This window comes from Burkholderia pulmonis (assembly GCF_984667975.1).
Genome location: NZ_OZ480188.1, coordinates 684,465 through 742,135 on the forward strand (window position 1 = coordinate 684,465; position 57,671 = coordinate 742,135).

The 57,671-nt window shown below is 67.6% G+C and carries 41 protein-coding genes and 2 pseudogenes (2 of these 43 cut by a window edge); 17 read left to right on the forward strand and 26 right to left on the reverse strand.

Features of this window, described 5'->3' with window-relative positions; translation table 11 throughout:
- The 3 genes in view from AC5LXK_RS34630 to AC5LXK_RS34640 are tightly spaced (at most 60 nt apart) and all read right to left on the reverse strand, a layout consistent with a single transcriptional unit that may run on beyond the window.
- Positions 1-527, reverse strand: partial view of a flavin monoamine oxidase family protein gene (locus tag AC5LXK_RS34630; protein WP_493394143.1) — the 5' portion only. Its footprint begins 952 nt before the window's first position; only the first 527 of its 1,479 coding nucleotides appear in the window; its start codon is at positions 525-527; the stop codon falls past the left edge of the window.
- A 60-nt stretch (positions 528-587) separates the two neighbouring features.
- On the reverse strand, positions 588-1,259 hold the full coding sequence (locus AC5LXK_RS34635) for a TetR/AcrR family transcriptional regulator (RefSeq protein ID WP_493394144.1): 672 nt from the start codon (positions 1,257-1,259) through the stop codon (positions 588-590).
- A gap of 10 nt (positions 1,260-1,269) precedes the next feature.
- Complete coding sequence (locus AC5LXK_RS34640) at positions 1,270-1,965, reverse strand: hypothetical protein (protein WP_493395095.1); 696 nt, start codon at positions 1,963-1,965, stop codon at positions 1,270-1,272.
- A gap of 345 nt (positions 1,966-2,310) precedes the next feature.
- Here AC5LXK_RS34640 and AC5LXK_RS34645 point away from each other — a divergent pair.
- Both AC5LXK_RS34645 and AC5LXK_RS34650 read left to right on the forward strand, forming a co-directional pair.
- Positions 2,311-2,523 (forward strand): annotated as a pseudogene (locus AC5LXK_RS34645) (ISNCY family transposase); the annotation flags it as partial.
- Between the two features lie 17 nt (positions 2,524-2,540).
- A pseudogene (locus tag AC5LXK_RS34650) lies at positions 2,541-2,873 on the forward strand (Tn3 family transposase); the annotation flags it as partial.
- 577 nt (positions 2,874-3,450) lie between these two features.
- Here AC5LXK_RS34650 and AC5LXK_RS34655 read toward each other — a convergent pair.
- Positions 3,451-3,714 carry a hypothetical protein gene (locus AC5LXK_RS34655; protein WP_493394145.1) on the reverse strand — a complete coding sequence of 88 codons (264 nt, stop codon included), beginning with the start codon at positions 3,712-3,714 and terminating at the stop codon, positions 3,451-3,453.
- A 754-nt stretch (positions 3,715-4,468) separates the two neighbouring features.
- Between AC5LXK_RS34655 and AC5LXK_RS34660 the strand changes: the two genes are divergently transcribed.
- The 3 genes from AC5LXK_RS34660 (at position 4,469) to AC5LXK_RS34670 (ending at position 7,072) form a co-directional block, all read left to right on the forward strand.
- A complete protein-coding gene (locus AC5LXK_RS34660; protein ID WP_493394146.1) occupies positions 4,469-4,894 on the forward strand; it encodes a hypothetical protein in 426 nt (141 codons plus the stop codon).
- Between the two features lie 44 nt (positions 4,895-4,938).
- A complete protein-coding gene (locus AC5LXK_RS34665; RefSeq protein WP_493394147.1) occupies positions 4,939-6,066 on the forward strand; it encodes a M14 family metallopeptidase in 1,128 nt (375 codons plus the stop codon).
- A gap of 202 nt (positions 6,067-6,268) precedes the next feature.
- A complete protein-coding gene (locus tag AC5LXK_RS34670) occupies positions 6,269-7,072 on the forward strand; it encodes a hypothetical protein (RefSeq protein WP_493394148.1) in 804 nt (267 codons plus the stop codon).
- 695 nt (positions 7,073-7,767) lie between these two features.
- Here AC5LXK_RS34670 and AC5LXK_RS34675 read toward each other — a convergent pair.
- Positions 7,768-8,934, reverse strand: a complete 1,167-nt coding sequence (locus tag AC5LXK_RS34675) for a M24 family metallopeptidase (RefSeq protein WP_493394149.1) — start codon at positions 8,932-8,934, stop codon at positions 7,768-7,770.
- Between the two features lie 321 nt (positions 8,935-9,255).
- Here AC5LXK_RS34675 and AC5LXK_RS34680 point away from each other — a divergent pair, with 321 nt between their 5' ends.
- The 4 genes from AC5LXK_RS34680 to AC5LXK_RS34695 all read left to right on the forward strand — a co-directional run bounded on the left by AC5LXK_RS34680 (position 9,256) and on the right by AC5LXK_RS34695 (position 12,982).
- Complete coding sequence (locus AC5LXK_RS34680; protein WP_493394150.1) at positions 9,256-10,440, forward strand: porin; 1,185 nt, start codon at positions 9,256-9,258, stop codon at positions 10,438-10,440.
- Positions 10,441-10,500: 60 nt separating this feature from the next.
- A complete protein-coding gene (locus AC5LXK_RS34685) occupies positions 10,501-11,766 on the forward strand; it encodes an MFS transporter (RefSeq protein WP_493394151.1) in 1,266 nt (421 codons plus the stop codon).
- Positions 11,767-11,827: 61 nt separating this feature from the next.
- Positions 11,828-12,430, forward strand: coding sequence for a TetR family transcriptional regulator (locus AC5LXK_RS34690; protein WP_493394152.1), 603 nt, complete (start codon positions 11,828-11,830; stop codon positions 12,428-12,430).
- 27 nt (positions 12,431-12,457) lie between these two features.
- Positions 12,458-12,982, forward strand: coding sequence for a GAF domain-containing protein (locus tag AC5LXK_RS34695; protein WP_493394153.1), 525 nt, complete (start codon positions 12,458-12,460; stop codon positions 12,980-12,982).
- A gap of 83 nt (positions 12,983-13,065) precedes the next feature.
- Here AC5LXK_RS34695 and AC5LXK_RS34700 read toward each other — a convergent pair whose 3' ends face one another.
- The gene (locus AC5LXK_RS34700; protein WP_493394154.1) at positions 13,066-14,256 is read right to left on the reverse strand and encodes a M24 family metallopeptidase; all 1,191 of its coding nucleotides are present in this window, start codon (positions 14,254-14,256) and stop codon (positions 13,066-13,068) included.
- An 85-nt stretch (positions 14,257-14,341) separates the two neighbouring features.
- Here AC5LXK_RS34700 and AC5LXK_RS34705 point away from each other — a divergent pair, with 85 nt between their 5' ends.
- Complete coding sequence (locus AC5LXK_RS34705; protein WP_493394155.1) at positions 14,342-15,451, forward strand: LysR family transcriptional regulator; 1,110 nt, start codon at positions 14,342-14,344, stop codon at positions 15,449-15,451.
- A gap of 82 nt (positions 15,452-15,533) precedes the next feature.
- Here the strand turns inward: AC5LXK_RS34705 and AC5LXK_RS34710 are convergent, their stop codons facing one another.
- Positions 15,534-16,391: a GntR family transcriptional regulator gene (locus AC5LXK_RS34710; protein ID WP_493394156.1), complete on the reverse strand. Its 858-nt coding sequence runs from the start codon at positions 16,389-16,391 to the stop codon at positions 15,534-15,536.
- Entirely contained in the window at positions 16,391-17,287 is an 897-nt protein-coding gene (gene murQ / locus AC5LXK_RS34715; protein WP_493394157.1) for an N-acetylmuramic acid 6-phosphate etherase, read from the reverse strand. The genes AC5LXK_RS34710 and murQ overlap by 1 nt, the downstream gene beginning before the upstream one ends.
- Positions 17,288-17,639: 352 nt before the next feature.
- Between murQ and AC5LXK_RS34720 the strand changes: the two genes are divergently transcribed.
- The 3 genes from AC5LXK_RS34720 (at position 17,640) to AC5LXK_RS34730 (ending at position 21,310) form a co-directional block, all read left to right on the forward strand.
- A complete protein-coding gene (locus tag AC5LXK_RS34720; RefSeq protein ID WP_493394158.1) occupies positions 17,640-19,157 on the forward strand; it encodes a PTS transporter subunit EIIC in 1,518 nt (505 codons plus the stop codon).
- Positions 19,158-19,242: 85 nt separating this feature from the next.
- The gene (locus AC5LXK_RS34725; protein WP_493394159.1) at positions 19,243-20,358 is read left to right on the forward strand and encodes a porin; all 1,116 of its coding nucleotides are present in this window, start codon (positions 19,243-19,245) and stop codon (positions 20,356-20,358) included.
- A gap of 73 nt (positions 20,359-20,431) precedes the next feature.
- Positions 20,432-21,310 carry a hypothetical protein gene (locus tag AC5LXK_RS34730; RefSeq protein WP_493394160.1) on the forward strand — a complete coding sequence of 293 codons (879 nt, stop codon included), beginning with the start codon at positions 20,432-20,434 and terminating at the stop codon, positions 21,308-21,310.
- Between the two features lie 21 nt (positions 21,311-21,331).
- On the opposite strand, the gene AC5LXK_RS34735 is transcribed toward AC5LXK_RS34730, so the two are convergent.
- From AC5LXK_RS34735 to AC5LXK_RS34750, 4 genes are all read right to left on the reverse strand, one after another.
- Positions 21,332-21,583, reverse strand: coding sequence for a hypothetical protein (locus AC5LXK_RS34735; protein WP_493394161.1), 252 nt, complete (start codon positions 21,581-21,583; stop codon positions 21,332-21,334).
- A gap of 234 nt (positions 21,584-21,817) precedes the next feature.
- Positions 21,818-22,570 (reverse strand): hypothetical protein, encoded by a 753-nt coding sequence (locus AC5LXK_RS34740; protein WP_493394162.1) that lies wholly within the window; start codon positions 22,568-22,570, stop codon positions 21,818-21,820.
- Between the two features lie 61 nt (positions 22,571-22,631).
- Positions 22,632-23,453, reverse strand: coding sequence for a DUF2491 family protein (locus tag AC5LXK_RS34745; protein WP_493394163.1), 822 nt, complete (start codon positions 23,451-23,453; stop codon positions 22,632-22,634).
- A 12-nt stretch (positions 23,454-23,465) separates the two neighbouring features.
- Positions 23,466-23,852, reverse strand: a complete 387-nt coding sequence (locus AC5LXK_RS34750) for a hypothetical protein (protein ID WP_493394164.1) — start codon at positions 23,850-23,852, stop codon at positions 23,466-23,468.
- On the opposite strand from AC5LXK_RS34750, the gene AC5LXK_RS34755 reads away from it, so the two are divergent.
- From AC5LXK_RS34755 to AC5LXK_RS34765, 3 genes are all read left to right on the forward strand, one after another.
- Positions 23,833-24,165 (forward strand): hypothetical protein, encoded by a 333-nt coding sequence (locus AC5LXK_RS34755; protein WP_493394165.1) that lies wholly within the window; start codon positions 23,833-23,835, stop codon positions 24,163-24,165. The genes AC5LXK_RS34750 and AC5LXK_RS34755 overlap by 20 nt on opposite strands.
- A gap of 620 nt (positions 24,166-24,785) precedes the next feature.
- On the forward strand, positions 24,786-25,094 hold the full coding sequence (locus AC5LXK_RS34760; protein WP_493395096.1) for an ATP-dependent Clp protease proteolytic subunit: 309 nt from the start codon (positions 24,786-24,788) through the stop codon (positions 25,092-25,094).
- A gap of 29 nt (positions 25,095-25,123) precedes the next feature.
- Positions 25,124-25,252, forward strand: a complete 129-nt coding sequence (locus AC5LXK_RS34765) for a hypothetical protein (protein WP_493394166.1) — start codon at positions 25,124-25,126, stop codon at positions 25,250-25,252.
- 135 nt (positions 25,253-25,387) lie between these two features.
- Here the strand turns inward: AC5LXK_RS34765 and AC5LXK_RS34770 are convergent, their stop codons facing one another.
- From AC5LXK_RS34770 to AC5LXK_RS34820, 11 genes are all read right to left on the reverse strand, one after another.
- Entirely contained in the window at positions 25,388-26,206 is an 819-nt protein-coding gene (locus AC5LXK_RS34770; RefSeq protein ID WP_493394167.1) for an aspartyl/asparaginyl beta-hydroxylase domain-containing protein, read from the reverse strand.
- Between the two features lie 93 nt (positions 26,207-26,299).
- Positions 26,300-27,547, reverse strand: a complete 1,248-nt coding sequence (locus tag AC5LXK_RS34775) for an MFS transporter (RefSeq protein WP_493394168.1) — start codon at positions 27,545-27,547, stop codon at positions 26,300-26,302.
- Entirely contained in the window at positions 27,544-27,987 is a 444-nt protein-coding gene (locus AC5LXK_RS34780; RefSeq protein WP_493394169.1) for a GNAT family N-acetyltransferase, read from the reverse strand. The genes AC5LXK_RS34775 and AC5LXK_RS34780 overlap by 4 nt, the downstream gene beginning before the upstream one ends.
- Before the next feature lie 7 nt (positions 27,988-27,994).
- Positions 27,995-29,431, reverse strand: coding sequence for a serine hydrolase domain-containing protein (locus tag AC5LXK_RS34785; protein WP_493394170.1), 1,437 nt, complete (start codon positions 29,429-29,431; stop codon positions 27,995-27,997).
- A gap of 62 nt (positions 29,432-29,493) precedes the next feature.
- Positions 29,494-31,092, reverse strand: coding sequence for an MBL fold metallo-hydrolase (locus tag AC5LXK_RS34790; protein ID WP_493394171.1), 1,599 nt, complete (start codon positions 31,090-31,092; stop codon positions 29,494-29,496).
- Between the two features lies 1 nt (position 31,093).
- Positions 31,094-45,130, reverse strand: a complete 14,037-nt coding sequence (locus tag AC5LXK_RS34795) for an amino acid adenylation domain-containing protein (protein WP_493394172.1) — start codon at positions 45,128-45,130, stop codon at positions 31,094-31,096.
- The gene (locus AC5LXK_RS34800; RefSeq protein ID WP_493394173.1) at positions 45,130-48,378 is read right to left on the reverse strand and encodes a non-ribosomal peptide synthetase; all 3,249 of its coding nucleotides are present in this window, start codon (positions 48,376-48,378) and stop codon (positions 45,130-45,132) included. The genes AC5LXK_RS34795 and AC5LXK_RS34800 overlap by 1 nt, the downstream gene beginning before the upstream one ends.
- Before the next feature lie 70 nt (positions 48,379-48,448).
- The gene (locus AC5LXK_RS34805; RefSeq protein ID WP_493394174.1) at positions 48,449-49,858 is read right to left on the reverse strand and encodes a hypothetical protein; all 1,410 of its coding nucleotides are present in this window, start codon (positions 49,856-49,858) and stop codon (positions 48,449-48,451) included.
- 70 nt (positions 49,859-49,928) lie between these two features.
- On the reverse strand, positions 49,929-50,819 hold the full coding sequence (locus AC5LXK_RS34810) for a cupin-like domain-containing protein (RefSeq protein WP_493394175.1): 891 nt from the start codon (positions 50,817-50,819) through the stop codon (positions 49,929-49,931).
- Between the two features lie 28 nt (positions 50,820-50,847).
- Positions 50,848-52,176 carry an MBL fold metallo-hydrolase gene (locus AC5LXK_RS34815; RefSeq protein ID WP_493394176.1) on the reverse strand — a complete coding sequence of 443 codons (1,329 nt, stop codon included), beginning with the start codon at positions 52,174-52,176 and terminating at the stop codon, positions 50,848-50,850.
- A 228-nt stretch (positions 52,177-52,404) separates the two neighbouring features.
- Positions 52,405-52,614, reverse strand: a complete 210-nt coding sequence (locus tag AC5LXK_RS34820; protein WP_493394177.1) for an MbtH family protein — start codon at positions 52,612-52,614, stop codon at positions 52,405-52,407.
- A gap of 329 nt (positions 52,615-52,943) precedes the next feature.
- Here AC5LXK_RS34820 and AC5LXK_RS34825 point away from each other — a divergent pair, with 329 nt between their 5' ends.
- Positions 52,944-53,744 carry a thioesterase II family protein gene (locus AC5LXK_RS34825; RefSeq protein ID WP_493394178.1) on the forward strand — a complete coding sequence of 267 codons (801 nt, stop codon included), beginning with the start codon at positions 52,944-52,946 and terminating at the stop codon, positions 53,742-53,744.
- Positions 53,745-54,140: 396 nt separating this feature from the next.
- On the opposite strand, the gene AC5LXK_RS34830 is transcribed toward AC5LXK_RS34825, so the two are convergent.
- The 3 genes in view from AC5LXK_RS34830 to AC5LXK_RS34840 are tightly spaced (each overlapping or abutting the next) and all read right to left on the reverse strand, a layout consistent with a single transcriptional unit that may run on beyond the window.
- Positions 54,141-54,965 carry an inositol monophosphatase family protein gene (locus AC5LXK_RS34830; RefSeq protein WP_493394179.1) on the reverse strand — a complete coding sequence of 275 codons (825 nt, stop codon included), beginning with the start codon at positions 54,963-54,965 and terminating at the stop codon, positions 54,141-54,143.
- Positions 54,962-56,032 carry an ABC transporter ATP-binding protein gene (locus AC5LXK_RS34835; protein WP_493394180.1) on the reverse strand — a complete coding sequence of 357 codons (1,071 nt, stop codon included), beginning with the start codon at positions 56,030-56,032 and terminating at the stop codon, positions 54,962-54,964. The genes AC5LXK_RS34830 and AC5LXK_RS34835 overlap by 4 nt, the downstream gene beginning before the upstream one ends.
- On the reverse strand, positions 56,029-57,671 hold the 3' portion of the coding sequence (locus tag AC5LXK_RS34840) for an ABC transporter permease (protein ID WP_493394181.1). 532 nt of this gene lie beyond the right edge of the window; 1,643 of the gene's 2,175 nt are visible here — the last part of the coding sequence; its start codon lies beyond the right edge, outside the window; it ends in the stop codon at positions 56,029-56,031. The genes AC5LXK_RS34835 and AC5LXK_RS34840 overlap by 4 nt, the downstream gene beginning before the upstream one ends.

Genomic DNA, 57,671 nt, shown 5'->3' on the forward strand with positions numbered 1-57,671 from the left:
GCGTTCGGCGCTTTCCACGGTGCCGCCGAAGGCACGTGCTTCGCCATGGCGCTGAGCCGGGCCGCAATCGTGCGGTTGCCGCCCACCGTGCCCTGCGTATCCTGGGCCACCCGGGCACCGTCCGCGAGAAACACCGTCTTGCCTGCGTAGTACGTATCGAACGTATCGACCTTCAACTCGCGCGCGAGATCGACGATCGCCGTCTGGCCCGGACCGAACCATTGGCCGCCGGCCTCGGAGATCCTCCCGCCACCGAGGTCGTGGTTGTAGGTTCGCCCGCCGACGCGATCACGCGCCTCGAGCACGACGAACGATTCACATCCGGCACGCTTCAGGTCGCGCGCGGCGGTCAGCCCCGCGAGCCCCGCGCCGATGATCGCGACGTCAAGCACGACGTCGTTCCCGGCGACTGCGCCGGCCGCCTGCGCGAGCGACACATCGCCGGCTGCGAGCGATGCTGCACCAACCGCAGCGAGGCGCAAGATGTTGCGCCGGGTCTGTGCATCCGGCCTGGGTTTGCGATTCATTGTCAGATTCCTTCCGTCCTCGTCAATTTGTCCTTGCACCGGCATGCCGCGATCGCGTGGTCATTCCATCGGCTCGTCGCATCGGCTGCCCGCGAACACCCGCGTCCCCCCCGCGTCGACCCACGCGTCGGTCAGGTGCCGTCGTCCGCTCGCGCCGTCAGCCAACACGTCGTCCAGCCCCGCCAATCCGAGCGTCAGCAACTCGACCGGCAACGGCAGCCACCTATGCGCGTGCTCGGCGAGCGCGCAGGCGCAAGCCTCGATCCGAACACGCCGCTCGTTCAGAAATGCGGCGAATCGAACGCGGAACGGCTGGTCGTGCACGGACAGGAGTGCCGCTTCCATCCACATGACGCATGCGTCAGGCTGTCGATAGCGTTGCCTGAAGTACGCTTGCATCGCGCGCTCCGTCACCTCGCGGTCGTTGCACGCTTCGACGATGCACATCAGTTCACGCTCGACATCCTCGTGATCGAGCTTCAGCAATTCGAGCAACACGACGGTCTTGTCGCGGAAATTCGAATAGAACGCGCCGCGCGTATAGCCCGCCGCGACGGCGATGCGCTCGATGCTCGCCGCCGCATACCCCCGTTCAACAAAGATCGTTCGTGCCGCTTGCAGCAGACGCTCGCGTGTCTCGCCGCCGTTCTTTCTACGCGCGGGCGTCGACTTCACCGTTTTTCCAGACCGATTCATATCAGCACTTTCATACGCTTCCAGATCCTCATTCATGTAAGGATTCCTATTCGAATAAGGCAAATTCTTGGCACCGGAGCATGCCTGCGGCGTCGGTCATTTCGACATAATGCTTCCGTTCCAGCGCGCAGTAAGCGTAGTAGATCGCAACCGCGAAATATGACCACGTCAGCAACGCCAGCACGGGAAAGTTGAATACGGCCCCGTGCGCATTGCCGGGCATCTTGTACAGGTCATCGACGTACGCGACGATCAGCGACAGCACGAGCGCAAGCGTCGTCGTCGTCGCATGAAACGTTTCCCCGGCGCGCAACAGCCGCACGACGACATAACCCAGATAGAGCGCCAGCAAGGCCCACATCGCAACGTAGAAATACGGCAGGACGATATCGATGAACTCCAGCGTCATCAGCGCCTGCGTTCCCACCACGGCCATCCCGAACAACATGACGACCTGCTGTGGCATCGGCCGGTATTCGTGGGTGACGGCCATCATGCCGGCAACCGCGATAACCGGGATGCCGAACGCTCTCGTGAACATGTCCAGGAAATGGGCCACGCCGGACGAACATGACCAGCCCGTTGCCATGAAAATCAGCGCATTGATGGAGGACGCCGTCACGACCCACCAGGCGAATCCGAGCAACGGATTACGCTTGCGGACAAACTTCAGGCCATACGTGCCTGTCGCCCACGCCAGCAAGGCGACGGACAACCAGATGTCAGGAGATCTGAAATTCATCATGAAATTTCCAGTACCGATTCGGTTCGATGCTTCATTTTTTCCCAGATCAACGCGCGCCCGACGCGATTGCGCACGCCCACCGGTGTACTCGTACTTCCCGTTCACACCGGCTGCGACACCGCATGTCCCCCTTCGTCGCTTCCCTCCCTGTTTGTCGAACAGATTCGGGTCAAGCGGATCGGGATGTCAAAAATAGAAAACAGTGACTAATATAGGTCACAGTACATAACAACTAGCCACAAAAAAAGCAGGGTATTCCCCTGCCTCGAAAGCGCCTGGATCGCTTGAGAGCATCGTCAGGCATCCAGCCAACCCGTGGCCAACACCAACGAAGTTGCCAGATACGCGTCCTCCTTCATCGCCATGTATAACGCGCGCTTCGCGAAGCCGGCATGCAGCGACTTCAATGCGCACCGGCCGCTGCGTAACGATGAGAATCTGGATCGGCTGATGACCTGGCGCGAAACGCGTCGGGTATCGAAGTCACTGACGGTGTTGTATTACCGGGTGCTATATCTGGTGGACGATACGCTCGAGAACAGGAAGCTGACTCATCCTCAACGTGACAAAACCATACGGTGCAACGCGCAATTCACATCGGTCGCATTCCGGTGAAGCTAGCTCGGCGCCAAGAATCTCTCGCGGCAGTGTCATCGGCGTTGACCCTGCTCTCGAACATCTTGACGGCTTGGAACACCAGCCACATGCAACCAGCCCTGGAGAACATCGAAGCTAGCCGGGGGCAGCCGATCGCGACCGAGCAACTCCCGCGAATCGCCCCAACTCATATTGAGGGCATCACCTTGCGCGGCACCTTCAATTTTCCCGTGTCACTGTACGCAAAGCGGATCTTGCCGAGCATCGCGGCCGACAACCCCATTCCGTCAACCAGTCGGAGCGCCTAACGATGGGGTGAACTGGCGCCGCCGGTGAAGGAACTCTCATCTTCGATTCACCTCATCCGGAGACACCCTCTGCTTCGTTAGCGGAAGGTAGACACTAACCCATTGTTTTGGCGAAACAATTATTTGGGGGCGCAAGGCAAATCCTTGCCAAGTCTAAGGGTATCTAACCGGAAAAACGCATGGAGATCAAAGGCACCCCGAGGCCGCGTACGCCGACCATGCGCCGCCATGCACCGACGCACTTATGCGTCGGTAGTCGGCTAGTTTCTGTCGTATGCCGCGTTGCTCGCGGTCTACGGCATCTGGCAGGCCGAAGGTCAGGTGCAGCACCTGATCGCGAGCAAACTCGTCGACAGGACAGAGTTGCTCGGTGCGCTGCCGACGACGTCGCGGGAGTTTTGTTAGTCCGTTTCTTCGTTTCAAATTAGAGTCCAGTTTTACAATGACTATCTCACTCACCGGAGGAATAACTGCAGATAAGCGGTCAATCGAGATTTAGGTGCGCGTCGCGATGCTCATCACGACGTGCCCAAGGGATACGAAGGAATATGAAAATATTCCGCCGAGATAAAGTCAGTTATTTAATTAATAATTCCAATATTACCCTCCACCCCAAAACCAACACCGCAAAAAGAGCAACAAATCCATACAATCTAATAATTTTAAAAATCTTTTCATCCTTAACTTTCGCCACATCTATTCCATAGACAATTCTGAAATAAGCGGCCCACATTTTACTGGTGCGAACAAAATCCACCACCCGCTCAGTCAATATCAGCATCAAATATGCCATAAAAGCCGAAAGAGCAAATGATGAAAAAAGGAGTGGATAATTTGTCATACTCTACCAATCAAAAGACGACTGATATACCGGAATACTATATCCCAGCGAGCCACCCGGCGCAGAAGCAGAAAATCCGAATCCGACTCTTCCCTCGGAATCTCCAGGCGTGCACGGGGAAGACAAGTGTAGTTGCGCTGGCGTGGGCGTTGTACCGTATCCAGTCCAATTTACGCTTAATGGCGAACTACTACCCATATTAGGCACCGAGAAACCAGCGTTCGGCGACATAAATAACCCCGTATCGATCCATGGTCGCTGTGAAACCGAAACCCGGGCCTAAAGGGATAGTGGCATCTATAGAATCGGGACTTCTTACGTGGCTATTTATAGCCGACCATGCGCCACCTACACACGCCCAGCCGTTGTATACGATCTGAATCCCCGTGCCGGTTGTGACGCCGGTCAATCCCGTCGGATCAGTCCGAAAGTGTGTAAGGCCGGAAAATGACAGTTTCTCTACACCTGTTTTGCACCCTGGCTCTCAAAAGCTCTAATTCTGAAACATTTTTAAATAAACATATCAAAGCATTGCTTTCGTCGAAACCTAGGGTATACGCGCAAAACTAAAAACAGACTTCGATGGATGCCAAATTCTGCGGACCCGTGCCGCCAGAATTCACTTTGCTCATCCACACGCACCTCCAGCAAATCGAAGGGCTTTTGCACACCATCCCAGCTGCTGGCGAACGCACGATGTCGCGGATCTCGCGCGCCGGTCGCAGCTTGATCGCAATGACCTGCAGGTGCTCGCGTGCGAACGCGCTTCGTTCACTCATCGGCGGCAACCGACGCGCTGCACTTTGACTGGCTCTGGCCGCTGAAGGACGTGACCGACGACAGCGAAGCCTTCGTACTGCGCTTCGGAGCAGGTCTGGCGGGCGGCCCCGACGCGTCGGCCGGGCCGCTTTATCCGCGTCTGATCGCCAGGGGCCTCGCGCGTCGTCATCCGTTCGGCGGCGTCGACGTCGATCCACACACCAACCGCCTGATCGGCGCTCACGGAAGCGCGCACCGATTGTTCGCCATCGGGAACCGCACGCAAGGAGTGTTCTTGCTGATCAGCAACCACGTGTTGAACGCAGCTCATGCTGCCCGCGTCGCGAGTCTGCTGCTGGCGGATCTGACGTCCGCCGCGACATCGGCACCCCATGCCTGCAGCAACGGCGCGAAAATGTAGCGCCTTAAGGCCGCAATTCCCCACACTATCCCAAGACCCGATCCATGCACATCGACACCGATTTCGAAGCCGCCGCCATCGAGCACGTCGTCGCCGGCCCCCTCACCGGCTCGCCTTTGCGCTTACGTCTGCGCAGTGACAACGCCGCCGAATTCACCCAATGGTTCGCCTTCGAGTTGGTCGATCTACCGCCCGAAGGTGTCGACGTACACACCGAAGGTCTGGCCGGCTCGTCCTACCCGAAAGGCTGGTTCGACTACCGCGTCTGCATGCGCGCCGACGGTGGAGAAGCGGCGATCTGGCGCCGCCTGCCGACGGACTTCGACGGCGACACGCTCACCTTCCACGCGCCCGGCCCGGCGCGGCGCCTACGCTTCGCCTATTTCCCGACCTTCGATCGCGTCGCGGAGGATCACCTCGCCGCTCGGGCGACGCAGGCGGGCGCGAAGCTGGAAACCCTCGGGACCTCCGCGCTCGGCGAGCCGATCCGCATGCTCTCGTTCGAGGGCCATGCGTCGCGCTTGCACCTCTGGTTCATGGCCCGTCAGCATCCGGGCGAATCGCAGGGAGGCTATTGCCTCGAGGGCCTCGTGCAGGCGCTGTGCGACGAGCTGCGTCCGGTTTGGGAGAGCGGCGGCATCGCGGTGCACGTCGTCGTCAATGTCAATCCTGACGGTGTGCGCCTGGGCAACCTGCGCACCAACGCGCGCGGCGCCAATCTCAATCGCTGCTGGGACCGCGAGTATCCGGACGCGCCCGAGACAGCCGCCGTGCGCCGGCGCATGCACGCGCTCGGGCTCGACCTGCTCGTCGACTTCCATGGCGACGAGGTCCTGCCCCACGTCTTTTCGGTGGGTGCCGACGGCAGCCCCGCGTGGACCCCGCGCTTGCAGGCCTTGCGCCGCGCGTTCGACGAGGACCTGCTGCGACGCTCGCCCGTATTCCAGACGACGCGCGGCTATTCCGTCGACCGCCCGGATCACGCGAGTCCAAGGAAGTGCATCCCGTGGGTCGCGGCGCAATTTGACGCGCTGGCGATGACCATCGAGTTGCCGTTCAAGGAGAGCGCCGACCGACCGCGCAACGACGCGGATGCGGTCGCCTACGCCCGTACTTTCGGACGGGCCGTGCTCGAGGCCGCCGTGGCGCTTGCGCCATCTCTGCGCCCTTGAGCGCTCGTCCCGACTTCCGTGAGACAGGCATGGAAGCCTCTGGCTCGCAATGGGTTGCGATACTGAAAGGCCAGAGCGAATGGTCGATGACCGTTGATCGCCTGAGGCCCGTTTCGATGGCCAGTTGGGCTCGCACTGGGAAAACATGATCAATCGTTAATGAGAATCATTTGCATTTAAGTCAATTTCCGAGCATCATGTCATGGACGTACTCACCCGGGCCATGCGCACGGATGCCCCGGCAGACATATCGACAGCGCCATTCTTCGACACGTTGCTCTCGCTGCAGCTGTATGGGTCGCCGGCCACGCCGAGGTCCGACGATGCGGAACCCGACCTGACATTCGACGCCAGGCTGCTCGCTTTCGATCCGTCGGCCGATGTGCTGCTTGCCAGATCCCCGGTCGACACCGGTGTCGCGTCGCCGCGCCCTGCCCGATCCCGGCACGTCCGCGAACGGTTCGGCCGGATGTGGATCCGGGCGCGCTGCCGATACCGAAGATTCCGCGACCTTACGGACATTCCGATGAACCCGAACATTCACTCATCCCAATACGGCGAAACGTTCGACGACGCCCTGTTGGACACACCTGACGGACCGGAAACGCTAGTGCTGGCCGCGATCCGGACCTGGCGGCGGCCCCATTGCGACGGGCAGCCCGCCAGGCTCGACTGGAACCGGATGCTCGCCGATACCGGCTTGCGATCCGAGAGCATCGAGCGTTTCGATTTGGTCATGCACGTATTGACGCGCGCGTCGGCGCGGCCGTTCGAAACCTTTTGCCGGTGCGCAACGACGCTGACGAGCGACGAGGCCACGCTGCTGCAGGCGATCGGGCTACTGCAGCGCACGCAGAGCGCCGCAGCCGTTGCGCTCCTGAACGAGTGGCGAGCGCTGTCGTTCGTCAGCGAGTTGTTGAAACTGATCCGCTGGCTCGCGATCGACCTGCTCGACGCCGGCATCGAGATCCGGGTCCGCGAACGCGACACCACCTACATGCATTGACGCATCTCGAAGGCGTACGGTCCCGATAGCGGTTCTCCGGGGCAACATGCGCCGTGGCGGGTCATGCCGGATCCGGATCATCATCGTGAGCTGGCCCGCAGGGCCGAGTGTCGAGCCGCACGTCATCCGGGGACAATCGGCCTGTCGCGATCATCGTCGATTGGCCGACATGATGCGCGACGTGGCCCGCGACACATCTCGACACCTCCCGAATCGATTTTCGAGATCACGCACCACGGCTGAATAGCCGATTCCCGGCCTGAACTCTCGCAACGCAGGTTCGCCGTATGGCGTTACCACCGATATGCGGGAATCTTGATCGTCATCGCCATTGCCCGAAACCCGATCGGACTCTGCGTCGCCAAGGACAGCACGTTTGCCAATCCGCTATCCCGCACCCGGATTCGACTGGACAGCATTACGAATGCCTGCGCGATCGAACACGGCGCAACGCCCGAATCGCTCGGGCCGTCGCCGCCGTCGTTCCACGAGGTCGATACACCGCATGCAGGCGCGTGGTGCCTGCTCGATATTCCGCTCTCCGGCGACGCCCGCCTACGCGGCAACCATCGCTGCTCGCCACATCGAGCGGGTGCATGCCGTGGGGTGGCGCGGCGAGCAGGGAAACTGGCTGGCCGCGCCGAATCGTCATGCGTGAACCGGGCGTCGTCACGACGACGACTGCCGACCGCCCCTCAGGACTGCATCGGAAGCGTCAGCGCGTCGATATCGACCGGACCACCCGTCAACATGACAGGGCCGTTATCGCCGATCAACACGGTATCGGAATGGCGAAAGCCACCGATGCCTTCGAGATAAACACCGGGCTCGATGGTCAGGCACATGCCCTTCTCGATGGGGCGTTCATAACCGTCAGCGAAAAACGGGGCTTCGTGCCCGGTCACGCCCATCCCGTGCCCGGTGCGATGCAGCAGCCGGTCGCCCATGCCGGCGCGCCGGAAATGATCGTTCACGCGCCGGTCGACCTCGCTCATCAGTTCGCCCGGCTTCGCCGTCTCGAACGCGATGCGGCGCCCTTCCATCATGATTTCGAACGGCTTCCTCGCGGCGTCCGGCACCCTGCCGATGAAGAACGTTCGCTCCACCTCGGCGCCGTAGCCGTTCATCTCCGCGTTGACGATCGAAACGTGCGGGCCGCCCTCCTCCATCCGCATGTCGATGTTCGAGAAGTTGTGCGGATCGTGTGACACGCCGGCCGGCTGAAACACCACGGTGACGCGCGTCGCGTACGGGTTGATCGCCGGATTGTCGCGCACGAGCCGCTCCATCACGAACGCGCGTGTTTTCCCGGAAATCTCCGCCATGCTCAAGCCGGGTCGTGCGGAGGCAAGCAGCAGGTTGTGTGCGTCGGTCGCGACTGCGCACGCATACACGTGCCGGCCAACTTCGTAATCCGACTTGATCATCCGGACATCGTCGACGATGTCGGTGCGCACGCGCTCCCCCGGTATCTCTGCATACACCTGCAAAGGGCAGATCGACTCGACACCGACGCGCTCGTTTTCGCCGAACAGTTCCTTGAAGCGGTCGCTCCACGCGCGGCCGGCCGGCGCCGGGAACTCGAAGTACGACACCAGCTCGACGTCGCCAATCGCACGCGAGCGCACGTGCGGGATCTCCAGCTGCGGCACGACGAACTGCGGCCGGCCACGTTGCGGGACGACCAGCACGAACGGCCGCTCGTGGACCGCATTCGCGAAGTGCGTCAGGTAGTAGATGTTGTGCGGGCAAAACGCCACATAGCGGTCAAGCCCTTCGGCCGCCATGCGCGCCTGCACGCGCGCCAGCCGCCCGTTGATCTCCGCTTCGCCTGGCGGATGAAAGATCGGTTCAAGTTGCATATCGGGTCCTGTCGTTGATTGTCGAGGTAGCACTGCCCTGTCGGCGCGAAGCCGGCCGGTACGGTCGCCCGCCCATGGCGACACGGATCAGCACATCGCCGCGCCTCGATCCAAATCACCATGTTCCACATGGTACATAAACGATCGAATTTTCACGGCCTGACATCGCGCTGCACATTGCCGTATACCCCTACATAAACCCATTAATTTCCACTTGGAAAACAATTTCGGATGGCGTTTAATTCGGCAATTGACTGTACCAGGCGGTACGTTTTCTTGTCGACATTTGTCCAATAAATGCGGTGCAACGGAGAGACGTGCATGCGGATCGGAGGGGAAATCGCTTGCAGCCTGCTGATACTGGTTGCATCCGGCTGTGCATCGGCTCAGTCGAGCGTGACGCTGTACGGGATCGTCGAGAACGGCGTGTCGTACACGACCCATGCGAATGCCCAGGGCAGCCTGACCTCGGAGGCGTCGGGCATGCTGACCACGAGTCGCTACGGGATGCGCGGGCGCGAGGATCTCGGCGGCGGCTGGGCGGCCGTCTTCGCGCTGGAGCAAGGCTTTTCGGTTGCGAGCGGCGCGACGGTGTCGCAGGCATGGGGCCGTGACGCGTGGGTCGGGCTCGAGGGGCCGTACGGTCGCGTCTCGTTCGGTCGCACGTATGCGCCCATCACGGACGCGGCTTACGTCGTCGATCCACTGGGCGAGGCGACCGGAACCGCGTCGATTCTCGGATTGGGGCAACTGAGCGTGTTCACGCCCGGGAACAACTACCGCCTCGACAACTCCGTCAAATACGTGACACCGAAGTCATGGGGCGCGGTATCGGGCAGCGTGCTGTACGCGTTCGGCAGCCCGGGCCTGAACGTGCAGAAGAGCGATTTCGGGCTCCATCTGGCCTATGCGGGCCCGTCGCTGTCGCTGGCGGCCGCCTACAACCGCGAAGACAACCCGTGGGACGCGTCGGGCGCGGCCATCAACGCCGTGTCTGCGGGCCAACCGGTGAGCGGCGTGTCGGGCGCCGGCTACATCAGCAACTGGAAGCGCCGGACCTGGATGTTCGGCGGTGCTTACCAGATTGGCTCCGTCACATTTTATGGCGGCTATTCCGGCGACATCGACTCACCGAGCGGCAATGGCCCGCGCGCGTTCCGGACACAGCTGTTCTGGGCGGGCACCGGCTACTTCGCGACACCCTACCTCAGCCTGCGGGCCGGCTATTACAAGCTGCACGTCAGCGGCACCAACATCCATCCGACGCTCGTCGGCACGCAGATCAACTACTTCCTGTCGAAGCAGGTCGACACGTACGTCGTGGCCGCCTTCGTCCGGAACCCGGGCGACGCCGCCACGAGCTTCCCGGTCGTCGCGCTCGGGACGTCCGCCGCGGGCACCGCGTACGGCGCGTCGGCATTCCAGCGGACGCTGGTGCCGGCCGGCGGCGTCGCGCCCGGCAAGAACCAGTTTCAGATCGGTGCCGGCATTCGCTACAGGTTCTGACGCGCGACCGCCGACATCTCACGCCCCCTCCCCGGATTGCACATCACAGGAAGCAAAACCATGTCCATCAACCGACGCTCGTTTCTCGGCGTGTCCGCCGGCAATTTCCTCGAGTGGCTCGACTTCACGCTGTACGGCTACTTCGCGCTGGCGATCGGGCACAACTTCTTTCCGGCGGCCAACGAGGTGCTGTCCACGCTCGCCGCGATTTCCACGTTCGCCGCAGGCTTTCTCGTGCGACCGGTCGGCGCATACGTGGTCGGCCGTTACGCCGACAGGAAGGGACGCAAATCCGCGATGGTGCTGACGGTGCTCCTGATGGGCGCGGGTACGCTGCTGATCATCGCCGCACCGCCCTACGTACACAGCGGTTACGTCGGCACCGCGATGGTCGTCGTCGGGCGGCTCGTCGCCGGTCTCGCCGCATCGGGCGAGTTCGGCGCTGCAGTGTCGCTCGTGATGGAAACCTGCCCGAAGGATCGCCGCGGATACTACGGCGCACTCTTCAGCAGCTCGACCTATCTGGCGCTGGCCGCCGGCTCGGGGATCGCGCTGCTCGTCTACGGCACGCTGGGTCAGGCCGCGACGCTGGACTGGGGCTGGCGCGTCGGCTTCGCGATCGGTCTCGCGGTGATCCCGGTCGGCTTGTATCTGCGCCGTCACATGGAAGAGAGCGACGCGCTGACGCATCGCTCGGCGAGCGAAGCGAGCGTCGAGCTGAACGTCGGGCAACTGCTGCGGCAGGTCGCGCTCATTGCATCGATGACCGGCTTCGGCTCGGCCGTCGTGTACCTGGTCGTGATCTTCATGCCGTCGTTCGCGAAGCAGGCGATGGGCATTGCACCGTTCGTCGGCTCGGCCAGCTCGACGATGGCGTCGCTCGTGATCATCGCCGGCGCCATCGTCGGCGGGTTGTGGTCCGACCGATCGGACCCGGTTACCGTGATGCTCACCGGCACGATCGCATCGCTAATCGCAGTGGTCCCGCTTTACGAGTACCTGCTGCTCGACCCGTCGACGCTGCGCCTGTTCCTGTTCCAGGCCATCTGCGCGGGCTGCTTCGGGCTCACGATCGGCGCGTATTTTCCGTTCGCGTCGGACCGTTTCCCGACCCGACAGCGGGCGCTCGGCATCGGGCTCGGTTACAACGTCGGCGTGACGATCTTCGGCGCGCTGTCGCCGATCGTCTCGACCTATGCGCTGAGCAAGGGGATCCGGCAGGCGCCGATCGCGTATCTGCTCGTCGCATCGCTGATTTCTGTCTTTGCTATGCTCCTGTGGAAACGCGGCGAGCGGCTGCGAGTGGAATCGAGATCGATGGCCTGATCAGGCCAAGGGGTTCGCAAACGCTCGTCACCCGCACCTTGTTCCAACGAGATTCGAACGCATGGCAACGCGAAGCGCCGTCAAGCGGACCGCAACCGATCCGCTGTCCCCCAACAACGCCGTCGTGAAGATACTCGACGCGACGATCGCCTACGTGCAGGAACACGGCGCCGGCGATCTGTCGCTGCGGCAGATCGCCGACGGCATCGGCACCAGCCACCGGATGCTGATCTATCACTTTGGTTCGGCCGACGGCTTCTGGGAAGCCGTGCTGCGCGAGATTCGCTATCGCGAGCAGCGGGCGCGGCCGCGCTCCGCTCCCGCAGGCACGGATCTCGCCGAGTCGATGCAGCAGACATGGGAGCGCTTTTCCGCGGATTCCTACCTTCCGGTGATGCGGCTGCTGTTCACGCTGTACGTGAAAGCGATCAACGAACCCGAACGGTTCGGCGATTTTCTCGACGATGCAGTCGGCGGCTGGATCAAGCACTCGACGACCAGTTTCGAGCAGGCCGGCTTCGCACGCGAGGAAGCGCAGGTGCGCGCACGCATTCTGCTTGCAACGATGCGCGGCCTGCTGCTGAACCTGCTCGCGACCGGCGACCGCGCCAGCACCTCCGACGCGATGCGTCGAGCCGCGCAGATGCTCGCGCGCAAGGATTGAAACGGACTATCCGAACAACACACCATCGTGGAATCGAATACGACAACCCTCGACGACAACCGCGTGCCGGATCACCTGCAGCGCATGTCGGCCGCGCTCGGCGAAGCCGACCAGCCGGCCGCCGCGTTTGCCGCACTCGACCGCTGCCTCGCCGGTACGGTCGGGCACAAGCTGTTTACCGTGCTGATGCTGGACCTCGATGCGGACCTGTGCCAACGGTACTACTCGAGCCTGCCGGACGCGTATCCGGTCGGCGGCACCAAGCCGATCGTGCGGTCCGATGCGTTTTTCCATCACATCGTCACCGACGGCCAGCCGCGGCTCTGCCGCGACTACGACGACGTGCAGCGCGCGTTCTTCGACCATGCGCTGATTCGCTCGCTCGGCTGCGAAAGCGCGATCAACTATCCGGTGCGATGGGCGGGACGGACGATCGGCTCGCTGAATCTGCTGCATGAGCGGGCGTGGTACGACGCCGACGACTTCGCGACGATCGCGCTGTTCGCATCGCTCGCGATCGCGCCGATGCTGAAGGTGATCGGGCACGTGTGAACGGAGCCCTGCCCGGACAGGGTCCGGGGAACGGCGATTCCCCGGCTTCCTGAGCGAAACGGTCCGCACGGACCGTTTTTTCGTTACGCGATCGTCTGGCTCGCCAGATCCTTCGGCGCCTTCGTCAGCACTTCGGGCCGCTCGCCGACGAGCACCGTATCGTCGAACCGGAAACCGCCCAGCCCCCATTCGTACACGCCCGGCTCCGCAGAATAGACCTCGCCCGCGAGCAACGGCCGGGTATTGAACGCCATGTCCTCCGGAAACTCGTGGCCGATCAAGCCCATGCCGTGCCCGGTGCGATGGCGGATCAGGTCCGCGACACCATACTTCTCGAACACCGCCTGGGCGGCCGCGTCGATCCCGCAGACCGGCCGGCCCGCGATCGCCGCTTCGCACGCCGCTTCGTTCGCCGCGCGCGCGATGTCGAACAATTGCGCCTGCCGGGCCGACGGCTTGCCGCAGAACCACGTGCGCTCGTTCTCGATCACGAGGCCGTTGACGCGCGGAATCACGATGTTCACAAGCCCGTGGCCGCTCTCGATCGTCGCGCCGGCCGAGCGCCCGTCGCCATGCGGCGCGCAGCTCGCGGGGCCGGACAGCGTCCAGCAGCGCAGCACCTCGAATTGCTCGCCCGGAAAGCGCCGCGCGGCCTCGGTGACGAACAGCGCGGCCATCGCCATGTCGAGCTCCTGCACGAGGCGGCCGGGGCGGATGTTCTCGCGATAGCGGTCCTGCAGCCAGTCCGACAGCGCGCTCGCGTCGCGCATCAGCTGGATCTCTTCCGCGTGCTTGACGACGCGCAGCCTGCGCGTTTCGCCGGTTGCCGCTTCGATCCTGAGGCCGGGCAGCAATGCGGCCGCGCGCGACAACGGGCCGGTGATCGCGTCGCATCCGATGCGTGCGCGATGCAGGCCGGCCGCGCGCAACAAATCCGCGACGCATTCGCTCCACTGGCTCACGAGCGGCAGCCGCTGCTGCACGCGCGGATGCTCGGAATAGTAGTGCGCGTCGTCGACCCACAGATGCCCGGCTTCGCGCGTGAAGCGCCAGTGATGTGTCGACAGCTCGTTCAGCACGACGAACGGCTCGCCGTTGCGCGGCACGACGCAGAGGATCGGGCGCTCCCACGGGAGCACGTCGGTGTGGAAATGAGTGACGAACTGGAAGAAGTCGCCCTGCGTGAAGGCGAGTGCGTCGTAGCCTTCGCGATCCATCAGCTCGCGCATCAGGCGAAAGCGGTAGTCGCGAACGTCTCGGCCGAGATGTGCCATGAGTTGCTCCGTTTGTCCGTGGCGACCATATTTCCGCAGTGAATGATGCGCGGCGACGTTTGCCGAACCGGATTCGCCACAATCATTGACTCACGGCGGACACGAAGAGTCGGTCCGCCCACTGTCGCCGCGCGCTGGAGACCATGTTCGGCAGGAACGCCGCAAGCGTCCAACGGATTTCCGTGATAGGGTCATCACTTCCATCCATAACGGTAGCCGGATCGTTCCGCTACGTCGCGGGCGAGGCGATCACGGAGAGTCGACATTGAAAGACGTCTTTCGCCAGCTGGATCTGAATTTGTTGCGTGTGTTCGCGACGCTGATGGACGAACGCAACGTGACGCGCGCGGCCGCGCGGCTGGCGCTTTCGCAGTCGGCGGTCAGCAACGCGCTGGGCCGGCTGCGTCGCGCGCTCGACGACACGCTGTTCGACAAGACGACGACCGGTATCCGGCCGACCGCGCGTGCGCAGGAGCTGTGGGCCGCGATGCAGCCGCATTTCGACGCGCTGAGGCAGGCCATCTCGCCGGACACGTTCGATCCGGCGCGCTTCTCCGGCACGTTCACCATCGCGATGTCCGACTACACGGTCGAGCGCGTGATGCCACGGCTCGCCGCGCACCTGGGGCGATGCGCGCCATCCATGCGGATCAGCGTGGTGCCCTACGACGTTGCCAACCTGCCGAACCTGTTCGATCGCGGCGGCGTGGATCTCGCGATCGGCGGCTATCTGAACGACGCGAACCGCAGCGGCGGTATTCGTACGCATGCTCTGTGGCCGATCCAGTGGAGTTGCCTGATGCGCAAAGGGCACCCGCTCGAGAAAGGTGCGTTGACGCTCCCGCGCTTTCTGGGCGCCCAGCATCTCGATGTCCTGTTTCCGGGAACGTCGACGCCGCTCTATGACAGCATCCTCGCCGCGCATTCGCACCGGCGCAACCTGCTGCTCACGCTCCCCAACTATTCGCCCGCGCTCGCGATCATCGCGCAATCCGACTTCATCGGCGTGTTGCCGACGTCGCTGCTCGATCTCAGCCCGTACAAGGACGGGCTGATTTCGCGCCGCTTGCCGGTTCAGATGCCGGTGCGGCCTTACTGCATGATCTGGCATCAGCGCTGGGACAGTCATGCCGCCCACCAATGGCTGCGGCAGAGCATCGCGTCGCTTTTCACACAAGCTGCGACGCACGATTGACGCCGAAGCGTCGTCGGTCATGCACTCGGGTGCGGACATCCTCCCGACCGAGCGGCGGAAGCGGGAACGGCCGGTCAGGCCATCACGCCTTTCCCATCACGGCGAGGTAGTCGTAACGATCCCCGCGGTAGAACGAGCGCGTCAGCTCGAGCGGCCGGCCCTCGACTGAAAACGAGCGGCGCTCGATGTGCAGCACCGGATCGCCGCTGCGAATGCCGAGCAACGCCGCGTCGAGTTCGGACGCCAGCTCCGCGCGCAGCCGCTGGAGCGCCCTGACCGGACAAATGCCCGTGGCATTCAACGCGCCGTACAGAGAATCGCCGAACTCCAGGTTGCCGCCGAGCAGCTCGGCGGCCAGCACCGCGCGCTCGATCGCCATCGGCACGGAATCCGCCGTTCTGACACGCTCCAGGTGCATGACGACCGAATCCGGCGCAAGACCGAGTGCGAGCGACTCCTCCGGCGTCGGGCGACGCAGTTCGCGTTTGACCCAGTGCGATCCCGGGCTGAAGCCGCGGCGGCGCATGTCGTCCGAGAAGCTGGTGATCTCGGTCAACGGCTGCTCGACGCGCGCGGAGACGAACGTACCGGCGCCCTGTCGCGCTTCGACGAGCCCCTGGCGGATCAGTTCCTCAATCGCGCGTCGCACGGTATCGCGCGACACCTGCAGTTGCGCGGCCAGTTCCCGCTCGGGCGGAAAGCTCTCCCCGGTCTGCATCGTGCCGTCGACGATGAGGGCACGCAGCATCCGGGCAAGCCGCGATGCGATCGGCATTCTCGCACCGCCCGGCGTCGGCGCATGCAGTTCGGCCACCTGCGACGGGCTGAACAGGTGCGCGCCCGGTTGCGGGTCGGGCGAAAGAAGGTCATCCAGGCTGCGTTCCGTCATCGATCTAAATTGGTCAGGATTGGACAGGCGACACGGTGCGATGCACGGCATCAGGACGGCTTGCGCGACTGCAGCGCATGATGAATCGATCCGCCGTGCTCGACGGACAGCGCCTCCGCTTCGCTGCAGCTCAAGCCGGTCAGCAGCATCAGGATCGCGATCCGCGGGCGGTTGCCCGCTTCGGCGAGCGATCGCGCCGCGACGTCCGGCGAAACGCCGGCGGCCTGCGCGACGATCGATTGCGCGCGCAGTTGCAGCTTGTGATTGTGCACCTGCAGGTCGACCATCAGATTGCCATAGGTCTTGCCGAGCGCGACCATCGACAGCGTCGACAGCATGTTACAGACCATCTTCTGGACGGTCCCGGCCTTCAGGCGCGTCGACCCGGCCAGGATCTCGGGCCCGCAGTCCACTTCGATCGCGACATCGGCGACGGCGCCGACCTCGCTCCCGCTGTTGCAGGCCACCGATACGGTCGGACAGCCGATCTGCCGCGCATGACGAAGCGCACCGATCACATAGGGCGTGCGGCCGCTCGCGGTCAGCCCGACGACCACGTCCTCGCGCCGCAGGTCGATGCCCTCCAGATCCGCCTGCCCTCGTTCGGCGGAATCCTCGATGCCCTCGGACACGCCGACGAACCCGCCCGCGACGATGCCCACGACTTCCCGTGGCGACATGCCGAAGGTCGGCTGGCATTCCAGCGCGTCGAGATAGCCGATCCGCCCGCTGTTGCCCGCCCCGATATACACGAGCCGGCCGCCCGCACGAAGTGCCTGCGCGACCGTCCGTACGCCCGCCGCGATGGACGGCAACGCGCGTGCCACGCAGGGCGCGATGAACGCATCCTCGCGATTCATCAACGCCACGCCTTCCTCGATGCTCAACTGGTCGAGGTTGGCGCTGAAGACGTTCGGTTGCTCGGTGATCAAACGATCCAGCGGCATGGCTGCACTCCACAGGTTGGGTGACGGATGGCTTCGATCATAATTGGTATGGCATTGGTTGTAAATCGTCGATTCGAGTCTGCCGTGCGCCAGGAAACGTCAGTGTCAGCTCCGCCCATCTCTCCATGCACACAAGTCATTGATAGTAATTGAGTTTTCATGATGAAACAGCCTGGCGAGTGATCCTACCCCTGTTATCTTCGTGGCTGAAAAGCTATCCATCCAGTTCCTGGGCAGCTTCTAAAAAACTACCTATTGCCAACCAATATATGAATTGGTACGTTCCAATTTATCGACGGTTCAATGTATCCGCCTCCAGACCGGGGCGGTTCGGTATTCGACAGGAGCAAACATGACGGCGGAGACGACAGAGCGGTTCAGGGCACTGGCCCACGCGATTCTCGATGCGATCGGCGGCGCACGGAACGTGCGAAATCACACGCATTGCATGACGCGACTGCGCGTCAACCTCACCGATCCCGCGCTCGCCGATCCGGCCGCATTGCGGCAACTGCCCGGCGTGCTGGGCGTGGTGACCGGCGATCCGCTGCAGGTCGTGATCGGCCCGGGTGCGGTCAAGCAGGTATGGGGCGCATTCGCGCAGGCCTTGAGCGAACACGACGCAAACGGCGCGCACCCGCAAGAAGACGCGTCTGCCGTGAAGCCGGCCGCGGCTGCGCCCGCCAGGCGCGGCAACCACGCGGTGCGCGGCTTCCTGCGCCGTATCGCCGCGATCTTCACGCCGCTGATTCCCGCGCTGGTCGGCGCGGGGCTGATCAATGCGCTGGGGGGCCTGCTGCTGCTCTGGGCCCGGCATTCGCCGCCCGACAGCGCAAGCGACCTGACCTTCCTCGCCACCGTCGCGTCGACGATCGGCACCGCATTCTTCGCATTCCTGGTCATCCAGGTCGGCATGAATGCCGCGCGCGAATTCGACGGCACGCCGAGCCTCGGCGGCGCGGCCGCGAGCGTGATGATCGTGCCTGCGCTGACCAAGCTCCCCGCGTTCACGCTGCCGCTGCTCGGCGAGATCGCGCTGCGGCCCGGCCAGGGCGGACTGATGGGCGCGCTGCTGGCCGGCGTGCTGGTCGCGCTGGTCGAGCGCAAGCTGCGCACGCGCGTGCCGCCGGCCATCGAGACGCTGGTGACGCCGACGGTGTCGCTGCTCGTCGCGGGCGTCGCGACGCTGTTCGTGCTGATGCCGGTGGCCGACGTGCTGACGAACGGCGTCAGCCAGCTCACCACGCTGCTGTTGAACGTCGGCGGCATGCCGGCCGCGTTCATCCTCGCCGCGTCGTTCGTCGGCCTCCTGATGTTCGGCCTGCATCAGGCGCTGATCCCGATTCATGCGCAACTCATCGCGCAGTACGGCTTCACCGCGCTGTTCCCGATTCTCGCGATGTCCGGCTGCGGGCAAGCCGGCGCCGCCTTCGCGCTCTATTTCCGCGTCAAGGATGCGGGCCTGAAACAGCGGATCCGCGACACGCTGCCGACCTGCATGCTGGGCGTATCCGAGCCGCTGCTGTACAGCGTCACGCTGCCGCTCGGGCGCCCGCTCGTCACGTCGTCGATCGGCGGCGGCATCGGCGCGCTCGTGCTCGGGTACTTCGCCAGTCACGGCGATTTCGTCGGCGCGACCACGATCGGCCCGGCCAACCTGATGCTGATTCCGCTCGTCACCGGGCCGATGGGCCTCGGCAGCAGCGTCGCGGTCTATTGCCTCGCGACCGCGACCGCCTATGCATCGGCTTTCGTGCTCACGTGGTTCTTCGGGCTGACGCAGGATCAGCGGCGACAGTTCGTCCGGCCTGCCCCGCAGCGCGCGCAACCGCTCGCCGACGGGCCGCTGCCGGTGCAGCAGCCGCACTGAGCGCGCCGCGCGGCATCGGGAGACGGCGATCGCACCGGGGGCGGCCGTTTCTTTATCGTCCCATTCAATATGGATAGCTAAATAAATGAAAAGCGGATTGATTTTCGCGGTCGCATGCTTCGTGACGACGCTCGCCCATGCGCAGTCGAACGTCCTGCTGTGGGGCCGCCTGGGCGGCGACGTCCAGTACACGAGCAGCGTGCAGACACCGCGCGGGGCCGCGTCGCGCTGGTCGCAAGGCAGCGACTGGGGCGTCAACATCATCGGCCTGAAGGGCACGGAAGATCTGGGGAACGGCAATCACGCGCTGTTCTGGCTCGAGTCTGCGTTCACGCCGACCGGCTCGCTGGTCGCCGGGCTGATCTTCCAGCGCGCGGCCTGGGTCGGATTGAAGAACGACACCTTCGGCACGATCCGCTTCGGCCAGGGGCCGATGCTCAACAACTACGTGTGGGAATACGATCCGTTGCTCGAAGAGAATTTCGGCGCCCAGTCGTTCGTCGCGTACCGGAACGGCTCCCGCCTCTCCAACGGCATCCGCTACCTGTCGCCCGACCTGCACGGCTTCTCGTTCGACGCGGAGCTGAACCTGGGCAACAGCCCGACGGGCTTCAATGCGGGCGATCCCGCCAATGCCGGCAAGGCCGGGCGCGCCGACGGCTTCAGCGGCGCCTACACGCACGGCGACTTCCAGGTGCGCGTGGTGTGGGACGAGATCCGCAACGCGCAGGGCATCGAGAACAACCTGTTCAGCTACTCACGCGAACTGTTCGTCGGCGTGCGCGACCGGTTCGGCCCGTTTCGCGTGCAGGCCGCCTACACGCACTATTCCGCGCCAGACACGCCGGCGGGACTGTCCGATCGCGCCGATCTCTGGTGGGCCGGCCTCACGTATGACGTGAACCCGTTTCTCCACCTGCAGGGTGCGGCCTACACGATGAAGGTCGGCCCCGGCAAGTGGACCGCCGATCACGACGGCGAATCGCGCGTGACGATGGTCGGCGTCGGCTGCATGTACGACCTGTCGAAGCGGACCTTCCTGTACAGCATGGCCGCGCACGTGTTCAACAGCGCCAACGCCAACTTCGGCGTCAATCCGCAAAGCCCGGGGCTCGGGCCGATGAATGCGGGCTGGGGCACGAACCCCATGCCGGGTCACGGACAAACCGGCGTCTATGCCGGCATCGAGACAGTGTTCTAGCCGGCGTGGCCGGTCGGCGCAGTCCCTGCGCGTCGCGTCACGTTCTTCCACCTCGCCAACCAGGAGTCGAACCATGCAATCCCGATCCATTCGCCCGCGCTCGCTGATCGCAGCAGGCGCCGGCACGGCAGCCCTGATCGCGCTTGCGGTCGCCCATCCACGCGACGTCGATGCCGCATCGTCGTTTATCGTGCTGGACAACACCGCCTACGCCGACGTCTCGCTCGGACACGGTGCGGTCAAGACTCATTTCATCCCGGCCCGATACTGCCAGCCGCTCACGTACGATGCGTCGACGGGCAAGGTGAAGCTGCCGTCGCAGAGCGACTGGGAGGCGCTGGTCAACACGTACGATCCGACGCCGGCCGACTCGGCCGGCTATCTCGTGCTCGACTGCGAAAAGCTGTACCTGACCGGCAGCACGGCGACGATCGCCAACCGGTTCGCGATCCTCAAGCAACTCCAGCAATGGACCCAGGCGATTCGCCCCAATCGCGTGCTCGGGTGGTACGGGCTCGCGAACGCGGCCAACATCAGCACGGTGGATGCCGCCAGCGCCTATCGCGGCATCGCGCAGTTGATGGATCTCAACAACGGCCGGACCGCGTACTTCCCGAGCGAATATGTGAAGGCCAACGGGACATCGCCGTATACGGGCGCGGCATGGGCGCCGCAGCTCAACGCCGACCTCGCCACCACGGGGACGATCGATCGCCAGAGCAGCACGGGTCCGCATCCGGTCTTTCCGTACGTCTGGCCGCAGTACTACGACCAGAACACGACGCTGATTCCCGCCTCGACCTGGCAGAGCATGCTGAACACGATCCGAAGCACCACCGCAGCCGACCTGATCATCTGGGGCGGCCAGAATCCCGCTGTCGAATACGATGCGAACAACGACGGAAACGGCCCGTGGGTTGCGGTCACGCAGGCGTTTCTGGACAGCCTCTGAGCGATGCGTGAGCGGGTCGGGCTACCGTACGGCCGCGCCGCGGAGAGAAACGGGCAGCCCGAGGACGATCAAGTGCAGGACGATCGGCACCAGGACGGCATCGTCGACGAGACCGAGCAGGGGTAGCGCGATATTGAACGGCTCGAGCGCATAGACGGCGACGAGTCCGAGCACGGGAATCAGCCAACCCGGACGATCCGGGTGGCTCAGGGCGGCCCACAGGACGCGCAGGTCGCGTCGGGCGGTTTTCCAGAGCAGGAGCAAGCGTCTCATGTGGCGATTCTCCGGTAAGGACAATCGAGCATAGCAGCTTGCCGATTCCCGTGCCGCCCGACCTCGACGCCGGTCATGACTCAACGTTGCAGGTTCGCCAGCCGATGCGCGCCTGCGCGACGCCGCCGTGCCGCATGCGAGCTTCCCGAAGCCCGGCGTCCGGGCACACCGCACCGCCCGCTCATTGGCACCGCCGTGCCGCGCGCCGTCATCGCCGACGCGCGGCCTCGTCGATTACGACTGCGAGAGCCTGCGCAAGCGCTCGACCGCCGACTCCGAACCCGTGGCCGCCCCGCCTGCCGCGATGCGACGCGCCTCTTCGACCGCCGCCTGTTGATCGAGCGGCTTCTGCCCGATGGCCGCGACCGTCTGTGCGGCATCGGCGGCGACACGCGCCTGGGAGGCCGCCGCCTGCAACGCGCCGAGCCCGGTCGACGCGCCGCCGGTGCCCGCGCGCAGCCGGTTCAGTTCCTCCTGCTGTTGCTGCATCAACTGCGCACGCTCGCGGTCGGCCTGCGCCTGCGCGAGATCGGCCATCGCCGCACGCGCTTTCGCGTCGAACTCGTTCACCTGGGTTTCGACGGTCGTCAGAATTTCCTGCAGCGTGTCGACGAGTTGCTGGGCGCCGTCCGCCTCCGCCTGACGCCGCGGCAGGTCCTGCTTGCGACGCTCGAGATCGTCGGTGAACTGCGTCAGCGTCAGCTCGTTGATCTCCTGCTTTTCGAACTTGGCGATCAGTACGACCGCCGCCTTCATGTCGCCGTCGATGCTCGCCTTCAGATCCGCGACCGCCTTCTGCGCAGCGCCGTTCTTCTGCCGGGCCTCGGCCAGCTTGACCGCCACTTCGTGCAGCTTGGCCTGAAGGTTGTCGCGGTCGACTTGCGTCGCCGTTTCCGGATCGAATGCAGCGATCTGCTGCGCGAGGCGATCGCCTACGGTACCAACGTGTTTCGCGAGAAGCGACGAAACGAGTTTCCAGCCAGACATGGTGTGCTCCTTGGTCAATCTTGAGTTGCGAATTGCGAACGGATCGAGGCGGCTTCGCGCCTCAGAAAACCTTGACGCGCAGCGGATCGATGGCGAGACCGGCGAAATAGTCGACCCAGACAGCCTCGTCCGGACGCCCGTCCATCGTCTCGACGTGCTCGAAATCGATCCACAGGCGCTCGATCGGGCCACTTTCCCGCGCCGGGCCGGCCGGCAGGCGCCGCACGTATTGCATGAACGAATGCGTCTTCTCGACGCCCTTCTCGCCGACGCCGTCGTCCAGCCGGCGCTCCCTGGCCGTCCACGGCCGGACGTAGTCGCCGCCCGGTGCATCGCGCTCGAAGCCGAGCGCGTCGTTGCCGTCGAGCAGCGCATCGACGCGCGCCGGCTGCGTGGCGAAGTGTGCGATCTGGGCAAGCTCGTCGCGATCCATGTCGTAGCGGTCCTGCCCGAGGCCGTAACCGTTGCCGAGGAAGGCGTCCTGCTCGTCGGCCGTCACCGGATATTCGCGGTACAGGAACTGGTAGTAAGCGATTTCGCGCACATCCCGGGGATCGTCGTTGCCCGTCATGACCTGAAGGAACGCACCCTGCCCGTTCCTGTCCGTGCCGGTATCCGTGTACAGCCGGAAGATCGACAGATCCGCATCGGCGTCGACATGCAGGCGGCTGACCGCGACGATCGGCATCTGCCCGGCCGGCGGCACGACCAGCAGCGACCCTTCGAGCAGCGCGAAGTCGGCCAGCACCAGTTCGACGATGCCGCCGATACGCGCGCCGAACGGCAGCCCGGTGTCGACCCGCTCCGGTTGATCGACCTGCGCGCGCGCAAGATCGTCGAGGCGCTTTCCGCCGATCCGGCGAGCGAGTTCAAGAATTCCCATGTTCGTTCTTTCTCAGAGGCGGTAGTTGGTGCGGGACATGTAGCGCGCCTTCCGCTCCAGCCACGCGCGGCGCGCACGCCTGAACAGTGCGACGACGAGCCACACGACAAGAAAAAGGCCGCCCAACATCACGACTGCACCCAGCCACACGTTCTTGTGTTCCTTTGCCGGCGGCTTCGCCGCCTGGGCATCCTGTGCATTCTGGGCATCGGATGCGGCGACATTGGCATCCGGCGTCGCCTCGTCGTCGGGCGCGTGCCGATACACCGTCGCATTGCCCGAATCTGCGGCGTACCGGTCCGGCTGCTGCACGACGACCGTTTCGCGCGGCGCGCTGCTGCGCCCGAGCACGTAGCCGAGCAGGAGCCCGTTGTTGCCGTTGGACGGCTGGGTTGCCACCGGCGGTGGCGGTGCGCTGTACGACGGAGGCGTCGGCGCGTCGTTTCGCGTCCCGTACGAATGCGTATTGCCGGACGCGCCGTGGTCGGGCGAGCTGCTGTTGCTGGCGTTGCTGCCGTCGCTGCCGCTGTGCGACGACTCGCTCGAATTCAGCGTCGCGGCCGCGTCACGGCTCGACTGGGCGGCATACAGCGCCCCGCCCAGTGCAGTCGCGGCGATGACCTTCTTCGAGCCGGAGCTGCTGAACCCCGATTTTTTGGACGTGCCGGACCCGTCGGACGGACTGGCCGACGAACGGGCCGGTGCGTCATAAGCGGAAGAACTCTTGTAGTTCGATGCACTGTATGAGCTGCTGGAGCCGGGGGTTGAACTGTACGAGGAACGGCTCGAGCTGGAGCCGGGACCCGAACTGTAAGTCGAGCGGCTGGCGCTCGAGCCGTAACTCGAACCGTAAGAGGAGCGGCTGGAGCTGGAGCCGGGACTCGAACTGTAGTCGGAACGGCTGGAGCTCGAGCCGGGACTCGAACTGTAAGTCGAGCGGCTGGAGCTCGAGCCGTAACTAGAACTGTAAGAGGAGCGGCTGGGGCTGGAACTCGAGCCGTAACTCGAACCATAGGAGGATCGGCTGGAACTCGAGCTGGAGCTGGAGCTTGAACTGGACGACGAACGGCTGGACCCGGAGCTCGATCCGGACGATGAGCGGCTCGAGCTGAAACCGGAACTCTTGGCAAAGGCGATCGGCGTCGGGCAACCCGTAGCGAACGCGAAAGCGACCAGTGTCGCAGCGACCTGGAGGCGTGTGGCCTTCATGTTGTTGACGTCCTTGTTGTTCAAAATTGTGTCTGCTCGGGCCAGCCCCCGGTCTCTCAGTTGCCGTTCCAGCCCGTTGTCATGCGCGGATTTTCGTGCCGCCCCGGCGCCATCCGGGTGCGCATGCCGTGCGATACGCGAGTCGAGAAATCCCCCTTTCGCCGCGCCTACAATCCTAACAAGTCTGAAGGAAGCTTGCGCGACGATTTGTCCCCGAATGCATCATTCCGTCGGATTTTTTACCTGGACAATCCGTTTCATCGAACCCGGAGGCATCGCCATCGGATCGGGCTGGCAAGTGCAGGCGCGTTGATTGACGCGGCAGCCCGGAAGGAAGATCGCCATACGTTGGCCAACACCCGCGTTCTGCTGCATCGGCCGTCGACCGCGTCACGCAGCCCGGCCGGCGACCCGGGAGATTTGCGCCGATGAAATCGTCAGGAGGCGCGACAGGCCAATTCATGGAAACGATTGCAGCGGATACCGCGCGGGATTTCCGGCTGAGCGCGGAAGAGGTAGTGAAATACGGGCCCTCAAACAAAATCGTGTCGTCCCGAACGGCCATCGACCAACACACCGCGAATCGCTGACGGCGCAGCAACGGGCGCATTTCTGATCGTTCACGAATGGCGCGTGAGTCGAAAACCCGGCCCGGCAACGTTGCCGAGCCGCTGTCGCCGATTGTCGAAAGGCGACCGCCCCCCGGCCGGTCGCCCTTGCCCGCGTTACGCCGCGACCGCCTCCGCCCACGGCGGCCGGAAATCCAGCCCGAGATGCTGGCTGATCGCAGCGTCGAGCCGCTCGACCGCATCCCGCTCGATACGCGTGATTCCCGGATGCCAGATATCGACCAGCAGGCACACCCGCGGCTCGTCGCTGTCGTTCCAGCTCTCATGCTCGAACGTGTCGTCGAATACGATCGCGCGCCGGTCCGGCCACTCGCGGGTCTCGTCGCCGACGCGCAGCCGCGAGCCCTGCGGCACGATCAGCGGAAGCTGGCAGGTCAGCTTGAGGTTCGTCGTGTCCGAATGCGGCGGGATCCGCGTACCGCCCTGGATCACCGAAAAGATGAACGCGCCGCTCGGGCTGAGGAAATCCTGCACCTGCCGCATCAGCGCCGCGGTGCGCGGGCAGCGGCGGCAGTTCTCCTCGACTTCGGGCTCGCCCTTGCGCCTGAAATAGAACGATCCCCAGTCGTTGCGCCGGATCGACTCGAAACGCCCCGCCACCTGCTCCTCGTACGGCAGCAGCATCGGCGTGGTCACCTGCGCGAGAAACTCCTCGCGCAGCACGTCGACCGACGCCTCGATCGTCGACGTGAACGCCTCGAGTTCCGGATAATCGGATGCCTCGTACCACGGCTTCCCGTCCAGCCCCGGGAAATAGAACAGCAACGGCCGCTGATGCTTCGGCAACTCCGGCAGCGGAACCCGCCCCGTGTTGATGTTGACGAACTCGATCACGCGTTCGAGCTCCGCTATCCCGTACTGCGACACGAGCGCATCCAGCGTGTCGTGAATCGCGTTGCGCATCTCCTGTTTCAAAGTCGCTCTCCTTGGCTATCGTGGGGTGACAAACGAAAAATGATTGCTGCTGCCGCATGACGCATCACACAAGAATCGAACCGGCGCCCGGCCCTACACGCGCGCCGCCGCCTTCACCTCTTCCACCGGGCCGGCGGCCCAGCCGCCGATCGACGCACCGTACCCGGACGCCACCGCGACCAGCACGCCGACGCCGCACCACACCGCCTGTACGCCCCACTGGCTGACCAGGTAGCCAAGCAGGATCGACGCGATCATGCTGCCGAGCTGGAACACCAGCGAAAAGAACGAGACGGCGCGCGATCGCAGCGCATCGGGCGTCCGGTGATGCAGCACCGCGTTGACCACCGCGCCGGCGATGCCGAGGAACAGCGCGACCCCGCTCAACACAACGCCGAACGCGACCACGTGATTCGCCCAGCGCGTCAGCACGAGGCTCACGGCGAGCCCGGCGAACGGCAGCGTCACGGCGAGCGCCGGCCGTGCGGCGCAATGCTTCATCACGCGATACGACGCCCAGCCGCCCGCGCCCTTGACGACCAGCATCAGCGTGAGGAACAGGCCGAACGCCCAGGTCGCGCCGTGCATCGGCACGAGCGTCTTCAGCACCACCGGCCAGTAGCTCTCCAGCACCGACACGACGCCGCCGAGCAGCATGCAGAGCAGGATCAGCGGCCGCACCGCGCCGCCATGCCACGCGAACCGGATCAGTTCGCGAAGATCGTCGAGCATCCTGCCGGCCGGCACCGCCTCGTGCGGCGCCTGCTCCGCCTCGGCGAAAAACCACGACGTCAGGCCCAGCAGCACGATGAACAGCGCGCATGCGAACGCCAGGCCGATCTTGTACGGGTTGTCGAACAGCCGGCTGCCGATCAGGTCCGGGAGCACGCCGCCGACCAGCGACATGCTCGCCAGCCCGAGCGCCGAGGCCAGCTCAGCGCGGCCGAGAAAATACGGAATCCGCTTCGTCTCGCCGTGCTCGCGCAGCAAGCCGACATACCACGCGTCGACCGTGCCGGAACTCATCGCGCGCGCGATGCCGAAGCTCGCGGCGGCGAGGTACAGCATCGGCTTCTGGCTGAAGCACAGCATCAGCGCGCAGCCGACGCTGTTCATCAGCAGCGACACGCGATAGGTCCGGATGCGCCCCACGCGGTCGGCCATCGCGCCGAACGGCAGCTCCAGCGCGATGGTCGACAGGCTGAACAGCGCCGCGTACAGCCCGATCTCGAACAGCGTGAAATGGTTGTGCAGCAGGAACAGCGTGACGACCGGCAGCACGAGGCCGAAGGTGCCCCACAACGCCGCCTGCTGCAGGCAGTACCGCAAGTGGACGGTCATCGGCCGTCCTTGTCGCCGGACTCGAGCAGCAGGTATTCGCCGTCTTCCGCGCTGCCGGCGCCGATCTCGACGAAGCCGCACGCGGCATAGAACGCCAGCGCCGGCGCGTTGGCGCGCAGGCACTTGAGCCGGTAGCGTGTGGCCGGCCAGCCCGGCAGCGCGCGCAGCAGCGCGCGACCGATACCGCTGCGGTGGCGCGGCCGGTACACGTGCAGGTGATGGATGAAATGGTCGGGCTCCCAGACCGACACGAAGCCGGCGAGTTGCCCGCTGTTGTCCTCGGCGACCCTCAGCCGCTCGCCGTCCGTCTGGGCCTCGAAGTCGGCCAGCAGGAACGCACCGGCCGGCTGCCACACGAAGGTCTCGCGGCGCGAGTGCAGGAACAGTTCGCGCAGGGCCGGCATATCGGCGGCCACCGCGTCTCGTACGATGATCGTCATGATTCGCTTACCTCGCAGCGGTCGTGGTTGCCGGGCCGGCGCAGCCCGGCAGGCTCGCCATCACGTCGGCGACGAAGCGTTCGGTGTCCCAGCTGTGGTCCACCGTCGCGCCCAGCCGCGTGATGACCGCGCGGCACGACGGCACGATCACCACCAGCTGGTGATTGAAGCCGTCCATCATCATCAGGTCCTCCGGCAGCGACGGAAACCGGCGCGCGCTGCCGGCACCGGCGTTCAGCCACAGATGTGCGCCGAGCTGACCTTCGTGCCGCGCCGCCTGGGGCGTCGCCATGAACCGCACCCAGTCCGGATCGACGATGCGCGTGCCATGCCACACGCCTTGCTGCAGGATCAACTGGCCGAGCTTCGACCAGTCCCGCGCCGACGCCAGCATGTAGCTGCCGCCGACCAGCGTGCCCGACGCGTCGGGCTCCATCATCGCGGTGCGGATGCCGAGCGGCTCGAACAGCCGCGCCCGCGCGAACGGCACGATGTCGAGCGGCCGCGGCGAAACCGCGCGCGCGACGATCTTCGCGACCAGCACGCTGCCGCCGCTCTGGTAGTCCACCTCGCGGCCGGGCTCGACCTTCAGCGGCCGGCTCGCGACGAAGCGCGCCATGTCGGTCGACTGGTACAGCATCTTCGTCGTGTCCGAGCCGGGCAGATAGCCTTCCTGGTAATCCAGCCCGCTCGTCCATTGCAGCAGGTTGCGCAACTGGATCGCCTGGCGCGGATCGCCGGGCGACGCCCAGTCGTCCAGCAGGCGATCCTGCGCGAGCGTCAGCTTGCCGTCGCGGGCCAGGACGCCCGCCAGCAACGCGGTGACGGTCTTCGTCATCGACCAGCCGAGCAACGGGGTGTCGGCCGTGACGCCCAGCGCATACCGCTCGCCGACGAGCTTGCCGTCCTGCCGCACGACCACGGCCAGCGTATTGCGCAGCGACCCGGGCGACGGCTCCGCCATCGCGCGATCCAGCACGGTGCTCAGCGCCGGCAGCGGATCGGCCGGCGCGACATCGTCGGCGTCGCCGACATTGCCGGCGTCGGCCGCGACCGGCGGCAGCGCGAGGCCGCGGCCCTCCGCGCGCAACGCGTCGATCGCGGCGGCCGGCGCGATCGTGCAGCCGAGGCCCGGCCGGTACAGCGCGACCGATGAATGCAGCACGCCGAGCCCTGCGGCCTCGACGGTCTGTCGCGCACGGTCGATCCGGTACGTGACGAAGTTGAACAACGGATTGATCGGCTTCACTTCGCGCGCGAATACGGCGCGCGCATCGCCGTCGCCGTCGGCGAGCACGCGCACGCACAGGTAATGCGACGCATAGCCGGTCGCGGCGGGCAGCGCCCAATACAGCAGGCCCGCGGCAATCGCCAGCAACGGTATGACCGTGGCGGCGAGAATCTTGAAGGCGGTAACGACACGGGACGGATGACGATCCGGCATGGGGGGATTCCTGGTTCGGCGATTCGACGAAACGATGCGGGCGGCCATGCGGCCGCCCGCGCTCAGAGGATGATTTCCTTCTTCAGGTACAGCCGCTCGGACTGGATGTCGTGCGCGTGGCAGCGCGCGATCAACTTGTCCGATTCGACGATCGGCAGCGAGGTCGGCGCGTATTCGATGCTGGAGATGAACTTGAGCCACGGCTCCGCGCCCATCGCATAGACGAACACCTGGCGCGGCGCGAAGCACTCGACCAGCGGCCACGCGCGCTCGCAGTCGGAACCGTTCAGACGGCGGTTCTGGTCGAACTGCCGGCCGAGCGGCTCGTTCAGGAGCGCGCCGTACAGCCAGGACATCGGCGCGCCTTCGCATTCCATGCCGATGAACAGCGTGCCGATCCGGCCGATGCGCTGCGCGATGCGCTGGTACAGCTCCGGCTGCAGGTTGTTCGAGTCGGCCGCGAACAGCATGCTCTTGCCGTCCACCTTCAGCGCGAACGCCATCTTCGCGGCGATATGCAGATCGCCGTGCTCGCCGAGGAACGGCAGCGCGACGATCTCGCCGCCCGGCACGGGCACGCTGTCCAGCTCGCCGACCTCGACCACCCGCTCGAACCCGCACGCCTCGAGCGCGAGCCGGATCGACGGGTCCTGCAGGAAGCCGCCGTGGCTGCGCGGCACCACCAGCGTGCCGATCCGGTGCCGCAGCTGCAGCAGGCTCTCGAGCACGATGTGATCCTGGTGGTTGTGGGTCAGCAGCACGTAGTCGATACGCTCGGGCAGATCCGCGAACGTGAACGGATCCTCGCCCTGGCCAAGCGGATAACCCACGATCGGATCGGTCAGCAGCGAGAATTCCGCGGTCTCGACCAGCACCGTCGCATGGTTGAAGTAGCGCACCCGCACCGGCTGCTGCGCCGCACGCGCCGGCGCCGACGGCGGGCGCGGCGGCGGCGCGTCGGTGAACCAGGTTTCGAGCGCCGCACGCCGCGCGGCGCCACCCTCCGCGTGCGCGAGCAGACGGTCGATCAGGTCGGGCGCGGCGCCCGCCTGGCGGGCCGCGAACAGCTCGTCGTACAGCGCGTCGCGGAACGGCAGGCGGATCTGCACCATGTGCTCGTCGGGAAAGCGTGGCGTGCTGAGCATGAAGCTCCGGTCGTCGCTGGTCGCGAGGAAACCGTTCACGCTCTGCAGCGCATCGAGATAGCCGGCGCTGTCGTACAGCAGCCGCTCGAACAGCCGGTACGACGCATGGCCGCGCAGGTCGTAGCCCAGCTCGACGCAGCCCTTCAACGGCTCGGGCACGCGTGCATACAGCGGCGACAGCGTATCGCCGCCCCCTTCCCGCGCGAGCAGCTCGTCGAGCTCGCGCAGCGCGTCCGCCAGCGCCAGCAGCGGCGCGGCGCGCGTGCGGGTGTCGCGGATCAGCGCGTCGACCGCCGGCACGAGTTCCCGGCCGCCGTTGAGGAACGGCCCGCCGGCCATCTTCGCGGCGGAACGCCGGTGCAGCTCCGGCGCGCGGATGAAGGATTCCATGATGCGCAGGTGCACCTGCTTCATCACCAGCGCGCAGGTCGCCGGCTGCAGCAGGAACGTCCACGCATACCATTGATTGATCAGCGGTTCGAAGACGACGTTCGGTTTCAGGTAGATCTGGGTCATGTCAGGAATGATCGTGTTCGACTACGGGAACGGCGGCGTCGGCGACATGCGCGAGCGCGGCCTCCATGTGCTCGCGCCACCGGTGCAGCAACTGTTCGGCGGTGGCGCGCATGTGCACGGCGTCGCTGTAACGGCACTCGAACGCGAGTTCGCCGTCGCCCGCGACGCAGACGAGGTTCAGCAGGTGCGAGCGTTCGTCGGTCGCCGCGCGGTCCGCGCCCACCGCCTCGGTGGCAGCGGAGAACCACGCGGACGGGCGTGCGGCGGCCGCCGACACGAAATCGACGCTGACCTGCGGCTGTACGCAGCGCTGCCACGCATCGGGGGCGATACCGGCGGGCGGCGGCACGTCCGCGCCGCCCAGCGCGGCCGGCGGCAGCGCGGCAAGCACGGCCTCCCACTCGCGCAGCGCCGCGACGCTCGACACGCCGGCGTGATGCGGCAGCAGCAGCGGCACGTCGCAGACGAAGCAGCCGAGCGCGCGCTCGACCGCCGGCCCGTCGTCGAGCCAGTCGCGACCGTGCCGGCCGAGATCGGCGACCACCGCGCCGCCTGCCCAGTCGGTCAGCGCACGCGCGGCCGCCGCAATCGCGACGGTGGCGGCCTTCACGCGCAGGCGCTGCGGCACGACGGCCAGCAACCGTCGCGCGGCGGCGCCCGTCAGCCGGTCGCGCACGACCTGCTGGCCGGCCTCGGCGTTCTCGCCGGGTTCCGCGTGCCGATCCCGCGGCAGCGCGACGTTGGCCGCCATCGGCGCGAAGTACGCGGCGGTTTCGCCCGCCTGCCGCGCGACGGCAATGCGTGCGTCCAGCGCGCGAAGATAGGCCGGGTACGCCGGCGTCGGCGCGGCCAGTGCCGGCATCCGGCCGTTCGCATGCGCCGCATACGCGTTGGCCAGATCGTCCAGCAGCACCGCCCAGCCATGGCTGTCCGCCACCAGCCCGTGCACGACGAGCAGCAGCCGGTCACCGGCCGCGCCGCACCGGTAGTGCGCGAGGCGGACCAGCGGCCCGTGCGCCAGATCGAAGCCCTGCTGCAGCGTCGTGCTGTGCGCGACGATGAAGCGCGCCGCCTCGTCTGCCGAGCCGAGGTCGTGGCGGCTGAAGCAGCGCTGCGCGGCGTCCGAGTCCGCAGGCGCAATGCGGCCCGCCAGCGCGTCGCGGTCGAATACGCAGCGCAGCCCCGGGTGTGCGTCGAGCAGCGAACCGAACGCCGCCAGCAGCGCGTCGGCGTCGAGCGGCTGCGCGGCCTGAACGAGCAACGAGCGGTTCCAGTGATGTGCGTTCGGGCGCTGCAACACGCGGCGTTGATACGGCGTCAACGGGAACCCGGACACATCGTCCGTCTCCGGTCGCGCCGCCAGCGGCCGCAGGCAATCGGCCAGGTCCGCGAGGGTCGGGCTGGCGAAGAAATCCTGCGGATCGACCGTCCAGCCCGCCCGGTTCAGTTGCGCGACGGCCCGCAGTACCAGAATGGAATCGCCGCCCAACCCGAAGTAGTTGTCGTCCCGGCCGATCCGCTCCAGCCGCAGCACGTCGCGCAGCACCGTCAGCAACGCGCGCAGCGGCGGCGTTTCGTCGCCGTCCGCGGCCTCGTCCGGCAGCTCCGCCGTCGACACCCACTGGCGGTCGATCTTGTCGCCGGACGTCTTGGGCAGCGACGGCACGATGGCCAGCGCATGCGGCACCAGATGCGCCGGCGCGACGCGGCGCAGCGCGCGCAGCCGCTCGCGCGACGCGTCGCGCGGCGTTTCCGGCGCGCCTGACGCATCGGAGCCGACGACGATGAACGCCTCCAGGCGCGGCGCCAGCGTGTCGTGCCCGCCCGACAGCCGCACCGCGGCCTCGTGCACGCCGTCCTGTTCGAGCAGCAGCGCCTCGACTTCAGCCAGGTCGACGCGAACCCCGCGCACCTTGATCTGGCGATCGCTCCGGCCAAGGTAGACCAGCGCACCCTCCGCGTCGCGACGCACGAGGTCGCCGGTGCGGTACATGCGCGCACCCGGCTGCCCCGCGAACGGATCGGGCAGGAAGGCCGCGGCGGTTTGCCCCGGCCGGCCCGGGTAGCCGCTCGCGAGCGCGTTGCCGCCCAGGTAGAGCTCGCCGCGACACAGCGGCGGCACCGGCTGCAGGTGCTTGTCGAGCACATAGGCCGTGGTGCCCGGCAGCGGCGTGCCGATCGGCACGTCGCGTTCGTCCGCACGCGCCTCGGCCGGCACGTCGTGCACGACGGACGTGATCACGCTTTCCGTCAGCCCATATGCGTTCATCAGCGCCACACGGCCGCCCGTCACGGCGCGCCATGCCTGTACCGCCGCGAGCGGCACCGTCTCGCTGCCCGTCACGACCAGACGCAACTGCGCCGGCAGCGCGGCCTCGCCGAGCCGGATCGCACGCACCCACTCGCGCCAGAACGACGCGGGCAGGTTGAGCACCGTCGCGCGCTGCGCGTCGAGCAGGCCGCTGAACGCACCGAGCGTCGGCCATGCCGCGCGGTCGAGCAGCAGCAGGCAGGCGCCGGTGGACAGCGTCGTGAAGATCTCCTCGATCGACACGTCGAACACGAGCGACGAGAACTGCACGACCCGGTCGTCGGCCGTCATGCGATATGCGGCGCACAGCGCCTGGATCTTGTGCGCGGCCGCCCGATGGCTGACGTCGACGCCCTTCGGCATACCGGTCGAGCCGGACGTGAACAGCGTATAGGCGGCCTGCTGCGGATCGATGGATACGGGCAGCGCGCCGGCGGGCGCATCGCCCAGCGCGGCGAACGCGACCGCCGCGCACCCGGGCCACACCGGCGATGCCGCTGCGGCGTCGTGCACGAGCAGCACCGGCGCCGCTTGCGACAGGATCGCGTGCTGCCGCGCGGCCGGCGCGGCGGGATCGAGCGGCAGGTAGGTCGCCCCGGCGCGCAGCACACCGAGCAGCGCCACCAGGGCGTCGAGCCCCGTCGGCAAGCACAGCGCGACACGGTCGCCGGTGCGGACGCCGTGCGTGTGCAGTGCGCCCGCAACCTGGTCCACCCGGGCCTGCAACGCCGCGTAACTGAGCGTCTCGTGCGCGGTCGCCACCGCCGGCGCGGCGTTGCCGGCCGCGAGCGTGCCCGACAGCAGCGACACGAGGTCGGACGCCGCCCACGCACGCGCGTCGGCCGCTCCGGACGCCGCCTGCCATGCCTGCCGCTGCGCGGCCGACAGCACGCCCGCGTCGCCCAGCGGCGCATCGTCCGGCAGCGTCAGCAGCAGGTCCAGCGCCGCGCGGAACTGTTCGACCACCTCGTCCGCCTCGCCCTGCTTCAGCGCGCCGTCGCGCGTCAGCAGCACGCCGCCGTAACCCGCGCCGTCGCGATGCAGGTTCATCGTCAGGTCGTATTCGGTTTCCGTTTCCGGCGTGTCCTCGAACGCGACGTCCAGCGCGCCGATCCGCACGTTGCGAACCGGCGCCTCCTGCATCGAGAACACCACCTGGAACAGCGGCGTCAGCGACGTGTCGCGCGGGCCCGCGAAGCGCTCGACCAGCTTGTCGAACGGATAGTCCTGATGTGCATGCGCGGCCATCACGCAGTCGCGTACCTGCTCGATCCATGCCCGTGTGCTGCTGGTTGCCGGAAATGCCACACGCAGCGCGAGCAGGTTGACGAAGAAGCCGACGAGTCCTTCGGTGCGGCTCGACGCGCGGTTGGCGACCGGCGAGCCGACCACCAGGTCGCGCTGGCCGGTGCGCCGCGACAGCATCAGCAGGAACGCGGACAGGAACACGACGTACGGTGTCGTCCGCAAGCGCCGCGCCAGCGCGTCGACCTGTCCTGCGCGCCCGGCGTCCACCGCGACGCGGCCGCTGTGCGCGAGGCGCCCCGGCGTGCGTGCGCGGCGCCGGTCGCCGCCGAGATCGAGCACCGGCGCGCCGTCCAGGTGCGCCCAGAACGCCTCGTGCGCCGCGCCGTGTCCGGCGGCGAACCGCGCGGCCTGCTCCTCGCTGTAGTTCGCGTAATCCCACGCGGGCGGCGCGGTATCCGGCGCGCGCCCCTGGCTCGCGTCGCCGTACAGCGACGCGAGATCCTGCGCGATCAGCCGGAACGACCAGCCATCGACGACGATGTGATGGAACGACATCAGCAGGCACGCACGGCGCGGCCCGAGTTCGAGCAGCCGCGCGCGAAACAGCGGCGGCCGCGCGAGATCGAACGGCTCAGCCCGCAACGCATCGCGGTGCTGCGCGATGAACGCACGCAGCGCGTCGTCCGTGCCGCCTGCGTACGCATGGACCGACAGCGCGACCGCCGCGTCGGCATGCACGTGCTGCTCGCCGCCGCCGTCCGGCCCCTCGTGAAACGACGTGCGCAGCACCGGATGGCGTGCGACCAGGCCGGCAAGCGCCGCGTGCAGCGCAGCGCGGTCGACGTCGCCGTGCAGATGCAGGCATTGCGGCAGGTGGAAAACCGAACCGCCCATCCCGAGCCGTTCGAGCGTCCACAGCCGGCGCTGCTGGAACGACATCGGCGCACGGCGCGGCCCGGCGGCCGGCGGGCCGTCCGGCGGCGTTGCCGCCTGCACGGCGGATTGCGCCGGCTCGGCCTGCGCACGAATCGTGCGGGCCAGCCCGTCGATCGTCGGCGCGCTGAAGAACGCCTCGAGCGTCAGCTCCGCATTCAGCCGCTCGTGAATCCGCGTGAGCACGCGCCCGGCCAGCAGCGAATCGCCGCCCAGCTCGAAGAAATCGTCGGTCGGCGTGATCCGCTCGTGGCCGAGGCACTCGGTCCAGATGCGCGTCAATGCGCGCCGCACGTCATCCGTTTCAACCCGTGCGGCGGGCGCGGTGTCGGCAGCGTCCGGTACGGCAACCGATGCAACAACCGGCGCGAGCGCCGCCGACTGTGCGCGCCCGATCGCGCCGCCCTGCTGTGCCGGCAGCCAGTGACGTGTCCGCTCGAACGGATAGCCCGGCAACGGCAGGCGCTTGCGGCGCTCGTGCGCGTACGCGTCGCGGCGTGTCAGACGCGCGCCCTTCGCCCACAGCCGCCCATATCCGGCAAGCAGGGTCGCCATCGTGCGCGGCGTGCGCTCCGTGAAGCTCGCCAGCACCGCGTCGGCCGGCGCGCAGCGATGTCCGCGCACCAGCGCCGCCAGCACGTCGCGCGGCCCGATCTCGACCCACAGCGCGTCGCCCAGCGCCGCCAGCGTCCGGACGCCCGCCGAGAAGCGCACGGTGCCGAGCACGTGCGCGGCCCAGTACGCCGGATCGGTGGCGCGCTGCGCATCCAGCTGCGTGCCGTCGAGGTTGGAGATCAACGGGATGCGCGGCGCGTGCAGCGTCATCGTCGCCGCATGCGCGTGCACGCGCGCTGCCGCGTCCGTCATCATCGGCGAATGGAACGCATGCGACGACGCGAGCCGCGCATGCGCGATACCCATGTCGCGCAGGTGTGCCGCGAACCGGTCGACCGCGTCCACCGGGCCGGACACCACGCATTGCAGCGGCCCGTTGACCGCCGCCATGGCCAGCGTCGGCGGCAGTTGCGCGGCCAGCTCGTCCTCCGCGATCGATACCGACAGCATCGCGCCGGCCGGCTGCGCCTGCATCGCCGCGGCGCGCGCCGCCACGAAGCCGACCGCCTCGTCGAGCGAGAACACGCCCGCGCAGCACGCGGCGACCAGTTCGCCGAGGCTGTGGCCGATCAGGTAGTCCGGCGTCACGCCCAGCGCAGCCCATGCCTGATACAGCGCGTACTCGTACGCGAACAGCAGCGGCTGCACCAGCGCCGTGTCGGTCGTACTCGCGTCGCCCAGCAGGTAAGGTTCGAGCGCGAGCCCGGCCGCACTCGCGAATCGCCCGCACACCTGGTCCAGCGCCGCGCGGAACACCGGATTCTCGCGATGCAGGTCGCGCGCCATCCCGGCGGCCTGCGCGCCCTGCCCGGTGAACAGGAAAATCACCGGGCGCGCGTGCGGCGCGTCGTCGGCGGCCGGCAACACGCCCGCCGCGAGCGCGTCGAGCGCCGTGTCGCGCGACTCGGCCACCACGAACGCGCGGCACGCGTGGTCCTGTCGGGCGACCTGCAGCGTATGCGCGACGTCGGCCAGCGCCCATTCCGGGTGGCGGCGCAGCGCGGCGGCGAGGCTGTCCGCCGCGCGCCGCAGGCCGTCCGGCGTGGCGGCCGACAGCCGCAGGCAATGCGCGGCGGCGGCCGTCGGCGTGTCCGCCTCGGGCGCCGCGGCTTCCAGGATCACGTGCGCATTGGTCCCGCCGATGCCGAACGAACTGACGGCCGCGCGGCGCGGCGCGCCATCGTCCGGCCAGTCGGCCGCTTCCGCCGTGATGCGGAAGGCCGCATCGTCGAGTTCGAGCAGCGGGTTGGGCGCGTCGAAGTGCAGCGTGCCCGGTACCTTGCCGCGTTCGAGCGCGAGCGCCGCCTTGATCACGCCCGCGAGCCCCGCTGCGCTGTCCAGGTGCCCGACGCTCGTCTTGACCGCGCCGAGCAGGCGCGGCGTGCGGGCCGGATGCTGTCCGTAGGTCGCCTTCAGCGCGGCCATTTCGATCGGGTCGCCGAGCAGCGTGCCGGTGCCGTGCGTCTCGACATAGCCGACCGACGCGGCGTCCACGCCCGCGTCCGCCAGCGCGGCACGGATCACCCGTGCCTGGCCCGCCGGGCTCGGCGCGGTGTAGCCGGCCTTGTCATGGCCGTCGTTGTTGATCGCGGAACCCATGACGACTGCATACACGTGATCGCCGTCGCGGCGCGCGAGATCGAGCCGCTTCAGCACCACGGCCCCCGCGCCGCTGCCCTCGACGGTGCCGCTCGCGGCCGCGTCGAACGCGCGGCAGTAGCCGTCCGCGGAAAAGATTCCGCCGGTGCGGTGCAGGTAGCCCGGTACGCCGTCGACGCCGATCGACGCCGCGCCCGCGAGCGCGAGTTCGCAGTCGCCCTGCGCGACCGCGCGCGCGGCCATGTGCAGCGCGACCAGCGACGTCGAGCATGCGGTGTTCAACGTGATCGCGGGGCCGGTGAGGTTCAGCCGGTAGGCAATCTGCGTCGCGGGCTGGTTCAGCACGTTGATCTGGTACAGCCCGAGCGCGTCGACCGCATCGCGATTGCCGAGCACGTGGTTCGCGAGATACTGGCTCGCGCCCACGCCGACGTAGACGCCCACGTCGCGCGCGGGCCCGGGCCCGGGCCCGGCGTAACCCGCGTCCTCGAGCGCGCGGTAGCTTTCCTCCATCAGCTTGCGCTGCTGCGGATCCATGATCTCGGCTTCGCGCGGCGTATAGCCGAAGAAGGCCGCGTCGAAACAGTCCGGATCACGAATCAATCCGCGCGCGGCGACGAAGCGCGGATTGCCGAGCAGGTCGTCCGGCACGCCGAGCGCGCGCAGCTGCGCGTCGTCGAGCCGGGTGATGCCGTCCTCGCCCGTGAGCAGCATGCGCCAGAACTGCTCGACATCGTCCGCACCCGAAACGGCCGCGCTCATCCCGATGATCGCGACGTCGCGGCTGTCGACCTGCGACGCGCGTGCGGCCGCATCCGCGCCGCCCGCGTCGGCCGACGGTTCGCCGGAGGCGGACAGCCAGTCGGCCAGCGTGCGAATCGTCGTGTAGCGGAACAGGTGATCGATGTCGACGTCGCGGCCGAACTCGCTGCGAAGCCGCGCCTGGCACTGGATCAGCGCGAGCGAGTGGCCGCCGGCGTCGAAGAAGTTGGTGTCCGGATCGATCTCCGCGTGGCCGAGCACGTCGCGCCAGATCGCCGCGACCGCGGCCTCCGCGTCGCCAGGTGCGCGACGCGCGGGGTTCGCCCGGCCGGCATGGTCGTGGGGGCTCGCCGCATCGAGCGGCCAGTCGGCCAGCCCGAGGCGATCGATCTTGCCGCTGCCGGTCATCGGCATCGCGTCGAGCACGACGATCCGGTCGGGCACCATGTACGGCGGCAGCGCCTGTTGCGCATGCGCCTTCAGCGCGCCGTCCGGCAGCGCCCCCGCCGCCTGCACGAACGCGCAGAGCACGGCGCCCGCGCTGCCCGAACGCGCCAGCACCGCGACTTTGGCGACGCCCGGATGGCGGCCCAGTACCGATTCGACCTCGCCCGTCTCGATGCGGAAGCCGCGCACCTTGACCTGCTGGTCGTCGCGGCCCACGAATTCGATGTCGCCGTGCCGGTCGAAGCGGGCCAGGTCGCCGGTGCGATACAGCACGCGATCCGCATCGCCCGTCGCATACGGGTTCGGCACGAAGCGCTCCGCGCTCAGTTCGGGCCGGTTCAGGTAGCCCGACGCCAGCGCGCGCCCGGACAGGTAAAGCTCGCCGGTCACGCCGATCGGCAGCCTCGCGAGATCGGGCGCGAGGATATGCGTGCCGACGTCGCCCACCGCGCGGCCGATCAGCACCGGGCCGCTCGCGCAGCGCCACACGGTTGCGTAGATGCTGGCCTCGGTCGGGCCGTATGCGTTGAACAGCGGCGCATGCGGCAGCACGCGCGCCGCCAGTTCGACGGTCGCGGGCAGCAGCGGCTCGCCGGCGGCGAACACCGCACGCAGCGGGCTCGCCGCGCCGGCGTCGAGCGCCTGCAGGAACAGGTGCAGCATCGACGGCACGAAATTGACCACCGTCACGCGATGCTGCTCGATCGCGCGCTGCAGGTAGCGCGGATCGTACTGGCCATCCGGCCGCGCGATCACGATCGCGGCGCCCTTCATCAACGGCCACAGCATTTCGGTGAGCGAAACGTCGAACGATTGCGCGGTCTTCCACAGCACGCGGTCGCCCGCGGCCAGCGGATAGGTGTGCGCGAGCGCATCGAACAGCGCGAGGATGCCTTCCTGGCGGCACAGCACACCCTTCGGCGTGCCGGTCGAGCCGGACGTATAGAGAATGTAGGCCGGGTCGCCGGCGCTGACGCGCGGCGCGGCGGCCAACGCAGCCGGGCCCGCTTCGGCCAGCGCCGCGTGCTCGACGAATCGCACGCCGCACGCGCGCAGGCAGTCGGGCGCGGCCGCATCGCCGACGATCGCCACCGGGCGCGCGTCGTCCACCATGAAGCGATGGCGCGCTTCCGGCAACGCGGGATCGAGCGGCAGATACACGGCACCGATCCGGAACAGCGCGAGCACGGTGTGCAGCGTCGCCGCCGTACGGCCCGCGCACACCGCGACGACGTCGCCCTGCCGCACGCCCAGCGTGGTGAGCGCCGACACGCGCCGGTCGCACTGTTCGAGCAACGCCGCATAGGTCGTCTCGCCCGTGTCGTCGATCAGCGCAACGGCGTCCGGCGCGGCAGCCGCGCACGCGGCGAGGCGCTCGCCAACGCTTGCGCCCACCGGCAGCCCCGGTGTCGGCGTGGCCCAGTCGTCGAGCCGCGCGCGCGCGGCAGGCAGCAGCCACGTCGTCGCCGGCATGCCGGCAAGCCGGCGCAGCGCTTCGTGCTGCGCGTGCGCGATGTCTTCCGCATCGGCGCGCCGCAGGCTGTCGGCCCGGAAGCCGACGATGCAGCGCAACCGCTGGTCGCTCGCGGAGACCGAGAAATCGACCTGCACCGGAAAGCTGTTGACCGCATGGCCGTCCCGGCCCGCCAGCATCCGCACGTCTGCGTCGTCCAGCTCGCGCAGCACGTGGAAACTCGTGAAATTGAACAGCACCTCACCCAGATCGATCCCGCCGTTGTCCTGCCGGATCTGCTGCGACGGATAAAAGCGGTGCCGGAAAATGCCCGACTCGATCTCGAATACCTGCCGCACCTGCGCGACCGGCGACGTTTCGCCATCGAGCGCCGCGCGCACCGGCACCGAATTCAGGAACAGCCCGACCGCGCGCTCCGCGTGCTCGGTCTCGGGCCGCACGTGCGTCACCATCGACGTCAGCACGTCGCGGCGCCCGCTCAGTGCCTGCAGCGCGCGCAGGTGGGCAGCGAGCAGCACGCTCTTGAGCGGCACGTTCGCGTCGCGCGCGAGCGCCCGCAGCGCCGCCTCCAGTTCGGCGGAGACGTCGACTTCCAGATAATCCACACGCTCGTCCGCTGCGTCGCCCGGCAGCGGCGCGCGGCGCAGCGACAGCGCCTGCGCGCCGTCGAGCTGGCCACGCCAGAAATCGCGCTGGGCCGGATCGGCGAGCGCGGCCTGTTCGAGTTCGATGAAATCGCGGTAGCCGGCCTGCACCGGCTCGTCCGCCGGGCCGTCGTTCTGCAGGTTCTGCCGGCCCGCCAGGCCCGACGTGTAGAGCCGGATGAATTCGGTGGTCAGCGCGGCCTCGCTCCAGCCGTCGAGCATCGCGTGATGGAAGCTCCACACCAGCTTGAAGCGCTGCGCCGCCAGCTTGAACACGAAGCAGCGAAACAGCGGTGCAGCGGCGATGTCGAACGCGGCGAACCGCTCGCCGTCCATGAACGCGGCGATCCGGTCGGCCTGCGCCGCCGCGTCCAGCGCGGTCAGGTCGGTGACCGCCAGCGGAATGCGCGCCGTGTCGAACACGAGCTGCAGCGGCACGCTGAATCCCTCCATCCGCAGCGCGGTGCGCAACGCCGGATGACGCGCCGACAGCCGGCCGAGCGCGTGCGCGACGCAGGCTTCGTCGTACGCATACGCAACCTCGTAGCCGATCACGTCGTGGTACAGGCTCGAGTGCTCGTGCCGCAGGCTGTGATAGAGCATCCCCAGTTGCAGGCGGCTGAGCGGATACGCGTCGACGACGCCGGCCGGCAACCGCGCGCGGTCCGCTTCGCTCGTCAGCGGCGGCCGCGGTACGGTGGCCTCGGCCGGCGCGCCGGCACCGGTGCCCTCGCCTGCGCCCGCGCCGCGCTGCCGCTCGATGTGCTCGCCCAGCGTACGCACGCTCTGGTGGACGAACAGGTCCTGGATCTCGAATTCGAGCCCCTGGCGCTGCGCCTGCGCCTTCAGCCGGATCGCCAGCAGCGAATCGCCGCCGAGATCGAAGAAGCCGTCGTCGAGGCCGAACCCGCTGCGGCTGAGCACGTCTTCCCACAGCGCGCGCAGCATGCGCTGCGTGTCGGTCAGCGTCTCGGGCGCCGTTTCGGCGGCCGCCTGCACGGGCGCGAGCTGCGCGAGCGCGGCCCGGTCCACCTTGCCGTTCGCCGTCAGCGGAATGTGCGGCACCCGGTGGAAGCGCGCCGGCACCAGATGATCGGGCAGCGACGCCCGCAATTGCGCGCGCAGGCCGGCTTCGTCCGGCGCGTCCGCGCCCGTGTCCGGGCTTGCGGTCCAGTACGCGACGAGTTGCTTGTCGCCCTGCGCGGTCGCGTCGATCGTCACGACGGCGGCCTGCACGCCCCGGCACGCGACCAGCGCCGCCTCGATTTCCGCGGGCTCGATCCGGTAGCCGCGCAGCTTCACCTGCCGGTCGCGCCGGCCGAGGTAATGCAGCGCGCCGTCATGCGCCCAGTAGCCGACGTCGCCGCTGCGGTACATGCGGGCGCCCGGCTCGCCGCTGTAGGGATCGGGCACGAACGCGGCCGCGGTCAGGTCCGGCCGGTTCGCGTAGCCGTGCGCGACGCCGGGCCCCGCGATGTAGATGTCGCCCGCCGCGCCGGCCGGCAACGGATTCAGGTCGTCGTCGAGCACGTACACCGACGTGCCCTGGATCGGCATGCCGATCGGCACCGGGCGCCCCGCCGCCAGCGCGCCGCGCACCGGGTACGCGGTTGCGAACGTCGTGGTCTCGGTCGGCCCGTAGCCGTTCACGACCTGCCCGTGCTCCAGCAGCGCGCGGGCGCGCGCCACATGCGGCAGCGACAGCACGTCGCCGCCGCAGACGAGGTAGCGCAACCGCCGCAACGCGTCCGGCGCGTGATCGACCATCGCCGCGAACAGGCCGCTCGTCAGCCACAGAATCGTCACGCCCGCATCGGTCAGCAGCGGCCCGAGCTGGTCCAGCGATGCGTCGCGCCCGGCCGGCACGACGAGCGATGCGCCGTTCAGCAGCGCGGTCCAGATCTCGAAGGTCGACGCGTCGAACGCGGTCGGCGCGAACTGCAGGAACACGTCGTCCGGCGTCACGTCGAGATAGGCCGGCCGGTACGCGAGCCGCAGGATCGCCTGTTGCGGCACGATGACGCCCTTCGGACGATCGGTCGTGCCCGACGTGTACATCAGGTACGCCGGCATCTGCGCCGGCAGCCCGCTCGCGACGAATGCGCCGTCGCGAGCGGCGATCTCGTCGTCGTGCTCCTCGAGGACGATCAGGTTGAGATAGCCGTCGCGCAGCGCATCGGTGCGCGCCACCACGTCCTCGCGCGTGACGATCACGCTCGCCAGGCTGTCGTCGATCAGGAATCGCAGCCGGTCCGCCGGATAGCGGCTGTCGAGCGGCACATACGCGCAGCCCGCGTTGAGCACCGCCAGCATCGCGACGATCAGCTCCGCACCCGGCTCGAGGCACAGGCCGACGGTCGAGCCCGGCGACACGCCGAGATCGCGCAAGTGATCCGCCAGCCGGTTCGCGCGCGTGTTCAGCGCGTCGTAGTCGAGCGTCGCGTCGCCGTGACGGATCGCCGTGCGGCCCGGATGCTGCCGCGCGAGCGCGTCGATCACCGCGCCGATCGAGTCGGGCAGCGGCTGCCCGAGCGGCCGGCTCTGCCAGCCGCGCAGCGCGTCGAGCGCGGGCGCGTCGCCGCGCGCGAGCGTGCCGAACGGCGCGTCCGGCTGCGCGGTCAGCGCGTCGAGGTACTGCACATAGGTACGCGACAGCCGCTCGACATCGGCGGCCTCGAACAGGTCGGTGCGGAACACCGTGCAGCAATGCACGCCGTCGGACCGCAGCTCGGCGAACAGCGTGAGGTCGAACTGCGCGTAGCGGTACAGGTCGTCGCGCACCGTCATCGCCGGCATCCCGGCGGGCGTCGGCTCGGCGGCGCCGGGCACCGCGCCTTTCGTGTCCTGCAGCACGAAGTTGACCTGGAACAGCGGGCTGCGCGCGGAATCGCGCGCGACGCCGACCTGCTCGACCACCTGGTCGAACGACACCGCCTGGTGCCGCAATGCGTCGGCGACGGTGTCGCGCTCGCGCTCGACCAGCGCGGCGAACGTGGCGCAGCCTTGCCGCGCGGTGCGCAACGCGAGCAGGTTCGCGAAGAAGCCGACGATGCGCTCGCTGCCCGGATGCACGCGGTTCGCCGCGGTCGTGCCGATGCAGAAGTCGTCCTGGCCGGCGTAGTCGCCAAGCAGGCACCGCCACGCGGCCAGCATCACCGTGAACAGCGTGCCGCCCTGCCGCCGCGCCAGCGCCTCGGCCCGCGCGCGCACGGCGGCGGGAATCGCGAAGAACGCCAGTTCGCCGTCGTGCGCGCGCCGCGACGGACGCGGCAGCGCGAACGGCAATTCGAGCGTCGTCGCGCCCGCCAGCCGGCCCTGCCAGTACGCAAGGCTCGGCGCGCTGTCCTCGGCGCTGCGCACCTGCTGCCACAGCGCATAGTCCGCATAGTGCGGCGCGTCGTCGGCCGGCGGCGCACACGCGCTGCCCGCAAGCCGCGCCGCGTAGGCCGACCACCAGTCGGCCAGCATCAGTTCCAGCGACCATCCGTCGACGATCAGGTGATGGGCGGTCAGCACGAGAATCTGCCGGGCGTCGCCGAGACGATGCAGCGACACGCGCAGCAACGGCCCGTGCGCGAGGTCGAACGGCTGCGCGATTTCGGCCGTGATCGCGCGGGCGATCTCCGCGTCGGCCACGTCCGCCGCGTGACGATGCACCGGCAGCGACGGCTCGAGCCCGGCATGCACGCGCTGGTACAGGGTGCCGTCGCGCTCGTCGAATGTCGTGCGCAGCGCCTCGTGCCGCGCGACCACGTCGCACAGCGCCGCCCGCAAGGCCGCTTCGTCGAGCGTGCCCGCGATCTCCAGCACGTGCGGCACGTGAAAATGGCCGGCGCCACCGCTGATCGCCATCTGCACCCACATCCGCAACTGCTCCGCCGACGCAGGCAGGTCCGCCGGCCGCGCCTGGCGGGTGATCGCGTCGCGGCTGCCCGCGCCACGTTGCCTGCCGAACGCTTCGAGCAACTGGCGACGCTTGTTTTCGGTGGAATCGTTATGCGACATCAAACCAGCTCTCCCGACGATGAAAACACTGTGAGTAGTTCGTCCATGTCGTCCGGCGCGAGGCGATCGAGCAGCGCTTCGAGGCAATCCTCCTGCTGGGCCTTCTGGCCGAGCGCCACCAGCACCTGCGCGCTGAACCGGTCGAGCTGCGGCGCGCCGAACAGCAGCGGCGGCGACAGCAGCAGCCCGTAGCGGGCATTGAGACGCCCGATCAACTGGATCGCCTGCACGGAGCTGCCGCCGAGCATGAAGAAATGGTCGTCCGGCCCGATGTCGGCGATGTCCAGCACGACCGACCACTCGGCGGCGACCTCGGCCTGGAACGGCGTCTTCGCGCGCGCATCGGCGCCGCGTGCGCGCGTCTCGAGCGCCGCGCCGGCGAGCTGGGACAGACGCTTGCGGTCGATCTTGCCGGCGGGCAGCAGCGCGATGCGCTCCACCACGTCGATGCGCGCCGGACGCATCGCGTCGGGCAGCCGCTGGGCCAGCTCCGCGTGCAGCGCGTCCGCCGGCCAGCGGTCCCATCCTTCCGCCGGCTCGACGAACGCGTGCAGCAGCCGCACGCGCCCCTGCACGCGCACCGGCACCACCGCGCACTGCGCGATGCCCGGCAGCGCCAGCAGGCATGCCTCGATCTCGCGCAGCTCGATCCGGTTGCCGTTGAGCTTGACCTGCTCGTCGCGCCGGCCGAGGTAATGCAGCTCGCCGTGCTCGCCGAACGTCGCGACATCACCGGTGCGGTACATGCGCGCGCCCGGACGGCCCGCGTACGGATCGGGCACGAAGCTCGCCGCGGTGAGGTCCGGGCGGCCGACGTACCCTTGCGCAAGCCCCGCGCCGCCGATGTACAGTTCGCCCGCCGTGCCGGGCGGGCACGGCTCGAGGCCGGCGTCCAGCACGTACAGCGACACGTTGTCGATCGGCCGGCCGATCGGCACGCCGGCGCGCGCATGGGCGTCGCCCGGCGCGCAATGCCACACGGTCACGTCGATCGCCGCCTCGGTCGGCCCGTACAGGTTGGCGAGCCGCACGCCCGGCAGCAGCCGGTGGAAGCGCTCGGCCTGTTCGGCGAGCAGCGCCTCGCCGCTGCACACGACCAGCGCGAGATCCGGGAAGACCTGCCCGGGCACCGCGTCCATAAACGCATTCAGCATCGACGGCACGAAGTGCGCGACCGCGATGCGCGCGTCGCGCAGCAACACGGCCAGCCCGGCCGGATCCTTGTGCAGTTCGGGCGGCGCGATCACCAGCGCATGCCCGCTCTGCAACGTCCACAGGAATTCCCAGACCGACACGTCGAAGAAGTACGGCGTCTTCTGCAGCACGCGCACCGGCGCGGCACCGCCGAGCAGCGTGCCGTGCCAGTCGAGCCGGTTGACCAGCGCGCGATGCGTGTTGGCGACGCCCTTCGGCGTGCCGGTGGAGCCGGACGTATAGATCACGTATGCGATCCCGTCCGGGTGAATGCGTTGCTGCGGCAGCGGCTCGGCGGCCAGCCAGGTCGCGCGCTCGTCCAGCACGTGCCGCGCGACCGGCCCGGCGGGCAGGTGCGCCAGCAGGTGCCGCTGCGTGAGCAGCAGCGCGAGCCCCGCATCGTCGACGATGCGCCGCAGCCGGTCCGGCGGCGCGGCGGGATCGAGCGGCACGTAGGCCGCGCCCGCGCGCATCACCGCGAGGATCGCCAGCACCATCTCCGTCGAGCGCTCGCAGCACAGCCCGACGAGGGCCCCCGGCGTCACGCCGCGCGCCGCGAGAAAGCCCGCCAGCCGGGCCGACAGCGCATCCAGTTCACGGTAGGTCAGTTGCTCCGCGCCGAACCGGACGGCCGGCGCATCCGGCGTCGCGGCGCACTGCGCGGCGAAGCGGGACGGCCAGTCGGTCGCGTCGAGCGGGCGCGCGGGCCCGTGCCAGTATTGGGCGAGCCGCGCGCGCTGCTCGGGCGCCAGCAGGTCGACCGCGAGCACCGGCTGCGCATCGTCGCTCAGGTACGCGCGCAGCAGCCGGCCGAAGCGCGCGGCGAACTCCCCGATCCGCGCCGGCGGCAGGCAGCCGGTGTCGTATTCGAGATTCACGTGCAGGGCGTCGGGCGTCAACTGATAGGCGAAGTTCAGGTCGAACGGCCGCTCGGCGGCAACCACCGGCAGCAATTCCGCCTGCACGTCGTGGAATGCGAGCGGCGCATCCTGCACGAAGAACGCCTCCGTCACGCCGACATTGAACACGGGCGTATCGGCCAGCGAACGCGTGCGCCGCAGCGCCGTCACGAGGTCGGTCAGCGACAGCTGCTGATGGCGCTTGCCGTTCGCCCGCTGTGCGGTGGTGCGCGCGACGATGTCGTGGAACGTGTCGCCCTGCCGCAGCGAAAAGCCCATCGGCAGGTTGTTCACGAAGCATCCGCTGGCATCGCGAAAGCCCGGCGAACGCATGTTGACGGGATAGGTCACGACCAGCTCGCGCACGTCCTGCCAGCGGGCCAGCGCGATCGCGAACAGGCTCGACAGCACGAGAAACGGCGTCGACCGGCTCGCGCGGGCCCGTGCGCGCAGCCGGCGCGTGGTGTCCGCGTCGAAGCGCATCCGGTGGATGCGGCCCTCGCGCGGCCCTGCGGAAGCCGCCGCGTCGAACTCGACCCCGAGCGGCGCATGCGCGAGCATGCCGAGCCAATAGGCCAGATCTTCGTCATAGCGCGGCGACGCACGGTACGCGGCTTCGAACGCGAGCTGCTCGCCGAGATCCCGCACCGTGCAGGCGGGCGCCGGGCCCGCGCCGAGCGCGTGGTTGTACAGCGCCGTCAGCCGCTGGTTGATGTACACCGCCGAAAACGCATCGGAGATGATGTGCGGAAAGCCGAGCACGAGCCGGTGCGCATCGGCCTCCTCGCGCAGCAGCGCGAAGCGGAACAGCGGCGAATGGTCGAGTGCGAACACGTGCGCCGCGCGCGCGGCGATCCAGGCGTCGGCCTCGGCGGCATCCAGCGCCGGCGCCGCCCGCGCGTCGCGGTAGTCGAGTGCGACCGTCACCCGGTCGTGCACGTCCCGCACCACGCGGGCGTCGTCCATCCGGAACGTGCTGCGGCATCCTTCGTCATGCTCGTGGACGAACGCGTCCAGCGCGCGCTGCAGCGCGTCGCGATCGAGCGGACCCGACAGGCGGTAAACGAGCGCGGTCGTGTAGGCCGACGAGTGCGGATTGAGCTGCCACTCGAGCCAGAAGCGGTACTGATAGGCTGAAAGCGAAGTGGTACGCATGGTAGCCCCTGTCTGGATGCATGAAGGACGTGAAGGACGGCGCGGCGGGTCGATCCCGGCGCGCCGCGCGTCAACCGGCCGCGTGGTCCGCGACGTCCGGTTGCGCGAAGTGTTCGGCGATGCAGTGGCGCAGCCGCGGGCCGAACACGGCGGCGATGTCGTCGGCCGAGTACGGCGCGATGGCGTCGTCGATGCCGAGCGCGCGGTCCACTTCCTGCTGAAGCCGCGTGAAGATCCGCTGCGCGGCGCGCTCGTCGTGCAGGTACGTGTTGAGCGCGGACGCCGTCGCCTGCGCGGCCGCCGCGTCGAGCCCGTGCGCCGCGAACGCGTCGGCCGACCATTCGTCCGCGCCGCGCGGCGCGTCGCGCATGGCGTCGATCTCGGCCAGCAGCGTCGGCCCGTGCGCGCCGAGCGTGCCCACGCACATCCGGTCCGCGGCGGCGACGAGCTGGTTCAGCCCGGCCGTCATCTGGCGCAGCACCGTCCCCGCCGGCCATTGCCGCGCGCGCGCGATCTCGGGCTCGTCGCCCTGCAGCAGCATCGCCAGATCCTCGCGGGCGATCTCGTGCGCGAGCGGGCTCGTGTGTTCGGTGGACCAATCCTCGAAACGCGCCAGCGCGTCGCGGAACGCTTGCGTATGCGCATGCCCGGGCGCCGCGTCGAGCGCGACGATCAGCGCGCGCAACTGCTGCGCCGCGCGCACCGCGAACAGGTATTTTTCAGCTTCGAGCTTCAGGAACGCCGCCGCGTAGCGGTAGAAGCCGGGTTCGGCCGCGCTCGCTTCGGCGCCCGCCAGCGGCGCCGGCTCGATCATCGCGCGGTAGGCCTGCTCGACCATCGTCTGCGGCCCCGCGCACACCGAGTTGCGGCCGACGAGCAGACCGGCCGCCTCGGCGATCAGGTAATACGCGTCGCTGGCGAGGCACGGCGCGGCCGGATCGCCGCCCGACGCCATCCGCTTGATCAGCGAGATATGCACGATCCGGTGCATGCCGAGCGAGATCCGGTAGATGATCGACGGCACGACGGGAATGCTGTCCGGGTCGGCCGGCTGCTCGCGCCGGCGGATCAGGTAGGCGGGCAGCAGCTGGCACAGCTTGCTGATGAACCACAGGTCGAGCATCGACACCGCACGGTCGTGGCCGCGCAGGCGGCAATACCCGTCGCGCAGCGTCGAGATGGTCGGCAGCACCAGGTGCCAGTGGTTCGCGAACTGCCGCAGCGACGAGATGTTCATCGGCAGCGTGTGATGAAACCGGCTGCCTTCGTACTCGCAGCGCGCGGCCTCGATCTCGATGCCGTCGCGCGATTCGGCCGGCGCGATCTCCTCGCCGAGCGGGCGAAAGAAGCTGTCGCGATAGGCGACCATCGAGCCCAGCATCGAGCGCCAGTAGAACTCCGGTTTGTCGAGCGCGCGCGGCCCGTGATAACCGCTCGCATACAACGCATCGATGACGGTGAAATCAAACTCGTTCTGCATCATGGCTTCCTGGAGAGACACGGCCGCCGGCACGGCGGCCCGATAGAACGAACGGCGTGGCGCCGGCGCATCAGCGCGGCATCGACATCGGCTTGCCGGCCGTGTCGGCCGCGCGGCGCCACCGGCGTGCGAGTGCCTGCCACAGGCTGGCGAGCTCGACCCGGCAGAAGGTCCGCACCGCGCGCGGCGACCACCACCAGTAGTTCACGTTGATCGAATCGCTCAGCGATTCCACGTAGTGCCACCAGCCGGGCGGCAGGTACAGCACGTCGCCCGCCTCCAGCACGAAGTCGTGGCGCGGCGCCGACTGCACGCGCGGAAACAGCGCCGGGTCCGGATCGCTCATGTCCACCGGGCTGAAGATCACCGGCAGGTCGCGGCGCTGCCGGTAATACACGTTGGCGGACTGCTCGGGCGCGAACAGCACCCAGCGCTTGCGGCCGTACACCTGCACGTTCAGGTTCTCGTGCCGGTCGAAATGCATCGGCGACGAGATCCCTTCGGGGCCGAGCCAGAAGCCCGGCCGCAACACCAGCCTGCGCCGCAGCCAGTGCGGCATCCAGCCGGGAAAGCCGTGCTGCTCGTGCAGCGGCGTGATGTCGTCCTTCAGCTCCGGCGCCGTCGAATAGATCGCCGCGTAGGTGATGTACGCGGTGCGGGCGCTGCCCTGCGTCTGCATCGCACGGATCGTCGCGCCGAGGCGCGCGGTTTCGTAGCGGCGCGCGCCCAGGTAGAGATCCGGCTGCGTCGGCGTCGGCGACAGCTGCGACGTCTCCACCGTGATCTCGTGCTCGCCGTAGCGCTCGACGAAGAAATCCGGCGTCCAGCGCGTACGCGCGGGCCATGCTTCGATGAATCCTTCCAGCACGGCCGGATGCTTCAGTCCGGCCAGAACGTCGCGCATGCTCCGGCTGCCGTCGTAGCGAATCCGCGGCATCGGCACAATCTTGCTGCCAGTCATCGTGGGGCTCCTGTCGACAGGAAGAAAATCAGGACACCTGCCAGTCTCCGTCGCGACGCAGCACGTCGCCGGGCAGCCAGCGGATCACGCGGGTGCCGCCGCCGAGCGCGTCGACGCGTGTGTCGATCTGGTCGAGCGTGTCAGCTTCCGCGGGCTCGCCGTTGATCCAGCCGATGTCGTCGATCTCGGTGGCGATGCCGCAGAACCCGTTCGCATACGGTGCGAACGCGTGGGCGCCGGCGCGCGCGCACAGCTCGCCGATCCCGGACGGCCCGAGCGTGATGGACGGCCCGTCACCCGCTTCCGCGATGCGCGGCAGCCGCTGCAGTTCGGTCATCGGCAGTACCATCCAGAACGTGAACAGGCCCTGCCAGAACGGCGCCTTGCGCATCTCGCGGCAGCAGCTCAGGATCAGGTCGGGCCGGCCGCGCCGGGCGACGGACCGGTCGATCACGTCCATCACCGAGCCCTTCGCATCCTCGCCGCTGTCGACGAGCAAGATCACCGAGAACTGCGGCGTCGTGACCCGGTAGCAATTGCCCCAGTTGCGCACGTCGTGCGGCGGCACGGCCGCGCCGATGGTCGGCTGCTCGCCGTAGAACGGCAGGATGTCGATCTCGATGTCGCCGATCCGCACCGTTTCGCCCCAGCCGGGCGCGAGCACCGTCTGCCCGACGTCGCGCAGCGACTGCTGCATGTCGTCCTGCGCCAGCAGCGACGCGACCGGGATGTGCGGCACGATGACCGGCACCGACCCGTCGCCGCCGTGTCGCAGGATGGTCGGGATGTGCCAGTGGTCGAGATGCCCGTGCGTGACGAGCATGCCGTCGATCCGCTGGCCCAGGTTGGACGGTGCGCGATCGAGATCGGGCAGCCCGACGTTGCCGCCGATCGCGAGGCTGATCGGGTCGGTCAGCAGGCGGGTGGTCTCGGATGCGATCAGCAGCGACGCGTGTTCGAGCCGCTGGATGCCGGGGCCGTCGAACGCCGGCCACGCCAGCGCCGCGTCGCCCTTCGGCCGTTCGCAGCCGAGCAGGCGGGGGTCGGCATACAGCTCGGACAGCGGCTGCCAGTGGTTGCGCTGCAGCGCGTCGCGCAGCGCGTTCGCGAGCTGCGGCACGTCGGCGGCGGCGGTATCGAGCACGATCGGCTCGCCGTGCTGCGGCGCGAGTGCGAGCGTCCAGCGCTCGCGGCGCTGATGCAGATCGTAGAGCAGCGCGCGGCTCGCGATGCAGCCGCCGGCCGCCACCGAATCCGGATCGAACAGCTCGGACAGGAACGGATAGCGCGCAATGGCTTCGCGCAACAGCGCGGCGCAAGCGGCCGGTTCGAATTTCGCTTCCATGAATTGCTGCATGAGCGCGTCCTGCCGCTCGATCAGCAAACCCAGATCATGCGCGCGCGAAGCCAGAATGCCTGTATTGAGGAAGACCCCCAGGCGATCATCGACAGACATGGTGTGTTTTACCCTCGGATTCTCTCGGCGAAACGCAACGCGCTCCCGCGCGCACCGTCACCGGGTCGCGAAATGCCGCATCGTTTCTTTATCTTTTATTGCGCGCTGCGTGGCGCGGCGCGTCGACAGTCAGGCCGACAGCGCGGCCCGCACGCTCAATGGCCGCATGTCGGTCCAGTTGGCGTTGATCCATTCGAGACAGGCGTCCCGGGTTCCCGACGAGCCCGCCGCGCGCCAGCCTTCCGGCACCTGCTTGTCGTCCGGCCAGATCGCGTATTGCTCCTCGTGATTGACGACCACTTTGAAAACGGCATCGTTTAGCGGTGTTTCAGCTTCCATGTCTCTCTCGTTTCAATAATCGATCACGCGTGTCACACGCATCACATAATTCGATATTTCTATAAAAACGGCACGCCCGGCCATGCCGGGCAACGATGCAAGCACTTTGAAATCGAAGCGAGCAGACTTTACCATAAAGCATCTAAAAACAATTACATTTCTATTGCATGAAAAACGAATAAATCATACGCACTGGCCGCCATTAATATCGTCCATTGTTCATTAATATGTAGACTGGCAGAAATTACACTGTCGCTTTCAATTAAATCGATAATCGGCACAATTGTTTTACAACCTTGTACGGTTTTTTCAAAGCGGAGTCCCGAAGCATGGCCTTGCTACCCAGTACCCTCACCATTCCGCTCGAGCGCCCGACGGCACGGCACCGGCTGCTGGTGTTCCATCACGCGTGCGGCGCGGCGGCCAATTACTACCGGTGGGCGGCATCGTTCCCGGACGACATCGAGGTGTGGCTGATCGAACTGCCCGGCCGCGGCAGGAGCCTGGGCACGCGTGCGATCGATACGCTGCCCGAACTGATCGACTTCCTGCGGGCTCTCCGGCCGCTGCTGCCGCGCGACTATTCGGTGTTCGGCCACAGCATGGGGGCGCTGATCGCCTACTGTTTCGCCCGCGACATGACGCAACTGGGGCATCCGCCCGTCTGGCTCGGCGCCTCCGGCACCGACGCGCCGTTCTACCCGGATCGCCATGCGCGGCGCGACGGCGCGCCGGTTCACCTGCGCAATGACGCGGAGATCGTCGACTATGTCGTGTCGCTCGGCGGCACGCCGCGCGAAGTGGTCGAGCACGACGCGCTCCGCGCGATGCTGCTGAAGCTGGCCAAGGCGGATTTTCGCGTGGTCGAGGCGTTCTTCCCGTTGCCGTGCGCGACCGCGCTGCCCTGCCCGGTCACGGTTTTCTCGGGCCGCGACGACACGGTGACGAGCCCCGCCGGGCAGCGTGACTGGTTGCGCGCGTCGCAGCACCCGGTCAGCTTCCGCGCGTTCGACGGCGGACACTTCTATCTGCTGGAGAACCCGGCCGTCGTTCAGCATGCGATCGGCCAGGCGCTGGCCGATGCAGGGCACTGCGGCACTGCCGTGGGTGAAATGCCTTCGCTGATGTAGTGGCCGGGCCGGGCGGCGCGGTGCGTGTGGAGACGGCGCGCGCGACTGCCGGCGTCACGGCGCATGCCGATGTCGTCGGCACCGGCTGGCCGAAGCCTCGGCGTCGTCGGGGAGCGGCCGAACCGGCGAACCCGAAGCGCTGCGCGAAACGGATGATGGTCGGCGCCGGCACGCCGCGGGTGGTCGGCATGCCGGTGACGTAACGCACCATGACCGTCGAACGGCTCGCGACGATCCACGACACGACACGGCGCAACGCGACGCCCCCCGCTTCACCTGACCCGGCAACGCATCGACGGATTCCGCAATCCGCCTCGTCGGCGCGCCCCCTTGAAAGGACCGGGCCCCATCGCGTCGCGCAGCGTGGCGGTCACGCACGCAACGCAGCCGGCTGGATCAACCGGCGATCAGCGCGGCAAGCGTCGGATAGAATCCGTCACACGCGGCGATGATCGGATTGCCTCGCAGCAAGCCGTTGCCCGCGAGAAAATCGTTGACGACGCCGCCTGCTTCGCGCACCAGTACGATGCCGGCGACGCAATCCCACGAGTTGATATGCGGCTCGTAATAGCCGATCAGCCGGCCCGCCGCGACGTAGGCGATCATCAGCGCGCCCGAGCCGTTGCGAATGAACATGCCGCCGTCCACCAGCAGCCGCTCCAGAAACGGAATGAACGCCGACGGCGCGACCCGGTGCGAGAAGCCGACGCCCACCACGCCGTCGCGCACCGATCGCGTCGTGGCGGCCCGAATCGGCGTGTCGTTGACGAATGCGCCGCACCCGGTCGCGGCATGAAACAACTCGCCGCTGTTCGGATCGAACACCGCGCCGATCACCGGCTTGCCATCGATCAGTACGCCGATCGAAACGCACCACGCATGCATCCCGTTCAGAAAGCAACTGGTTCCGTCGATCGGGTCGACGATCCAGACTATCCGCTCCGACAACAACGACGCGCCGGCCTGCGCCGCGGTTTCCTCGCCGAGGAACGCATCGTCCGGAAACGCCGCCGTCACGCGCTCGCGCACCAGATTCTCGACCTCGCGGTCGGCCAGGCTGACTACGTCCTGCAGCCCCTTGTGCTCGACCTCGAGCGCCGCGCGGTTCGCGAACATCCGGTACGCACGCTCCCCGGCTTCCCGGGCAATATTGCACACGAGTGCATAACGACTCGCCAGATCGGCCTCGAACACGATCGTCTCCGTTTCGGGTGCGCTCATGCGTGCGCTCCGACGATGGCCGCGCCGTGTGCGCTGAACTGGAGCGTGACCTGCATGCCCCGCTGGAATAACTGATCTAACCGATGACTCACGACAAACAATTCTCCAAGTGACGACTGAACCGTGTACTGCATTTCACGACCGAGATAGGTCGCACGACTGATTTCACCGGCGATCGCGCCGTCCTGCGCCGGCTCGAGCCGGATTGCCTCGGGGCGTAACGCGATGCGCACCGCGCCGGTCCGCGTGCCGGTGTACGGCAGATCGAGCCGCGCGCCGCCGATCGCGCACTGCGCGACCTGGTCGCCGATCGCGCGAATCTCGCCGTCGACGAGATTCGCATTGCCGATGAAATCCGCGACGAACTCGTCGGCCGGTGCGTCGAAGATCTCGCGCGGCGTGCCGAGCTGGGCGATCTTCTTGCGATTCATCACGACGATGCGATCCGAGATCGCCAGCGCCTCTTCCTGATCGTGCGTCACGTAGACCGCGGTCAGGCCGAGCTTGACCTGCAGATCCCGAATCTCGTCGCGCACGCGGGTGCGCATCTTCGCGTCGAGATTCGACAGCGGCTCGTCGAGGAGCAGGATTTCGGGCTCGAGCACCAGCGCGCGCGCCACGGCGACCCGTTGTTGCTGACCGCCCGACAGCTCGCTCGGCGAGCGTGCGGCATACTCGCCGAGCCCGACCAGCGCCAGCGCACCCATTGCCTTCTCGTGCGCCTCGCGCTTTGGCCGGCGCGCAACCGCCAATCCGTACGCGACGTTCTCGACGACGCTCATGTGCGGAAACAACGCGTACGACTGAAACACCATGCTGACGTCGCGCTCGGCCGCCGACAGATCGGTCACGTCGCGCCCGCCGATCAGGATCCGCCCCGCATCGACGCGTTCGAGCCCGGCGATCATCCGCAACGTGGTGGTCTTGCCGCAGCCGCTCGGGCCGAGCAGCGTCACCATCGTGCCCGGCTCGATGCGAAAACTGATGTCGTCCACCGCGATGCTCTTGCCGTAGTGCTTGCTGACCCGCTCGAATACGAGCGAACCGCGTGCCTGGGTCGTGTTCATACCGTCGTCTCCTTCATGTTCAGAATCGTGCCGCGCCGGCCGGAAGCCTGTATCCGCGTGCGGGCACGCAGCCGGCGCACACCGACGAAACGCTGCACGACGAGGATCATCGCGAGCATCACGATCACCAGCACGCTGGCGTAGGCAATCGCGGTGCCGTAGTTGCCGTTCGAGACCAGTCCGATGATGTACGACGTTGCCATGTCGTAATTTGCGCTGACCAGGAAAATCACCGCGCTGACCGACGTGATCGAGCGTACGAAGCCGTAGACGAGCGCCGACGCGAGGGCCGGGCGCAGGAGCGGCAGGATCACGCGACGGATCGTCGTGAAGCTGCTCGCGCGCAACATGATCGATGCCTCGTCGAGACTCGCGTCGAGCTGGCGCATGGCCGCGATGCCGCTGCGCAGCCCCATCGGCATGTTGCGGAACACGAAGCACAGCACGAGGATCGCGCCGCTTCCCGTCAGCTCGATCGCGCCGGCGTTGAACGTCAGCAGATAGGCAATCCCGATGACCGTGCCCGGCACCGCGAAGCTCAGCAGCGTGCCGAATTCGAGCAGGCGCTTGCCGGCAAAGCGCTGCCGGATCAGCAGCCAGGCGGTGAGCATGCCCACCATCGACGTCAGCGGTGTCGCGATCGCCGCGATCGTCAGCGTCGTGAAGAACGACGGCCATGCCTGACCTTGCCAGTGCCAGCCGCCGGCATCCACGCCGATGCCGAACGCATCCGCGTAATGCGCAAGCGTCAGGCTGTTGTCGACACCCCAGATCTTCACGAAGCCGCCAAGCAGCATCATCGCGTAGACCACCAGCGTGAACGCCACCCACGGCACGGCAACGCACCAGAGGCCGGCGCGCAATCGCGGATCGAGCGCCGCGTGCGCCCCGCTGTCGGCCTTGCCGGACACCGTCACGTACGAGCGGCGGCCGAGCCAGCGGTTCTGCAGCAGGAACACGCCCAGCGCGAACGCGAGCAGGACCAGCCCCAGGCCGGCCGCACGCCCCGGGTCGTTCTGTGCACCGACCACGGAGAAGTAGATCTCCGTCGACAACACGTGGAAATTGCCGCCCAGCACGATCGGATTGCCGAAATCGGCCATGCTCTCGATGAAGCACAACAGGAACGCGTTCGCGAGCCCCGGGCGCATCAGCGGCAGCGACACCGTGACGAACGTTTGCCAGCGTGAAGCGCCGAGCGTTTGCGACGCTTCCTCGAGCGACGGGCCCACCCCTTCGACGACGCCGACGAGCGTCATGAACGCGATCGGCGTGAACGCCAGCAGTTGCGACAACCAGACACCGGGCAGGCCGTAAAGCCAGCGGCCGGGCACGACGCCGAACACATCCGCGACGAACAGCGTGAGCGCGCCGTTGCGGCCGAGCAGCAGGATCAGCGCGAGGCCGAGCACGAACGGCGGCGTGATGATCGGCAACACCGCGAGACTGCGCAGCGCCCGCACGCCGCGCGACGCGCTGCGTGCAGCCAGCAACGCGAGGGTGCAGCCCAGCGCGACCGATCCGGTGGCGCTCGCAATCGCGAGCGCCAGCGTGTTCCATGCCACTCCGCAGCTGCGCCCGCCCGACAGGCAGGCCAGGCCCCAGACGCTGCGAGACATGACGCGCGGCAGCACCGACG

Coding starts and splice junctions, on each gene's coding strand:
- AC5LXK_RS34805 (WP_493394174.1), bottom strand. CDS start 49,858: ATGCAGAACGAGTTTGATTTCACCGTCATCGATGCGTTGTATGCGAGC.
- AC5LXK_RS34685 (WP_493394151.1), top strand. CDS start 10,501: ATGTCCATCAACCGACGCTCGTTTCTCGGCGTGTCCGCCGGCAATTTC.
- AC5LXK_RS34780 (WP_493394169.1), bottom strand. CDS start 27,987: ATGACGATCATCGTACGAGACGCGGTGGCCGCCGATATGCCGGCCCTG.
- AC5LXK_RS34725 (WP_493394159.1), top strand. CDS start 19,243: ATGAAAAGCGGATTGATTTTCGCGGTCGCATGCTTCGTGACGACGCTC.
- AC5LXK_RS34720 (WP_493394158.1), top strand. CDS start 17,640: ATGACGGCGGAGACGACAGAGCGGTTCAGGGCACTGGCCCACGCGATT.
- AC5LXK_RS34740 (WP_493394162.1), bottom strand. CDS start 22,570: ATGTCTGGCTGGAAACTCGTTTCGTCGCTTCTCGCGAAACACGTTGGT.
- AC5LXK_RS34825 (WP_493394178.1), top strand. CDS start 52,944: ATGGCCTTGCTACCCAGTACCCTCACCATTCCGCTCGAGCGCCCGACG.
- AC5LXK_RS34690 (WP_493394152.1), top strand. CDS start 11,828: ATGGCAACGCGAAGCGCCGTCAAGCGGACCGCAACCGATCCGCTGTCC.
- AC5LXK_RS34815 (WP_493394176.1), bottom strand. CDS start 52,176: ATGCAGCAATTCATGGAAGCGAAATTCGAACCGGCCGCTTGCGCCGCG.
- AC5LXK_RS34730 (WP_493394160.1), top strand. CDS start 20,432: ATGCAATCCCGATCCATTCGCCCGCGCTCGCTGATCGCAGCAGGCGCC.
- AC5LXK_RS34635 (WP_493394144.1), bottom strand. CDS start 1,259: ATGAATGAGGATCTGGAAGCGTATGAAAGTGCTGATATGAATCGGTCT.
- AC5LXK_RS34640 (WP_493395095.1), bottom strand. CDS start 1,965: ATGAATTTCAGATCTCCTGACATCTGGTTGTCCGTCGCCTTGCTGGCG.
- murQ (WP_493394157.1), bottom strand. CDS start 17,287: ATGCCGCTGGATCGTTTGATCACCGAGCAACCGAACGTCTTCAGCGCC.
- AC5LXK_RS34835 (WP_493394180.1), bottom strand. CDS start 56,032: ATGAACACGACCCAGGCACGCGGTTCGCTCGTATTCGAGCGGGTCAGC.
- AC5LXK_RS34830 (WP_493394179.1), bottom strand. CDS start 54,965: ATGAGCGCACCCGAAACGGAGACGATCGTGTTCGAGGCCGATCTGGCG.
- AC5LXK_RS34760 (WP_493395096.1), top strand. CDS start 24,786: ATGCCGTGCGATACGCGAGTCGAGAAATCCCCCTTTCGCCGCGCCTAC.
- AC5LXK_RS34820 (WP_493394177.1), bottom strand. CDS start 52,614: ATGGAAGCTGAAACACCGCTAAACGATGCCGTTTTCAAAGTGGTCGTC.
- AC5LXK_RS34655 (WP_493394145.1), bottom strand. CDS start 3,714: ATGACAAATTATCCACTCCTTTTTTCATCATTTGCTCTTTCGGCTTTT.
- AC5LXK_RS34790 (WP_493394171.1), bottom strand. CDS start 31,092: ATGACCCAGATCTACCTGAAACCGAACGTCGTCTTCGAACCGCTGATC.
- AC5LXK_RS34810 (WP_493394175.1), bottom strand. CDS start 50,819: ATGACTGGCAGCAAGATTGTGCCGATGCCGCGGATTCGCTACGACGGC.
- AC5LXK_RS34735 (WP_493394161.1), bottom strand. CDS start 21,583: ATGAGACGCTTGCTCCTGCTCTGGAAAACCGCCCGACGCGACCTGCGC.
- AC5LXK_RS34675 (WP_493394149.1), bottom strand. CDS start 8,934: ATGCAACTTGAACCGATCTTTCATCCGCCAGGCGAAGCGGAGATCAAC.
- AC5LXK_RS34800 (WP_493394173.1), bottom strand. CDS start 48,378: ATGCGTACCACTTCGCTTTCAGCCTATCAGTACCGCTTCTGGCTCGAG.
- AC5LXK_RS34665 (WP_493394147.1), top strand. CDS start 4,939: ATGCACATCGACACCGATTTCGAAGCCGCCGCCATCGAGCACGTCGTC.
- AC5LXK_RS34710 (WP_493394156.1), bottom strand. CDS start 16,391: ATGCCGTGCATCGCACCGTGTCGCCTGTCCAATCCTGACCAATTTAGA.
- AC5LXK_RS34680 (WP_493394150.1), top strand. CDS start 9,256: ATGCGGATCGGAGGGGAAATCGCTTGCAGCCTGCTGATACTGGTTGCA.
- AC5LXK_RS34745 (WP_493394163.1), bottom strand. CDS start 23,453: ATGGGAATTCTTGAACTCGCTCGCCGGATCGGCGGAAAGCGCCTCGAC.
- AC5LXK_RS34765 (WP_493394166.1), top strand. CDS start 25,124: ATGGAAACGATTGCAGCGGATACCGCGCGGGATTTCCGGCTGAGCGCG.
- AC5LXK_RS34700 (WP_493394154.1), bottom strand. CDS start 14,256: ATGGCACATCTCGGCCGAGACGTTCGCGACTACCGCTTTCGCCTGATG.
- AC5LXK_RS34785 (WP_493394170.1), bottom strand. CDS start 29,431: ATGCCGGATCGTCATCCGTCCCGTGTCGTTACCGCCTTCAAGATTCTC.
- AC5LXK_RS34795 (WP_493394172.1), bottom strand. CDS start 45,130: ATGTCGCATAACGATTCCACCGAAAACAAGCGTCGCCAGTTGCTCGAA.
- AC5LXK_RS34775 (WP_493394168.1), bottom strand. CDS start 27,547: ATGACCGTCCACTTGCGGTACTGCCTGCAGCAGGCGGCGTTGTGGGGC.
- AC5LXK_RS34670 (WP_493394148.1), top strand. CDS start 6,269: ATGGACGTACTCACCCGGGCCATGCGCACGGATGCCCCGGCAGACATA.